The 45235-nt window shown below is 71.5% G+C and carries 37 protein-coding genes and 1 pseudogene; 17 read left to right on the forward strand and 21 right to left on the reverse strand.

Annotated elements, in window-relative coordinates:
- The first annotated feature begins 105 nt into the window (after positions 1-105).
- On the forward strand, positions 106-582 hold the full coding sequence (locus AC08OO_RS06885) for a DUF2752 domain-containing protein (protein ID WP_476618336.1): 477 nt from the start codon (positions 106-108) through the stop codon (positions 580-582).
- A gap of 10 nt (positions 583-592) precedes the next feature.
- Here AC08OO_RS06885 and AC08OO_RS06890 read toward each other — a convergent pair whose 3' ends face one another.
- Positions 593-1450 (reverse strand): TrmH family RNA methyltransferase, encoded by an 858-nt coding sequence (locus AC08OO_RS06890; RefSeq protein ID WP_476610050.1) that lies wholly within the window; start codon positions 1448-1450, stop codon positions 593-595.
- Positions 1451-1635: 185 nt separating this feature from the next.
- On the opposite strand from AC08OO_RS06890, the gene AC08OO_RS06895 reads away from it, so the two are divergent.
- Both AC08OO_RS06895 and AC08OO_RS06900 read left to right on the forward strand, forming a co-directional pair.
- Entirely contained in the window at positions 1636-3144 is a 1509-nt protein-coding gene (locus tag AC08OO_RS06895; RefSeq protein ID WP_476610049.1) for an 8-oxoguanine deaminase, read from the forward strand.
- A gap of 350 nt (positions 3145-3494) precedes the next feature.
- A complete protein-coding gene (locus AC08OO_RS06900) occupies positions 3495-4883 on the forward strand; it encodes a DUF6986 family protein (RefSeq protein ID WP_476610046.1) in 1389 nt (462 codons plus the stop codon).
- A gap of 23 nt (positions 4884-4906) precedes the next feature.
- On the opposite strand, the gene uraH is transcribed toward AC08OO_RS06900, so the two are convergent.
- Positions 4907-5233, reverse strand: a complete 327-nt coding sequence (gene uraH / locus AC08OO_RS06905) for a hydroxyisourate hydrolase (protein WP_023841201.1) — start codon at positions 5231-5233, stop codon at positions 4907-4909.
- A gap of 184 nt (positions 5234-5417) precedes the next feature.
- On the opposite strand from uraH, the pseudogene AC08OO_RS06910 reads away from it, so the two are divergent.
- A pseudogene (locus AC08OO_RS06910) lies at positions 5418-5876 on the forward strand (AAA family ATPase); the annotation flags it as partial.
- 260 nt (positions 5877-6136) lie between these two features.
- Positions 6137-6508, forward strand: a complete 372-nt coding sequence (locus tag AC08OO_RS06915; protein WP_476610045.1) for a hypothetical protein — start codon at positions 6137-6139, stop codon at positions 6506-6508.
- Positions 6509-6548: 40 nt separating this feature from the next.
- On the opposite strand, the gene AC08OO_RS06920 is transcribed toward AC08OO_RS06915, so the two are convergent.
- The 5 genes from AC08OO_RS06920 to AC08OO_RS06940 all read right to left on the reverse strand — a co-directional run bounded on the left by AC08OO_RS06920 (position 6549) and on the right by AC08OO_RS06940 (position 13692).
- Positions 6549-8099, reverse strand: coding sequence for an allantoicase (locus AC08OO_RS06920; RefSeq protein ID WP_476610044.1), 1551 nt, complete (start codon positions 8097-8099; stop codon positions 6549-6551).
- A gap of 241 nt (positions 8100-8340) precedes the next feature.
- Entirely contained in the window at positions 8341-9702 is a 1362-nt protein-coding gene (gene allB / locus AC08OO_RS06925; protein WP_476610043.1) for an allantoinase AllB, read from the reverse strand.
- Positions 9699-12194: a xanthine dehydrogenase subunit D gene (pucD, locus tag AC08OO_RS06930; protein ID WP_476618333.1), complete on the reverse strand. Its 2496-nt coding sequence runs from the start codon at positions 12192-12194 to the stop codon at positions 9699-9701. The genes allB and pucD overlap by 4 nt, the downstream gene beginning before the upstream one ends.
- Positions 12191-12781 (reverse strand): (2Fe-2S)-binding protein, encoded by a 591-nt coding sequence (locus tag AC08OO_RS06935; RefSeq protein WP_476610041.1) that lies wholly within the window; start codon positions 12779-12781, stop codon positions 12191-12193. Before AC08OO_RS06935 ends, pucD begins: the two co-directional genes overlap by 4 nt.
- Entirely contained in the window at positions 12778-13692 is a 915-nt protein-coding gene (locus AC08OO_RS06940; protein ID WP_476610040.1) for an FAD binding domain-containing protein, read from the reverse strand. Before AC08OO_RS06940 ends, AC08OO_RS06935 begins: the two co-directional genes overlap by 4 nt.
- A gap of 353 nt (positions 13693-14045) precedes the next feature.
- Here AC08OO_RS06940 and AC08OO_RS06945 point away from each other — a divergent pair, with 353 nt between their 5' ends.
- Positions 14046-14345, forward strand: coding sequence for a hypothetical protein (locus AC08OO_RS06945; RefSeq protein WP_476610039.1), 300 nt, complete (start codon positions 14046-14048; stop codon positions 14343-14345).
- Positions 14346-14348: 3 nt separating this feature from the next.
- Here the strand turns inward: AC08OO_RS06945 and AC08OO_RS06950 are convergent, their stop codons facing one another.
- Positions 14349-14852 (reverse strand): adenine deaminase C-terminal domain-containing protein, encoded by a 504-nt coding sequence (locus AC08OO_RS06950; protein ID WP_476610038.1) that lies wholly within the window; start codon positions 14850-14852, stop codon positions 14349-14351.
- A 337-nt stretch (positions 14853-15189) separates the two neighbouring features.
- On the opposite strand from AC08OO_RS06950, the gene AC08OO_RS06955 reads away from it, so the two are divergent.
- Positions 15190-15912, forward strand: a complete 723-nt coding sequence (locus AC08OO_RS06955; protein ID WP_476610037.1) for a hypothetical protein — start codon at positions 15190-15192, stop codon at positions 15910-15912.
- 510 nt (positions 15913-16422) lie between these two features.
- Here the strand turns inward: AC08OO_RS06955 and AC08OO_RS06960 are convergent.
- On the reverse strand, positions 16423-16554 hold the full coding sequence (locus AC08OO_RS06960) for a hypothetical protein (RefSeq protein ID WP_476618334.1): 132 nt from the start codon (positions 16552-16554) through the stop codon (positions 16423-16425).
- A 361-nt stretch (positions 16555-16915) separates the two neighbouring features.
- Between AC08OO_RS06960 and AC08OO_RS06965 the strand changes: the two genes are divergently transcribed.
- From AC08OO_RS06965 to AC08OO_RS06985, 5 genes are all read left to right on the forward strand, one after another.
- A complete protein-coding gene (locus AC08OO_RS06965) occupies positions 16916-17218 on the forward strand; it encodes an urease subunit gamma (RefSeq protein WP_035732629.1) in 303 nt (100 codons plus the stop codon).
- Positions 17215-17595: an urease subunit beta gene (locus tag AC08OO_RS06970; RefSeq protein WP_011435286.1), complete on the forward strand. Its 381-nt coding sequence runs from the start codon at positions 17215-17217 to the stop codon at positions 17593-17595. The genes AC08OO_RS06965 and AC08OO_RS06970 overlap by 4 nt, the downstream gene beginning before the upstream one ends.
- The gene (locus AC08OO_RS06975) at positions 17592-19319 is read left to right on the forward strand and encodes an urease subunit alpha (protein ID WP_011435285.1); all 1728 of its coding nucleotides are present in this window, start codon (positions 17592-17594) and stop codon (positions 19317-19319) included. The genes AC08OO_RS06970 and AC08OO_RS06975 overlap by 4 nt, the downstream gene beginning before the upstream one ends.
- Positions 19320-19464: 145 nt before the next feature.
- Positions 19465-20271 carry an urease accessory protein UreF gene (locus tag AC08OO_RS06980; protein WP_476610035.1) on the forward strand — a complete coding sequence of 269 codons (807 nt, stop codon included), beginning with the start codon at positions 19465-19467 and terminating at the stop codon, positions 20269-20271.
- 126 nt (positions 20272-20397) lie between these two features.
- On the forward strand, positions 20398-21363 hold the full coding sequence (locus AC08OO_RS06985; protein ID WP_476610034.1) for an urease accessory protein UreD: 966 nt from the start codon (positions 20398-20400) through the stop codon (positions 21361-21363).
- A 279-nt stretch (positions 21364-21642) separates the two neighbouring features.
- On the opposite strand, the gene AC08OO_RS06990 is transcribed toward AC08OO_RS06985, so the two are convergent.
- The gene (locus AC08OO_RS06990; RefSeq protein WP_476610033.1) at positions 21643-23118 is read right to left on the reverse strand and encodes a glycosyltransferase; all 1476 of its coding nucleotides are present in this window, start codon (positions 23116-23118) and stop codon (positions 21643-21645) included.
- Positions 23119-23573: 455 nt separating this feature from the next.
- Here AC08OO_RS06990 and AC08OO_RS06995 point away from each other — a divergent pair, with 455 nt between their 5' ends.
- Entirely contained in the window at positions 23574-24251 is a 678-nt protein-coding gene (locus AC08OO_RS06995) for a TetR/AcrR family transcriptional regulator (protein WP_476606653.1), read from the forward strand.
- Positions 24252-24446: 195 nt separating this feature from the next.
- On the opposite strand, the gene hpnH is transcribed toward AC08OO_RS06995, so the two are convergent.
- On the reverse strand, positions 24447-25451 hold the full coding sequence (hpnH, locus tag AC08OO_RS07000) for an adenosyl-hopene transferase HpnH (RefSeq protein ID WP_011435280.1): 1005 nt from the start codon (positions 25449-25451) through the stop codon (positions 24447-24449).
- Positions 25452-25751: 300 nt separating this feature from the next.
- Positions 25752-26327, reverse strand: a complete 576-nt coding sequence (locus AC08OO_RS07005; protein ID WP_476606654.1) for a PaaI family thioesterase — start codon at positions 26325-26327, stop codon at positions 25752-25754.
- A 59-nt stretch (positions 26328-26386) separates the two neighbouring features.
- On the opposite strand from AC08OO_RS07005, the gene AC08OO_RS07010 reads away from it, so the two are divergent.
- Entirely contained in the window at positions 26387-26752 is a 366-nt protein-coding gene (locus tag AC08OO_RS07010) for a winged helix-turn-helix transcriptional regulator (protein ID WP_476610032.1), read from the forward strand.
- Positions 26753-26838: 86 nt separating this feature from the next.
- Here the strand turns inward: AC08OO_RS07010 and ispH are convergent, their stop codons facing one another.
- From ispH to AC08OO_RS07050, 8 genes are all read right to left on the reverse strand, one after another.
- Positions 26839-28647, reverse strand: a complete 1809-nt coding sequence (gene ispH, locus AC08OO_RS07015) for a 4-hydroxy-3-methylbut-2-enyl diphosphate reductase (protein ID WP_476618335.1) — start codon at positions 28645-28647, stop codon at positions 26839-26841.
- Positions 28644-30971, reverse strand: a complete 2328-nt coding sequence (locus AC08OO_RS07020; RefSeq protein ID WP_476610724.1) for a terpene cyclase/mutase family protein — start codon at positions 30969-30971, stop codon at positions 28644-28646. The genes ispH and AC08OO_RS07020 overlap by 4 nt, the downstream gene beginning before the upstream one ends.
- Before the next feature lie 100 nt (positions 30972-31071).
- On the reverse strand, positions 31072-32088 hold the full coding sequence (locus AC08OO_RS07025; RefSeq protein ID WP_476610725.1) for a polyprenyl synthetase family protein: 1017 nt from the start codon (positions 32086-32088) through the stop codon (positions 31072-31074).
- On the reverse strand, positions 32085-33794 hold the full coding sequence (gene hpnE, locus AC08OO_RS07030; RefSeq protein ID WP_476606659.1) for a hydroxysqualene dehydroxylase HpnE: 1710 nt from the start codon (positions 33792-33794) through the stop codon (positions 32085-32087). The genes AC08OO_RS07025 and hpnE overlap by 4 nt, the downstream gene beginning before the upstream one ends.
- The gene (gene hpnD, locus AC08OO_RS07035) at positions 33791-34705 is read right to left on the reverse strand and encodes a presqualene diphosphate synthase HpnD (RefSeq protein WP_476606660.1); all 915 of its coding nucleotides are present in this window, start codon (positions 34703-34705) and stop codon (positions 33791-33793) included. Before hpnD ends, hpnE begins: the two co-directional genes overlap by 4 nt.
- Positions 34702-35781, reverse strand: coding sequence for a squalene synthase HpnC (hpnC, locus tag AC08OO_RS07040; RefSeq protein ID WP_476606661.1), 1080 nt, complete (start codon positions 35779-35781; stop codon positions 34702-34704). Before hpnC ends, hpnD begins: the two co-directional genes overlap by 4 nt.
- Before the next feature lie 438 nt (positions 35782-36219).
- Positions 36220-36999 carry an SDR family NAD(P)-dependent oxidoreductase gene (locus AC08OO_RS07045; RefSeq protein ID WP_085014068.1) on the reverse strand — a complete coding sequence of 260 codons (780 nt, stop codon included), beginning with the start codon at positions 36997-36999 and terminating at the stop codon, positions 36220-36222.
- Positions 37000-37993: 994 nt separating this feature from the next.
- Positions 37994-38851, reverse strand: coding sequence for a TetR/AcrR family transcriptional regulator (locus tag AC08OO_RS07050; RefSeq protein ID WP_476616829.1), 858 nt, complete (start codon positions 38849-38851; stop codon positions 37994-37996).
- 236 nt (positions 38852-39087) lie between these two features.
- Between AC08OO_RS07050 and AC08OO_RS07055 the strand changes: the two genes are divergently transcribed.
- Positions 39088-41364 carry an MMPL family transporter gene (locus AC08OO_RS07055; protein WP_476610730.1) on the forward strand — a complete coding sequence of 759 codons (2277 nt, stop codon included), beginning with the start codon at positions 39088-39090 and terminating at the stop codon, positions 41362-41364.
- Positions 41365-41644: 280 nt separating this feature from the next.
- On the opposite strand, the gene AC08OO_RS07060 is transcribed toward AC08OO_RS07055, so the two are convergent.
- Entirely contained in the window at positions 41645-42412 is a 768-nt protein-coding gene (locus tag AC08OO_RS07060; protein ID WP_476610727.1) for an NUDIX domain-containing protein, read from the reverse strand.
- 577 nt (positions 42413-42989) lie between these two features.
- On the opposite strand from AC08OO_RS07060, the gene AC08OO_RS07065 reads away from it, so the two are divergent.
- A complete protein-coding gene (locus AC08OO_RS07065; RefSeq protein ID WP_476610728.1) occupies positions 42990-44078 on the forward strand; it encodes an NAD-dependent epimerase/dehydratase family protein in 1089 nt (362 codons plus the stop codon).
- A 156-nt stretch (positions 44079-44234) separates the two neighbouring features.
- Positions 44235-45074, forward strand: coding sequence for a hypothetical protein (locus tag AC08OO_RS07070; protein WP_476610729.1), 840 nt, complete (start codon positions 44235-44237; stop codon positions 45072-45074).
- Positions 45075-45235: the final 161 nt, after the last annotated feature.

Here is a 45235-nt window from a genome sequence, read left to right on the forward strand (position 1 = left end):
CCGCCACCCACTGGTCCGCGCCCCGGTTACGCTTCTCCGGTGGAGGTCGCGGCACCACACCCAGACCACCCGGCACCCACGGCGTCGGAACCGACCGGCGCAGCCATGGCTCTGCGCACCCCGGGCACCCCGGGCACCCCGGGGACCCCGGGGACGATCATCGGCGCGGGCCGGGTCTGGTCACCGCGGGCCCGGTTGGCGGGTTTCGCCGTGCTCGGTGTAGCCGCCGTCGGCGTCTGCGGCCGGGTGTACCTCGTCGACCCCGCCCAGCCGGGCCACTACCCTATGTGCCCGTTCCGGTGGGCCACATCCCTGGACTGCCCGGGTTGCGGCACCCTCCGCGGCCTGCACCAACTCCTGCACGGACACCTCGCGGCCGCGGCCGACTACAACGTCTACTTCGTCATCGCCGCCCCGATGCTGGTGTTCGGCTGGATCGTGGCGGTGGCGCGGGCGGCCGGCTGGCGCCACCCGTTGCCCCGGGTACCGGCCCGCCTGCTTCCCGCCGTTCCGATACTGATCATCACCTTCTGGGTGCTGCGGAACCTGCCGTTGCCCGGCTGCCGCTGGCTCGCATCCTGAACCCGGCGGCTCAACGGCGGCCCAGCAGGTAGCAGGCGATGGCGGCGGTCGCCGCGACGTTCAGCGAGTCGACCCCGTGCGCCATCGGAATCCGGACCCGGGCCGCAGCAGCAGCAGCCGCCGCCGCCGACAGCCCGGCGCCCTCCGTGCCCAGCAGCAGCGCGACCCGGGCCGCCGCCGTCACCGGCGCAGGTGCGGGCGCAGGTGCGGGCGCAGGTGCAAGCGCGGGCGCGGCGCGGGGGGTGAGTCCGGCCGCGAAGGAGCCAAGATCCTCGGCGTCCGCCGCCGGAGTCAGCGCCAGCAGCGTGAACCCGGCATCCCGCAGCAGACCGAGGGCCTCCGGCCAGGGTTCGAGCCGGGCATAGGGGACGGCGAACACCTCCCCCATCGACACCCGCACGGAACGCCGGTAGAGCGGATCGGCGCAGCGCGGGCTCAGGAGCACCGCGTCCATCCCGAGTCCCGCAGCCGAACGGAAAATCGCCCCCAGGTTGGTGTGGCTCACGATGTCCTCACACACCAGTACCCGCCGGGCATCGACCAGGAGGTCGGCGGCGGCGCGGGGCGGCTGGCGGCCCATCGCCGCAAGCGCCCCCCGATGCACCTCGAAGCCGGTGATCGCCGCGAGCACGTCGGGTCCCGCGACGTACACCGGGACGTCAACGCCGAGGTCCGCGGGCACAGCCGCCAGGCGCGCCGGCGAGACCAGGACCGAGCGCGGCCGGTAGCCAGCCCGCAGCGCCCTGGTGATCACCCGTTCGCCCTCGGCGATGAACAGCCCGTCGGCCGGCTCCCGCCGACGGCGCAGCGCGACGTCGGTCAACGAGATGTAGTCGTCGACCCGGGGATCACCCGAATCGTCGATCATGATGACTGGTGGGGCGGCCACGACCGTCACGCCGGCCGGCCCGCCAGCCGACCCCGCACACCTGCTCACGTCACCTGGCACGCCACGACCTCCCGGGCACGGACGCTTCACCCGACCGTAACGTGCCGGCCGCAGAATCAGCGTCCATGGCCGATCCGCAGAAGGCCCCCACGCTGACGCCCGCCATGCCCACGCCCGCCGTCTCCCGTCCCGTCGCCGTTCCCGTTCCCGCCGGCCTGGTCGTCGTCGGCGCCGAACTGGTCGCGACGGTGGACGCCGACCGCCGGGAGATCCGCGGCGGGTGGATCGCAGTGACGAACGGCCTGGTCAGCGCCCTCGGCGGTCCCGACGAGCCACCGCCTCCCGCCGTGCGCACGTTGCGGGCGGACGGCTGCCTGATCACTCCCGGCCTGGTGAACACGCATCACCACATGTACCAGAACCTCACCCGCGCGTTCGCTCCGGCCCTGAACGGTACGCTGTTCACCTGGCTGTCGACCCTGTACCCGCTGTGGTCCCGGCTGGACGAGGAGGCCGTGCACGTCTCCGCCTACGTCGGGCTCACCGAGCTCGCCCTCGGCGGTTGCACGACGACCACGGACCACCTGTATGTGCATCCGCGCGGGGGCGGGGACCTCGTCTCCGCCGAGATCGCCGCGGCGACGGCGCTGGGCATGCGCTTCCATCCCACCCGCGGATCGATGTCGCTGTCGGTGAAGGACGGCGGACTGCCGCCCGACTCGGTGGTGCAGGACGACGACGAGATCCTCGCCGAGTCGGCCCGGCTGGTGGCCCGCCATCACGACCCCTCGCCGGGCGCCATGGTGCGGATCGCCCTGGCGCCCTGCTCACCGTTCTCGGTCAGCCCAGAGCTGATGCGGGCCACGGCGGAGCTCGCCGAGTCGCTCGACGTGCGGCTGCACACGCATCTCGCCGAGGACCCCGAGGAGGACGAGTACTGCCTCGCGCGGTTCGGCCGGCGTCCCATCGACCAGTTCGCCGAGGTCGGCTGGGGCGGCGACCGGGCCTGGGTGGCGCACTGCATCCGCCCGAACCCCGCCGAGGTGGCCCGACTGGGCGCCTGGGGCACCGGGGTCGCGCACTGCCCGAGCAGCAACATGATCCTCGGGGCTGGGCTCGCCCCGGTCGCGGAGCTGCGTGCGGCGGGGGTACCGGTGGGACTGGGCTGTGACGGCTCGGCGTCGGCGGACTCGGCGTCGCTGTGGCTGGAGGCCCGCACGGCGATGCTGCTCGGGCGGCTGCGGCACGGCGCCGCGGCGATGTCGGCCCGGGACGCGCTGGAGATCGCCACTCGGGGCGGGGCCGGCTGCCTCGGCCGAGCCGGGGAGATCGGCGAGCTGTCCGTCGGGGCGGTGGGCGATCTGGTGGCATGGCCCCTCGACGGGGTCGGCTTCGCCGGGGCGCTGTCCGATCCCGTCGAGGCGTGGCTGCGCTGCGGCCCGGTCGCGGCCCGCCACACGGTGGTCGCGGGCCGCGCGGTCGTCCTGGACGGCCATCCGGTGCATCCCGACCTGTCGGCGATGCTCGCCCGCCACCGCGAGCTCGCCGCCGGCATGCAGGCAGCCTTTGACGATGCCGGAACCGCTGATGCCGGAACCGCTGATGCCGGAACCGCTCCCGGCGCCGGGCGGGCCGCGGGTACGACGGGAGCCAGGGCAGCCGGAGCCCGGTGAACGTCGACGGGACCGACCCTGGTGGGATACCTCCGCGAGGTGTTTGATACAAGGCAATGGGCCAGTTCGGGTCGGTTGGCGACGTCACCCGTTCGGCCCAGGAGATGGCGTTCCGGCGACACCCGCCGGGACGCCACCCCCCAGCAGCCGCCGCCGGTGCCGCGTATCGACCCCCCCGATCGGTGCGCATCGCACCGGCGGCGGCCTCGACTGGTCCAGGACCAGCGCGGCCGCGGGCCGGATGAACTGCGCGCCTTCGCCGTCCGTGTGGGCGTGCAGCTGTAGAAGCGGACAGGGGCATCCCGCCGAGGGAAGTATCCGACGGTGTATGTGAGGCCGACACTGGGGGCATGCCGACGTTGCCGACCGATGTCGTCGCCCGTCTGACCGCCGCGCTCGCACCGATCGATACGGCGGTCATCGCTCGTCATCCCGGTGATCCGGGAACCCGCCAGCCGGTGCACACCTGCTACCTGCCCGCCGACCGGATGCGCCCGGACATCGTGCTGGCCTGGGGGGAGGCAGCCCGGGAGCTCCTGGCCGCCCACGGCACCGACCCGGCCAGGCTCGCCGCCGCCACCGGGGGCGAGCCGGACCCCGTCATCGCCGAGCCGGTCCACGCACACGTGCTGCACGCGCTGACCGTTGAACCGGTGCAGGATCTGCGGATCGACCTGGAGGACGGCTACGGCGTCCGGATGGACGACACCGAGGACGCCGACGCCGTCGCGGCGGCCGTCGCCCTGCGCGCCGCCGCAGCGGCGGACGCCCTACCCACGTCCTACGGCCTGCGGATGAAGTCGCTGGACCCGGCTGTCCGGGACCGGGGACTGCGCAGCCTGGACCTCTTCCTCACGGCGCTGGCCGGCGACGACGGCCCACCCGCCGGGTTGGTGCTGACCCTGCCCAAGGTGAGCGCCGCCGCCCAGGTCGCGGTCTTCGCCGATCTGCTCGCCGAACTGGAGCAACGCCTCGGCATCGCCCCGGTGCCCTTCGAGGTGCAGGTGGAGACCCCGGCCGCGGTTCTCGCCCTGCCCGCGCTGGTCGAGACCGGTCTTGCGCTGGGCCCGGGACGCCTCGTCGGGCTGCACGTCGGCACCTACGACTACTCGGCGGCTCTCGGCATCACCGCCGCGCACCAGGCCAGCGACCATCCGGCGGTGGAGTACGCCACCACGCTGATGCAGCTCGTCACCGCCGGCACCGGAATCCGGGTCGCGGACGGGTCCTCGAACCTGCTGCCGATCGAGAGCCCGACGAACGCGACGGACGCGACGGAGGGCACCGCAACTACGGAGGGCACCGCAACTACGGAGGGCACCGCAACTACGGAGGGCACCGCAGCTGTCGAGGACACGGCGGGCCGAGGTGTCCACCGGGCGTGGCGGCGGCACGCCGAGCTGGTGCGCCGCGCCTGGTACCGGGGCATCTACCAGGGCTGGGATCTGCATCCGGGTCAGTTGGTGAGCCGGCACGCGGCGGTGGCCGGCTGCCTGCTGGCCGGGCTCGACGAGGCGCTGGGCCGGCTTTCCTCCTATGCCACCGCGTACGCCACCACGTACGCCACCGCCCGGCATCCGGGAGCGATCGCCGACGAGCCGGCCACCGGCCGCGCGCTCGCCGGGCACGTCCTGCGGGCGCTCGACGCCGGCCTGCTGGACGACGCGAGCCTGGCCGCGGCTGGTCTCGACCGGGTGACGGTCGACCGCTTCGGCGGCAGACCGGTCGCCGCGGGTTGACGACACCCGCCATCCAGGGCGGGTCAGCTCCCCCGATAGGTCGAATAACCGAACGGAGCGAGCAGCAGCGGGACATGATGATGACCCGCCGGGTCCTCGATCACGAACGCGATGGTCACCTCGGGAAAGAACGCCGAGCGGCTCGCGGTGTCGAAGACGAGCCGCCAGGGGCCTGGGATGGTCGCCGGCAGATCCGCCACCCGGCCGTCGTCGTCGGTGACGGCCTCGGTGACCGCGATCCAGCCCGTGGTCGTGCCGTCAAGGGTGCGCACCGCCCGTTCCAACCGGAGCGGCAGCCCGGCGGCTGGCCGCCCCGTGGCCGTGTCCAGGACATGGGTGGACAGACTCACCACGCCTCCTCGGTCGCGTCCTCCGTCGCCGCGGCCCGGGTCGGGCCTCGACCATCCCACCACCCGGGCTGACCATCGCACCACACCGCTCCTGGTCGACCGTGGTGGATACGCCGGTACCCCAGGAACCCTGTAGGTATCGCTGCCGGCAGTATCAGTGCCGGCAGTATCGGGGAGAGTGGACGTGGTCGAGTTTGTTGGGCGGGAGCGGGAACTTGCCACGCTGGACGGGTTGCTTCGGCTGGTGGGATCGGATGTCGGATCGTCGCGACCGGGTCGTTGTCTTCTGGTCCGTGGGCGGCGTCGGATCGGTAAGTCGAGTCTCGTCGAGGAGTTCGTGGAGCGGGCGGGTGTACCCGCGGTGTTCTTCACCGCTGCCGGTGCCTCGGCCGAGGTGGAGCTGAATGCGTTGCGGGACGTTGTTGCCATGTCCGGGCTGCCGGAGCGTGAGGTCTTCGCCGAGGCAGTTCCCGGGAACTGGAGCGCGGCGTTGCGCCAGCTGGCCGGGATCCTGCCGGCGGACCGGCCCGGTGTGGTCGTGATCGACGAGGTTCCGTACCTGATGGAGCGGGTCGACGCGTTCGAGGGTGTGCCGCGGCATGCCCGGGACCGAGAACTGAGCCGGCGGCCCGTCCTGCTGGTGCTGATCGGTTCGGACCTGTCGATGATGGAGGCCTTGAGTTCGTACGGCCGACCGTTTCACCAGCGCGGGCAGGAGCTGGTCCTGGGGCCGCCCAATCAGGCGGAGGTGGGAGAGCTACCCCTGTCGACACGGCCGTCGAAAGAGCGCCGGTACCGGGTCACCGATCCGTATCTGAGGTTCTGGCTGCGGTTCGTCGGCCCACATCTGCCCGAGATCGAGCGCCTGCGGGGAGACCTCACCGTCAGTCGGATCAGGGCGGGATGGACGAGTTGGCGCGGCCGGGCGGTAGAACCGCCGCTGCGTCAGTCCCTCGCCCGCCTGCTCCCGGACGCGGTGCTGCCGTCAGCCCCGGCCTCGGCGCCTACTGGAACCGCTCCAACACTGCCGAGATCGACGTCGTCGGCGCCGACCGGGAACCGGTCGCCAAGGAGCTGTACTTCCTCGGCTCCGTCACATGGCTGGAACGCGCACCGTTCGATGACCATGACCTGGCGACACTGCAGAAACACCGGGCGGCGCTCACGAACCTTCCGCTGCCATTGGTCGCCATCAGCCGCAGCGGAGTTACGGCCACCGGTCTCGCCGCATCCTACGGCCCAGCCGAACTCATCACCGCCTGGCAGCAAAGATGAACGGTATTGTGCCACGGTCGTTCGACCTAGGCGCCGATGATCAGGCAGCGGTGATCAGGCGCCGGATGCGCAGGGCCGTGATCTCGGCCTGCTGACCGGCCGCGATGCGCAGCTCGTCCGCGGGATCGTTGTCCAGCCGTGCCCGCAGCAGGGCGAGCATCTCCTCCGCGTCACGGCCCGCCGCCCGGACCAGGAAGATGTAGCCGAAGCGCTCCTCGTAGGCCGCGTTCCCCTGCTCGAAGGCCGCCCTGACTTCCGCCGTCGCCTGGTCCATCGCAGCCTGCTCCCGTCGGGGGGCGTCGAGGGACACCACGGTCGCCCTCGCCGTGGTGGGCGGGGCCGGCGTGTGGGCCGGGCGCTCCCCGATCCGGGGATGCGCGGTGAACGCCTCCAGCCAGGCCGATTCGGGCAGGTTCCACCATTCCTGCTCGGCTGCCGGCAGCAGGGCCGCGAGGGTCCCGAAGGGCCGACGGGCCGCCACGGCCGCGGCCCAGTCCTCGGACTCGCAGCAGGCCAGCAGCTCCTCGCGAGCCGCGTCCGGGGACAACGCGTCGAACCAGCGCATCGCGAGCGCCTCCCGCCCGACGGGCGTCGGAGCGCCGGTGAGCCGCAGCCTCGCCAGCCCGCCGTCGGGTATCGCGTCGACCCGCACGTGGGTGGCCTGGATCGGGACCTCGAGATCGAAAAGGTGACGGGTGTTCGGCTGCACCCGGATCCGCGGCAGCATCGGGTACCACTCGGTGATCGCGGTGACGTCGTCGGGGTCGAGAAGGTCGGGGTTGTCCGCCGCCCAGAGGGCCACCGCCCGGGGCGCGTTGCCGCGGAAGTGCCGGGTGTCAACCTCGGCCCGCACGATCGTGCCCTGCGTCGCGAGCCGGACCACCGCCCAGTCGTGGCCGTCCCCACGGCGCCGGCGGGTCTCCCAGCCCTCCCCCATCGCCCGGGCCTCACCCGAGGCGTTCAGGTTATGGCGGTCACCGTAGTGCATGTCGCTGGCGGCCACCACGACACCGCCCAGGTAGGCGGCTGCGAGATCGGAGGTCACCCGGTCGAACATCCGGGGGTCCGGCACCACCGTGCCATGCACCCGCAGCCGGGCGACTCCGCCATCCGGGTGGATGGTCAGGCGCAGATGGGTGATGCGGGTCCGGCCCTGGTCAGCCACCGGCAACACGTTGGCCGCGTCCGGCACGATCGGCGTCCGCGGCACCAGCGGGACCCAGGCCACGGACTCCTCGGCGGCCTCCGCCGCGGAGGGATACCCGGGCAGGGTGGCGCCGTGCACCTCGACGGCCCCGGGAGCGTTGCCGGTGAAGTGGGTGGTGTCCACGGTCACCGCGTGGGCGATGCCGGGTGAGCCCAGCCGGATGATGGCCCAGTCGGATCCGGGAAGATCCCGCCGCCGACGGGTCTCCCAACCGTCGGTCCACTGGCCCCGTTCGGTGAACACGCCCGGCCGCACGACCGGCGGTTCGGGCAGCAGCATCCGTTCGGCGAACGCGAAGAACTCGTCGTTGACGGCCACGACCGTACCGCCGAAACGGGCCGCCGCGAGATCGACAAGATTCGTCAGGTCGGGCGCGTCGCTCATCGGGTCCTTTCACGGGGTCAACCGGCCGTACGAAACCGGACTGTTCACGTGTCGTCGGGTGGCCGCACGGCCCGTCACCACCGTGCGGACCGGATCAGGCCAGGACGACGTGTTAGCGGGGCGCAAAGCGTACTTCGGGCCTGCTCCCTCGGGAGTGGTCCGCGTCGGTGGGTGCATCGGATCACATCCGTGGGGAGGGCTCCGGTACGCCGGACGGTCCCGCGGCCCGGCCGGGTGATGCCTACCTCTCTAATAGCCGCCCCCGCGGAGGACGATCCCCGTCCGCTCGCCGCCCCCGCAGATAGGTCGCCCGCACCACCCCGTTCAACACGCGTCCGGCATAGGGGGTGAGCGGGTGGCGGTGGCGCAGCATCGAGGGCTCCACCAGGAACGACGCATCCGCGTCAAAGATCACCAGATCGGCGTCGGCGCCGATCGCGATGCGCCCCTTGCCGGTCAGTCCTACCAGGTCGGCCGGTCCGGCGCACATCCAACCGACGACGTCGGTGAGGGTGTGCCCCCGCGCCCGGGCCTGAGTCCAGACCGCGGGTAGCCCGATCTGGACAGACGCGACGCCACCCCACGCCGCCGCGAAATCACCGGTGTCGATCTGCTTCAACGCGGGAGTGGACGGCGAATGATCAGTGACGATCCCGGCGAACAGGCCCTGGGCCACCCCGTCCCACAACCGGTCCAGATTCCTGCTGTCCCGGATGGGAGGTGCGCACTTGAAGACGGTAGCTCCGTCGGGGACCTCCTCGGCCGTGAAGGTCAGGTAGTGCGGGCACGTCTCCACCGTCATCGGCAACCCCGCGTCCCGCGCCGCGAGCACGTCGTCGAGGGCATCGGCCGCCGCGAGATGCAGCACGTGCAGGCGGGCACCGGTGGCGGCGGACAGCGCCGCCAGCGCGGCCACGGCCTCGGTCTCCGCGGCCGGCGGGCGCGACGCCAACCAGCTGGCGAAGGCCCGCCCCACGGTGGGAGGTGCCACGGCGAGAACAGAGGGCGCCTCGGCGTGCACGACGGTGAGGGCCCCCATCCGGGCGGTGCGCCGGGCTGCGGCCCCGAGGACGTCCATCGAGACGTGCGGGAACTCCTCGACCCCCGACGGGGCCAGGAAGGCCTTGAATCCGAAGACCCCGGCGCCGTGCAGGGCGGCCAGATCATCGAGGTTGCGGGCATCGGCGCCGATGATGCCGCCCCAGAAGCCGACGTCGACGGCGACCTGGCCGGCCGCCACCGCACGTTTGGCGGCCAGGGCGGCGAGCGAGGTCGTCGGCGGAACGGAATTCAGCGGCATGTCGATGATCGTGGTGACACCACCGGCCGCGGCGGCCCGGGTCGCGGTCGCGAACCCCTCCCACTCGGTCCGCCCCGGTTCGTTGATGTGCACGTGGGAGTCGACCACGCCGGGAAGCAGAGCCAGCTCGCCGAGGTCCGTGACCAGGGTCCCGGGAGGGATCTCGTCCGCGGCGGTGATCGCGGCGATCCGGCCGTCCGCGACGTGCACGGCTGCCGGACGCTCGCCCCCGGGCAGCACGACTCGCCGTGAGAGTAGCACCTGTGGCCGCTCCGGCAGAACGTCCGCGGTGGGCTCGTTCATGCCGCCGGAACACCTTGTCCCGGCGTCGTCGGAGGCGCGGCCGTCGGAGGCGCGGCCGTCGGAGGCGCGGCCGTAGGAGGCGCGGCCGTAGGAGGCGCGGCCGTAGGAGGCGCGGCCGTAGGAGGCGCGGCCGTAGGAGGCGCGGCCGTAGGAGGCGCGGCCGTAGGAGGCGCGGCCGTAGGAGGCGCGGCCGTAGGAGGCGCGGCCGTAGGAGAGATGGTGACGAGGTCCTCGGGTCGCACCGGAACGCGCCGCAGATCCCGTCCGACGGCGACCCGGATCGCCGCGATGATCGCCGGGGTCGCGGTACAGGTAGGCGCCTCCCCCACGCCCTTCACCCCGTAGGGCGCATCCGGCTGCGGATGGGTGACGGCGACGAAATCGAGGTCCGGGACGTCGGCGATGGTCGGCAGCAGATAGTCGTGAAACGTGGGATTGACCACCACCCCGTCCACCGTGACCAGCTCCTCCATGACGGCGAGGCCCAGCCCCTGGGCAGTGCCCCCCTCGACCTGACCACGCAGCGCCAGGGGATTGAGCACCGTACCGCAGTCCTGGGCCAGCGCCATCGACACGACCCGCACGAGACCGAGGTCGACATCGACATCGACGACCGCGCGGTGCGCCGCGGCGGCGAAGGCCACGTGCGGATCGCCCTGTCCGTCGGCATCCAGCGCGGAGGTACGCCGGTGGTGGAAGGTGTACTCCGCTTCGATCGGCCCGTCGGCCAGCGCCTCGGCGAGCGGAACCCGCAACCCGGCCTCCACCCCGACGATCTCCCCGGCGTTGACGGTCAGCGTCCGTCGAGGTGCCTCGACGACCTCCGCGGGCAGCCCCGCGACCCGGGCGACCCGGGCGAGCAGGCGATCGGCGACCGCGGCGCAGGCTCCGCGCACGGCGCCTCCGCTCATCCAGGTCTGCCGGGACGCGCTGGTCGATCCGGCACTGCCGACCGCGGTGTCCGCGGGCGCCAACACGACCTGTTCGACGCCGAGCTCGGTGCGGGCGATCTGCCCCGCGATCGTCACGAACCCCTGGCCCACCTCGGCGCACGCGCTGTGCAGCCGGACCCGTACCGTTCCGTCCTCAGCCAGCTCCAGGCGGGCGCGGGCAACGGAGGAGTCGTCCATGCCCTCCGAGAAGAGCAGGTTCTTGTAGGCCAGGGCGTAGCCGACCCCCCGACGGACCCGGCTCGGTTCGGCCGCGGCCGGTCGGCCGCCGGGCAACGCGGTCACCGCGACGTTCGCCGGCATCGCCGACGGGAGCGGACGCGAGGCCACCGCCTCGATGACCTCCCGCGCCGGCAGCGGTGCGCCCATCACCTGACCGGTGGGCAGCACATCCCCCGGTCGGACGGCATTGCGGACGCGCAGGTCCACCGGATCCATGCCGAGGGCGTCGGCCAGCCTGTCCATCTGGGCCTCGTGACCGATGGTCACCTGCGGCACCCCGAACCCCCGCATGGCGCCGCACGGGGGGTTGTTGGTCCGCACGACGACTCCGTGCAGGTGGGCGTTCGGGACCCGGTACGGACCCGCGGCATGGGTGACCGCGTTCGCCAGCACCGCCGGCGAGGACGACGCGTAGGCACCGCCATCCAGCACCAGCCGTGCCCGCACGCTGACCAGGTTCCCGTCGGCAGTGGCGCTGTGCTGGAACCACATCCGGGCCGGATGCCGGTGCGGATGGCCCAGGAAGGACTCGACCCGGTCATAGGCGATCCGCACCGGAAGCCCCGTAGCCCGGGCGAGCAGGGCGCCGTGGATCTGAAGAGTGACGTCCTCCCGGCCGCCGAAGGCACCCCCCACACCGGCCAGGGTGAGACGGACGAGCTCCTCCGGGAGACCGAGGCAGGCCGCGATCTGCTCCCGGTCCGAATGCAGCCACTGGGTCGCCACCCGCAGGTCCACCCCACCATCGGCGGCCGGCATCGCCAGGGCCGCCTCGGGAGCGAGAAACGCCTGGTCCTGCATCCCGACGAGGTACTGGTCCTCGACCACCACCGGGCCGAGCGCGTCGGGATCGCCGTGGCGCAGCTCGATCTCACGGTACAGGTTGCCCGCCGGATGCAGCGGCTCGGCATCCGGCTGCCATACCCGGTCGGGGTCGGTCGAAGGTGCCAGCGGCTCGTAGTCCACCTCGATCGCGGCGAGCGCCCGGCGCGCGGTCCGGACGTCAACCGCGGCCACGGCGGCAACCGGCTCCCCTGCGTACCGAACCTCGGTCGCGGCGAACACCGGTTGGTCGGCGACGATCAGCCCGTAGGTGGCCGTGCCCGGGACGTCGGCGGCGGTCACCATCCCCACGACGCCGGGCAGCCGGCGCGCGGCGTCGACGTAGACGCGCCGGATCCGCGCCCGGGCATGGGGCGATCGTAGGGTGCGGGCGTGCACCATCCCCGGAACACGCAGATCACCAACGTAGGAGAAGCTACCGGTCACCTTGTCCGGCCCATCCGGACGACGCACCGGACGACCGATCCCCGGACTCATCGGCCCACCCCCCGGCGGGGCGGAGCAGGTGCATCCCCCGAAAGTAGGGTGCCCCGCTCAGCCTGCACTGTTCTGATGGCAGCGAGTATCCGGCCGTAACCCGTGCACCGGCAGATGTTGCCGGCCAGCGATTCCCTGATCTCCTCCTCGTCCGCATCCGGCCGCCGGGTGAGCAGGTCCGTCACCGCGACCACGAACCCGGGGGTGCAGAAGCCGCACTGCACGGCACCCTCCTCGAGGAACGCCGCCCGCACGGCCCTGGCGGGTCCCGCCGTCCTCAGACCGGCAACGGTGCTCACCTGGGCGTCGTCGGCGTCCGCGGCGAGCACCGTGCAGGACGCCACCAACCGGCCGTCCAGGAGAACGGAGCAGGCACCGCAGCGCCCCTGCTCACACGCGTCCTTCACCGAGGTCACCCCGATGACGTCCCGCAGGACGGTGAGCAGGGAGTCCCCGATCCAGGCGCCGGCCACCGTGTGCAGGAAGCCGTCGACATGGAGGTGATATGGCGCGACGACGCCGTCGTCCGGCCAGGACGACCCGGCCGGCGGTCCGGCCGGGACTTCCCCCGCGAAACGGGCGGTCATGGCCGGACGTCCCGCTCGACTCGGGGGTCCACCGGCGCCCCCGCGGCATCCAGGCATCGGGTGAACGCCCGGGCGGCCAGCACGCCGGCAGCATGCCGGCGGTAGTCGGCGGAGACCCGCGGACCCGCCGCGAGCTCCGGCCCGACCCGCGAGACCGCCTCGCCTACCAGCTCACCGAACCGGCGGGCCGCCGACGAGGACGCGGCCCCTGCGGACCAGTCCACCGCGTCGTGTGCGAACCGCTCGGCGACGGTCATCCGGATCGGCAGCCGACCCACCCCCCCGATCGCGCAGGCCAGTCGATGGCGCATCCGGTCGACGAGGACGGCGCACGACACCAACGCCTGGTAGGCGGCCTGCCTGCCCCCAATCTTGAGATAGCTCTGCGGTCCGGCCGGCCGCGGCAGCCTTACCGCGGTGACCAGGGCGTCGGGGGCGAGCCCGTCGGCGAGGAACGCGGGCAGCGTCATCCGGCCAGGTCCGCGCGGCGAGGCCACGAGGATCTCGGCGTCCGCGGCGGTGAGGAAGGTGAGCAGGTCACCGGTGGGACGTGCCGAGCCCAGCGCGCCACCGACCGTGCCGAGGTTGCGGATCTGCGCGGAACCGACCACCCGGGCGGCGAGAGCGAGGCCGGGCGACAGTGACCAGCCCGCGAGGTCGGTGTAAGTCACGCCCGCACCGACGGTGAGCGAATCCGCCCCGGCGCCGCGGACCCGCAGTTCCAGGACCCGGCGCAGGGCGACTACCGCCCCCGGCCGACGCTCGCCGGACCGGAGGGCGGGGACGAGATCGGTGCCGCCGCCCAGCAGATCGACCGCCCTGCCAGCGTCATGGGCGGTCGCCAGCATCTCCACTGCCTCCCCTACCGTGCGTGGACGGAAGATGACGGCCGTCGCACCGCTAGTCGTCACAGCGGCCTCCCCCGCCCGATCCGACCAATGGTCCGACCAGTGGAAGGAAGCGCGGGAGGGGATGACGCGGGAAGCCGGCAGGCGATCCGGGGGTCAGGCAGGCGGACGAACGCTGCATAAGAACCGACCATAACGGCGGAAGGTTACGTGGATGTTCATCAAGACAGACGCTCAGTGACATAGTTCTGATCTTTCTTGGCGGCAGCGTTCATCACCTCACCTGCGCTATCTCACCCGTGTTATCGCCAGCTTCCACCCGCACCGACCCAGACCAACGCCCCGGCGTCACCCAGTGTTACCTTACCGATGCTGGCGCGAACTGCGGAGAGGGATGCGACAGGTTTGAGGTGGACATGTCACGCCGGTCGACCTGCGTCTTCCGGCCGCCGTTCATGCTGCGGTTGCGGCTGGAGTATCCCGATGCGGGCTTCACCAACACGATCCTCTTCTGTCTCCAGCCGGAGGACGACCGGACGACCCGCATCTACACCCGAGTCCTGCGTGACGATCTCGGCGGCGACGCCGAGCGGCTGGCCGCTACCGCGGCGGTAGCGGACGCCGGCGGCTGGCCGCTACCGCCGGGTGTCGGGGGCCGATCCCCGCCGCGCTGCCACCCGGTCAGGGCCGGGTGCGGAGGTCAGGGCCGGGTGTAGAGGTCAGGGCCGGGTGTAGAGGGCGCAGCCCCATCCGGCCAGCGTGCGCAGCGGGAACGGCAGCCGGCAGCCGAGATCGGCTGCGGCCGTGTCCACCGCGGCCAGCTCTCCCAGCACCGCCTCCCAGGGTGCGTCACTCATCACCCCGAGCAGGGGCAGCGCGCACGCCGCCCGCACCCAGCCCTGGTCGACCACCACGTAGCCCCCGCCCATGCCCTCGAGGGCCCGAGCGGCGGTCACCATGTCGTCGTCCCGCGCCCCGACGACGATCAGATGCCCCGGCGGCTCCGCCGTCGTGACCGCGAGCGCGCCCCGGGTCAGCCCGCACCCGCGGAGCAGCCCGATGTCGATCTCGTCCGAGGAGCCGTCCCGACCGAAAATTGCAATCTTGAGAAGGTCCCGAGACGGATCGGCTACCGCCCAGCCGTCCCGCAGGGTGGGTTCCACCCGCACGGTACGGAGTCCACGCGGGTGGGAGAGGCCGGAGACCTGGCCCGTCCCGGTCATCCGCAACGCCCGCGCTGGTCCACCGACGGGCGGCGCCGTCCCCGGGTCGCGGGGGGGGATCGACGCTCACCACGACCACACTGGCATCCTGCCGGTGGGACCGTCGCAGGCCGAGTGATGCGAAGGAGCCGGCGTGCAGGTTCGCCGGGAGTCGTGTCCGGCTGGTGGCCCAGGCGGGCGAGATGTCGAGGTTGTCGAACAGGGGTCGGCCGCATTCCGCGGCGATCCGGCCACCCGCCACCACCACATCGGGCGGCGCGGTTCCGGCCAGGGAGGAGACGACCTGGAGATCAGCGAAGCGGGTGGGCGCGATTGACCCCAGGGTGGGTTCCAGATCGTGCCTGCGGGCGGGGAGCAGGGAGAACCGCCGGATGGCGTCGATCTGGCCCATCCCCCGACCGACCGCGAGTCGCACGTCGTGATCGAGATGCCCGACCGTGGCAAGCTCCGCGACCGATCTGGCCCTGCCCCGGACCGGCGCGGCCCCGCTGCCTGCCGCCCACAGCAGACCGCCGGCCTCCGTGGCGGACGACTTGACGGGCGCCGCCCCTACCGAGGACAACGCGGTCAGCGCGGAGGCGGGCGGTATCGGAGGCACCTCGACGACCGGGGCTGCGGGCGCCCCGGTCCCGGGGACCTGCCTCCCGGGCACCTGCCCCGCTCGGACCAGCACCCGCAACGGGGTCGAGGATCCCGTCACCAGATCCACACCGCGCAGACCGCCCAACGCGACCAGGACGGCCGGGTCGGTCACCAGGGTGACGGTTCCCCGCGGGACGATCAGGCGAGCCAGTTCCCCCGGAGTGAGCAGCGTCTCCTCGACGCGCAGGCCGGCGTCGACATAGGCCGGCAGGACGAATCTCCCGGCGGCGTCGAGCGAGCGCCGACCCGCCAACGTTCCCGGCTTCGTGACCGCGGCGATGTAGCACCCCACGATCAGGATGTCCCGCGCGGCCACGGCACCGCTGTGGACGGCGACGACAAGCCCACCGCGTACGACGAGGTCGGCTTCCTCCTCACCCGCGGCCACCCGACGCAGTCGAGCGAGCTGTGCCTCTGACGGACGCAGCAGGTCCGCGCCGACCACGGGTACCTGCCCGGTCGGACCAGTAGCCGCCGCCGGATCACGCGGGTCGACCGCGGGAGCGGTGGTGGAGGAGGTCGTGCCCGACGCCGCGGTGCGGGCCGACGCCGCCGATCGGTGGGGCGACGCCGCCGATCGGTGGGGCGACGCCGCCGATCGGTGGGGCGACGCCGCCGATCGGTGGGGCGTGGCAGAGGAGACGGTCGGCTGGGACGCCCCGCCGGGCACCGTCATCAGTCGGGGTCCCCGGCTGGAGCGTTCGGCGTTCATGGCGGCCTCTCGTCTGCCGGTCAGCACCGAGTCTGCATCCGATGGCGGCACGCCCGGAACGGGATCACGTATGACCAACGGCGAAATCACCCCCATTACTTCCTTTACGCTGAGACAAGCCGGGTGTCCCCGGAGCCGGCGGACCGGCACCACCCGCCGGGAGGGCGGCGATGGTGTGATTGTTGTTTGCCACGTGCCATTACCCACCACGTGCCATTACCCACCACGCGCCGGAGCCAGCCGGTAACGCGGGTGGAACACCCTGTTGACCAGAGGCGGGAAGAACACGACGATCCCGGCGATCATGCCGACCGCGGCGCGGCCCCGCCCGAAGACCAGTGTGAGCAACCGAACCCCTGTCAGCCTCATTCCGGGCGTACCCCCACCTGCCGGCCGGTCCGACCGGCCCGAGCGGTTCCCCGGACGCTAGAAAGGATGCGTATCGGCCCCATCGCGCCCGGGTGAATTACCAGTAACTCCATTCTTACTGTTGACGGAACCACACTCCCGCGGCGTCCCCGGCAATGTCGGGACAGAAACCTGGACGAAACTTTTCTTGAGCTACGAGAGCGTCGCCGTTCACCTGACCGTCACATTGCGCCCCGATATGTCCGACGAGCATCTGGGCCGGAGCTTCGCCGGCGTGTCGTGGACCGCGCCGAACCGAACCAGGCCGGCGGCATTCCCCGACCTGCTAGGCTTCGCATTCGTGCTGCTGAGCCCCCATGAACAGGAACGACTGCTGATCCATGTGGCGGCCGGGCTCGCCCGTGAACGGCGAGCCCGTGGGCTGCGGCTGAACCATCCCGAAGCGACCGCGATCATCACCTCGTTCCTGCTGGAGGGCGCGCGGGACGGTCGCGGCGTCGCGGACCTGATGAGCGCCGGGCGAACCGTGCTCACCCGGGACGACGTCATGGAGGGCGTGCCGGAGATGCTCGGCGAGGTGCAGGTCGAAGCCACCTTCCCGGACGGCACCAAGCTGGTCACCGTCCACCGGCCGATCCCGTGATCCCCGGGGAGATCCTGACCGGCGACGATCCCGTCGAGATCAACGCCGGACGCCCGGTACGCACGGTGCTGGTCCGTAACATGGGCGACCGGCCGGTGCAGGTCGGCTCGCACTACCACTTCGCCGCGGCGAACCCCGCTCTCGACTTCGACCGGGCGAGTGCCTGGGGCCACCGGCTCGCGGTGCCCGCCGGCACCGCGGTCCGCTTCGAACCCGGCGTGGAACGCGAGATCGAACTGGTGCCGCTGGCCGGCGCCCGGGTCGTGCCGGGCCTGCGACCGGAATCGGCCGGCCCGTTGGACGCCGCGAGCGGCACCCGGATTGCGGACACCGCGACGATTGAGGATATATCGGGCTTTCAGGGAGAGGGTTCGTGAGCCGACTCGACCGCTCCCGCTACGCGGCCCTGTACGGCCCCACGGTCGGCGACCGTATCCGGCTCGCGGACACCGACCTGTTCATCGAGGTGACGGAGGACCGCAGCCGCGGGCCGGCGGGCACCGGGACCGGTGACGAGGCCGTCTTCGGGGGCGGCAAGGTCATCCGTGAGTCGATGGGGCAGTCCCTGGCAACCCGCGCCGAGGGTGCGCCCGACCTCGTCATCACCGGCGCCGTCGTTCTCGACCACTGGGGTGTGGTCAAGGCCGACGTGGGGATCCGCGACGGCCGGATCGTCGCGCTGGGTAAGGCCGGCAACCCGGACACAATGGACGGCGTCCATCCCGAGCTGGTGATGGGGCCCGGCACCGAGATCATCGCCGGTAACGGGAAGATCCTCACCGCCGGCGCGGTGGACTGCCACGTCCATCTGATCTGCCCGCAGCAGGTTCCGGAGGCGCTGGGCGCCGGCATCACCACGCTGATCGGCGGCGGCACCGGCCCGGCCGAGGGCACGAAGGCGACGACGGTGACGCCCGGATCCTGGAACCTGGCGCGGATGCTGTCCGCGCTGGACGACTGGCCGGTCAACGTTGTCCTGCTCGGCAAGGGCAACACGGTCAGCGACGAGTCGATGTGGGAACAGCTGCGAGCCGGGGCGGCCGGCTTCAAGCTGCACGAGGACTGGGGGACGACGCCGGCCGCAATCGACGCCTGCCTGCGGGTCGCCGACGCCGCCGGCGTCCAGGTTGCGCTGCACTCCGACACCCTGAACGAGGCCGGCTTCGTCGAGGACACGCTGGCCGCCATCGCCGGCCGGGCGATCCATGCCTACCACACCGAGGGGGCCGGCGGCGGGCATGCCCCGGACATCATCACGGTCGCGGCCGCCGGCAACGTGCTGCCGTCATCGACGAATCCGACCCGCCCGCACACCGTCAACACCCTCGACGAGCACCTCGACATGCTGATGGTCTGTCACCATCTCAACCCCAGCGTGCCCGAGGACCTGGCCTTCGCCGAGAGCCGGATCCGGCCGTCGACGATCGCAGCCGAGGACATCCTGCACGACCTGGGCGCGATCTCGATGATCGGTTCGGACTCGCAGGCGATGGGCCGGATCGGCGAGGTCGTCCTGCGTACCTGGCAGACCGCGCATGTGATGAAGCTCCGGCGCGGGTCCCTGGCCGGCGACGATCGGGCCGACAACACCCGGGCCCGGCGCTACATCGCCAAGTACACGATCTGCCCGGCGGTGGCGCACGGCCTGGACGCGGAGATCGGCTCGGTGGAACCCGGCAAGCTCGCCGACCTGGTGCTGTATGACCCGGCGTTCTTCGGGGTGCGGCCGTCGCTGGTCCTCAAGGGCGGGTTCATCGCCTGGGCCGCGATGGGCGATGCGAACGCCTCCATCCCGACCCCGCAGCCGGTGCTGCCCCGGCCGATGTGGGGAGCCGCCCGTGGTCCGGCCGCCGCGTCGTCGTTGATCTTCGTTGCCCCGGCGGCGATCGAGGACGGGCTGCCCGGACGGCTGGGGCTCGCCACCCCGGTGGTGCCGGTCGCGGATGTGCGCCGCCGCGGCAAGGCGGATCTTCCCGAGAACACCGCGACACCGGACATCCGGGTGGACCCCGACACGTTCACCGTCACGGTGGACGGTGAGGCGATCGAGGCGGATCCGGTGAGCGAACTTCCGATGACCCAACGCTACTTTCTGTTCTGAATGTTCTGATTCTGAGTGTTCCGACGGTTCTTACCGCGGCTGTCACTGCGTATCCAGAGGCTTCCAGGTCCGATGAATTTTCCGGGCCCGATGAATGTAAACGCCACAGCGGTTCGGATACGGACTAACGCCGGGAGCGGCTACGGTGACGATTGAGGGCGATACCGCACGGGACGGCGGGATCGAGGACGTGGCTGGTCCGACCGGGCGATCCGGACGGCGGGCGACGCTGCTGGTCCTCGCGGACGGCCGGATGCCCACGGGAGGTCACGCCCACTCGGGCGGTGTTGAAGCAGCGGTGACGGACGGGAGTCTGGCGAACCTGTCCGATCTGGCGGCCTTCCTCGTCGGACGGCTCACCACGACCGGCCTGGTCGCCGCGGCCTTCGCGGCCGCGGCCTGCCGGGCCGGCACGCAGCCGGGTCCCGCGACGCGGGCGCCACACGCCGACCACGTCCCCACCGCATCCGCCACACCCGCCACCATCGCCACACCCGCCACCATCGCCACCATCGCCACCTTGGACGCCGAGCTTGACGCCCGGATGCCCTCCCCCGCCCAACGCGACGCGAGCCGGGCTCAGGGGCGCACGCTGCTGCGAGCGGGCCGGGCCGCCTGGCCCGTGCCGCCCGGTCCACGTGCACCGCACCACCCGTGCGCACTAGGCATGGTCGCCGCGGGCGCGGGCCTGCGTCCCTCGGACGCCGCCCTGGTCGCCGCCCACACCACGGTCACCGGACCCGCGACCGCCGCGACCCGCCTGATGGGGCTGGACCCCTTGGCCGTCACCGCCGTGCTCGCCCGGCTCGCCGACGAGGTCGAGGCGATCGCGCTGGCCGGCGCGGAGGCTTCCCGACGCCCGCCCCGGCTGCTGCCCGCCGTCACCGGTATCCGCCTCGATCTCCTGGCCGAACGGCACCGCACCACGGCGCTACGGATGTTCACGTCCTGACCGGTGCCCGCCGACTCGTCGTCATCGGTCCCAGACCCGGCCCGTCGGCTACTCGGCCGATCGCGATCGCGCGGCGCCGGGTGGGCCCGCGGGCGCCGGCCGATCCCGTCGCCCCCGGCTGGCACCATGGCAGCCATGAGACGGGGGGTCATCCTGGGCGGGGTCGCGGCCGGGCCGGAGGGCCCCCTCGTCACGGCCGCCCGAACGGGCCGCACGGCCGTACGGGCACGGGCCGTCATCCGGGTCGAATCGGCTCCGGACGGCACGGCGAGGCTCATCGAGTTGCGCTCCGACGTGCCGATCGTCCTGCGCCAGACCGGAGCATCCCCTGGTCGGACCAGGGCCTCGTCTACGGTGCCCGCGCTGTCCGCGGACGCGCTGCCGACCGCGACGGTTCACCTGGTCAACGCGGCCGCCGGACCGCTGGCGGGTGATGATCTGGGACTCGACATCTCCGTCGGCAGCGGGGTGCGCCTGGTGGTGCGTTCGGTGGCCGCGACGATGGCCCTGCCCGGTCACGGGCCCGGGCCGTCCCGCTTCACCGTGTCGGCACGGGTGGCCCCGGGTGGCGCGCTGGACTTCGCGCCGGAGCCGACCGTCGCGGCGCGGGGCTCGGACCATCTCCTGGTGACCGATGTGCACCTGGCGACCACGGCCTGGCTACGGCTGCGCGAGGAGATCGTGCTGGGCCGATTCGGGGAGACGACCGGATCGATACGTAGCACCCTGCGGGTGGACGTGGACATGGACGCCCATGCGGAGGTGGATCCGCCATCCGAACCGACCCCCCTGCTGCGCCAGGATCTCGTCCTCGGTCCCCAGATACCTGGCCTGGCCGGACCAGCCCTCCTCGGCTCGGCTCGTGCCGTCGGGTCGCTCCTCGTCGCGGGGCCCGATCCGGTGGGCTCTCCGGCAGCCCGGCGGGAATCCGTGCCGGCAAAGAGGGCGGAATCCGGCGCGCAGGCGGCCGTCGCGGACGGAGTGGCGCTGCTTCCCCTGGCTGGTCCGGGTTATCTCATCTCCGCCCTCGCCGAGAATGCGGTTACTCTCCGACATCGCCTGGAACGAGGGCCGGCTCCTGCCACGGTCTGACTCGGACGCCCAGTCAGGCGCGGGCGGCGGTGCCGTGGAGCCGATAGAACAAGCGCGACCGCCTGTTCGGCGCGGGCCCGGCGGTTACTGTCGGTCCAGGCCGGAGGCCGACCCAGCAGGGCGACGATCTGATTGTCGCGGATGGTGAGGCCGACCGCCAACCGGTCCTGTTCGACTGTCCCGGCCGGGATGGATGACTCGCTCACGCGACGGAGCGTTCCCAGCCACCGCCCTCTACCGACTCGGCCACGGCACCCCGTCCTACCTCGGGACCACCGGCTAGGTCCGGGGCTGATCGGTCGATCCGCCCCGGACCGGCGGCGAGGCCGATGACGATGCCGTGACGGGCCACCGCGTAGGGGTGGGCGTCGGTGTGGACGTAGGCGTGGGGGAAGCCGGGGCCACGGCCGGCGCGGGGACCGCCGAGGCTGTCGCCATCACCAGGGGTGTTGCGGGCACCGTGGACGAGGCGGATGGCGAAGCCGATGAGCCGGCGGAGGCCGATGAGCCGGCGGAGTCGGGCGGCCCGGCCACCGAACCCTCACGCCGTTCACCCGGGCCATTCGGATACTCGGGGGTGGCGGCCGGGGCACCGTGATCCTGGTAGGTACGTCCCTTCCAGGCCGCTCCCCGCCCGGCCCGCTTGAGCCGCGCCGAGTCCACCGTCATCGCGAGGTACAGCACGGCCACTCCGGGGAGCAGCAGGGCCAGCGGCAGCGGCTGACAATAGTAGCGGGTCATCGGCAGATAGGTGACAGTCATGATCAACCAAGCGATCCCACCGACGAGAGCCGTGGCGACGTCGCCGGTCACGATGCCCACGATGGTCGCGACCACTGGGATGACAAAGACCAGGCTCAGCCCCAACACGGTCCCGACCAGCAGCGACGGGGAGTGCCGCAACTGCGCATAGGCGCTGCGGGACACCATCTTCCACAGATCCGCGAGCCGCGGATACGGGCGCTGGCTGTGGACCTGCTCGGCGAGTCCGAGCCACGTCCGCCCACCCGAGCGCTTGATGATCCGCGCGATCGCCACGTCGTCGATGACGGCGCCGCGCACCTCCGCCAGTCCACCGGCCGCCGCAAGGGCCTCCCGGCGGATCAGGGAGCATCCGCCGGCCGCGGCGGCCACCCGCGAACCCGGCCGGTTCGACCACCGGAACGGGTACAGCATCGCGAAGAAGTGCACGAAGGCCGGGACGATCAGACGCTCCCAGCCGGTCTGCACCCGTAGCACGGCCATCTGCGACACCATGTCCAGCTTCTGGGAGGTCGCCGACTCGACGAGCGCGGTCAGCGATCCCGGGCGGTGGGAGATGTCCGCGTCGGTGAGGAGCAGGAAGTCGACGTCGCCAGCGCACTCGATGCCCCGCCGCAGCGCCCACAGCTTCCCGGTCCAGCCAGTGGGGGGTTCGGTGGATGTGGTCATGGCCGGCGTCACGTTGGTCTCACCACGCGCGGCGGCCTGTTCCGCCAGGTCCCGGGCAACCTCCGTGGTCCCGTCGGTGGAACCGTCGTCCACCAGGATCAGCTGGACAGGACCGGGATAGTCCTGGGCAAGCAGCGTCGGAAGCGTCACGGGAAGCACGTCGGCCTCGTCCCGAGCCGGCACGACGATCGCCACACTGGGCCAAGCGGTCGGCGCCTGCCGGGATGGCAGGCGCTGATCGGTCCGCCAGAAGAACCCATGGCCGACGGTCAGGTAGAGCCAGGCGAGCAGAGAGGCAACGGCGACCCACAGCAGCACTGTCACAGAAAGTGATACTGCCACGGGCCCCTCAAGGGCGTGCGGGCGCCCCGGGTAATGCGGGGTTACAAGGCTTCCGTCCCGGTCTGGCCGAGCCGGTACGGAGATCTCCCCCCCGAAACTCTCCTGCCGCGCCACCATGAAATCCCAGGCCTCCGGCCGGCGGCGGGGTAGCCGACATGAGCATCGACGATGGTGCCCACCACGCCCCGCGGCAACAATGAGCACCTCCCGTAACATCACGATCGACAGGAGTGATCGTAGATAACCGGTTGCGACCAGTTGAAAACGAAAAGTGATCGGCGATGCGCGACGAACGGCTGGCGAGGGGGCGAGGCAACAGCCACGGATCGGCGTCCGTCGGCGGTTGCGGGTGCATCGGAGCAGCTTCGTCACGACCAGGCCCGCTCGTGCCGGGACAGTAGTGGGTACAACGGCCTCGGCTACACCATAATCAAGGGGTGACACGAAGCCGTCGTACCGAGCAGACGGCTGACACCCGTCAGGCCCTGATCTCCGCCGCCCGCCGTCGGTTCGCCGAACAGGGGTTCGCCTCCACCGGCACCGAGGAGATCGTCGCCGACGCGCAGGTCACCCGCGGCGCGCTTTATCACCACTTCCGCGACAAGGCCGCGCTGTTTCGCACCGTGATGGAACAGGTCGCGACGGAGGTGGCCGAACAGCTCGTCGCCGGTGAACTTGCTCGGGACGCGGAGCTTCCCAGCGACGCCTGGACGCAGCTCCGGTCCGGGTTCCAGTCCCTGCTCGACATCTCCACCGCGGACAGCGACTTCCAGCGCATTGTCCTCGTCGACGGTCCGGCCGTGCTGGGCAACGACGCCTGGGATACGCTCGTTGAGAAGCACGGCTACCGGCTGCTCTCGGAGTGGCTGGAGCGCGCGATGGCCGAGGACCGCATCGACCCGCTGCCAGTGGTCCCGCTGACCAGGCTGGTCGCTGCCCTGCTGTCGGAGGCGAGCATCTACACCGCCGGCGCTGCGGACCCGGACACCGCCCGCCTCGAGGTCGGCACCGTGCTCGACCGGCTGCTGCGCGGGCTCGGCCGCGGTGGCGATCTCGCCGAGCAGCCGCCGGTCAGTGCCGACGGCGGCGCCGGCTCCCGCGGGACCGCCGGCTAAGGCCGACTGGCGTCGTCAACGCCAGCGAAACCCTGCTCCCGCCGGCCCTGCTCCCGCCGACGCGAGGCGGGGCGGCACAGACGACGACCGCCCCGACCGGGTGAACCCGGTCGGGGCGGCGACCTGCCGTGCCGGACGACGTCACCTGACGGTGACGGTGGCGCCGTGAGCCGACTCAGACCACGATGGGCCAGCTCAGACGCTGCGGGCCGCTCGGATGGACTCCTTGAGGGAACCCATGGTGGCCAGCACCGCGGAGGTCTCATAGCCGCAGTGCGCCATACAGTTCGCGCACCGCGGGTCCTTGCCACGACCGTAGGCGTCCCAGTCGGTGGTCTCGACGAGCTCCTTGTAGGACGAGACGTACCCGTCGCTCATCAGGTAGCAGGGCTTCTGCCAGCCGAAGAGCGAGTAGCTCGGGATGCCCCACGCGGTGCAGCTGAGCTCCCTCTTACCCTCCAGGAAGTCCAGGAAGACCGGCGAGTGGTTGAGCCGGAACTTCTTGCGCCGGCCGTCCGCGAAGACCTTCGAGAACATCTCGCGGGTCTCCTGGACCCCCAGGAAGTGCTCCTGGTCGGGTGCCTTCTCGTAGGCATAGCCGGGTGAGAGCTGGATCTGGTCGACCTTGAGATCGTCGTTGAGGAACGTCAGGATGTCGATGACGTCCTGCGGGCTGTCGTTGTTGAAGAACGTCGAGTTGGACCCGACCCGGAAGCCCGCGGCCTTCGCCGCGTGGAAGGCACGGACGCACTCGTCGAACGTGCCCTCCTTCTCCACCACCGCGTCGTGCCGCTCACGCAGACCGTCGATGTGCAGGACGAAGGTGAAGTACGGCGACGGGGTGAAGTTCTTGAGCTTCTTCTGGAGCAGCAGCCCGTTCGTGCAGAGGATCACGAACTTCTTGCGCTTGACCAGCTGGTTCACGATCTCGTGGATCTGCGGGTGCATCAGCGGCTCGCCGCCCGCGATCGCGACCACCGGAGCGCCGCATTCCTCCACCGCGGCCAAGGCGTCGTCGACGCTCATCCGCTGCTTGAGCACGGACGCCGGATGCTGGATCTTGCCACATCCAGTGCAGGACAGGTTGCAGGCAAACAGCGGCTCCAGCTCCAGTACGAGCGGGAAGTGCTTGCGACGAAGCAGCTTCTGCTTCGCCAGGTAGGTCCCAATCCGGAGCTGGTACCGCCACTCGACCGCCACGGCTGGCCCCCTCTCGTTAGGTCACCAGTGGATGAGCGATGATCTCTGTATTGACCATACAGCGTGTACGTACAGACTGCATGTGGATCGTCCGATGAACTGCCCCACAAGGGTGTCCGTTAGCCGACCCCGCCGAGTTGCGGACACCGGGAAGACAAGGCCGGGACAGCGCGGACACGGGTTCGGGACAGTCCACGGACGATGTCGGGCCAGCAGCCCGACGACGTGCCCGTGGTCGCATCCGGCCCGGCCGAGCATCGGGTCGGGTCTCCGGCCAGGCCGCGGAATCAGGCCATGGGATCAGGCCGCCTCACCCATGATCAGACAGGTGCTGCTGGCGGTGGCCACGACCTTGCCCTCGTCATCCCGGACGTCTCCCTCGGCGAAAGCCACCCGCCGTCCCGGCCTGGTCACCCAGCCGTGCGCGGTGAGCCGGCTCGGCCGGCCGACGACGACGCGTACCGGCCGCAGGTAATTAACCTTGATCTCGATGGAGGTATACGCCACCGCGGCCGCCAGCGTGGAGTGCACCGCGCAGGCAGTCGCAGTGTCCAGGATCGTGCAGACCAGGCCACCGTGGACGAGGCCGATCGGGTTGTAGGCCGACTCGTCCGGCAGACAGGTGAAGACAACGTCTCCCGGCGCGACCTCGACCGGCCGGAAGTCGAACAGGCGGGAGATCGGGGGCGGCGGAATGCGCCCGTCACGCATCGCGGACAGGAACTCCAACCCGCTCAGCGACGCCGCCGCCGCGGCGACCGGCAGCGGGTCGTGCCAGGTGATCGTCTTGCTCCGCGGCTCGCCCCAGGCAGCCGGGTCGTGCAGGTGGCCTGAGGCGGATTCGGGCCGCGCGGATTCGGGCTCAGTCGTGGTCATGCCCGCAGCCTAGACCGGCTGCATTCAGGATACGTACCCAGTATCGGTAGGATGCACCGATGCAGGAATCGTCCGACGGCCCGCGGGCCTGTCCGATCGCGCGGACGCTGGAGGTCGTGGGTGAGCGCTGGTCCCTGCTGGTCATCCGGGAGATCACGCTGGGGGTCCACCGCTTCGAGGGCATCCGGGCCGGCACCGGGGCGCCCCGAGCCGTGCTGGCCGAGCGGCTGCGGGCGCTGGAGCGCGCGGGGGTGCTGGAGCGTCAGCCGTACCAGGAGGCGGGCGCTCGGTCCCGGCACGAGTACCGGCTGACGTCCGCCGGCCGGGACCTGGCACCGGTCCTGCTGGCCCTGCGCCGGTGGGGTGAGCGGCACGCCGCACCGACCCGGCCGCCCGCGGCCGATCGCGGCGCCGCATCCGGCTGAACCGAACCCCACCGTGCCGCCCGGGCGACGCCACCGGCTTCGCCCTCGCCGAGCCGCACCTCGGGACCGCCCGGGAGCCGGGCGCACTATGGCCCTGGAACGGGCGCCGGGGCCGGTTGGCGCAGTTCCTTGGGCAGGTGGAAGGCGAGCGTCTCGGTGCCGACGGAACGCACCGAGACGTCCGTTGCGCCGAGACCCGACAACGCGGTCAGGAGCTCGTCGACGAGGGACGGCGGGGCCGAGGCGCCGGCCGAGATGCCGATCGTGTCCACGCCGGCAAGCCAGGACAGATGCACGTCCCCGACGTCCCCGACCAGATGCGCCTCGACGCCGTCGCGCCTGCTCACCTCGACGAGCCGCACGGAGTTCGCGCTGTTGGCCGAGCCGACGACGAGGACGAGCTGGGCCTCCTCGGCAACCTTGCGGACCGCGTTCTGCCGGTTCGAGGTCGCGTAGCAGATATCGGTGGAGCCCGGCCCGACGATCGCCGGGAACCGCTCCGTCAACGCGTCGACGACCTCCGCGGCCTCGTCCAGGGCCAGCGTGGTCTGCATGAGGTAGGTAACGCGCTCGGGATCGGGAACGTCGAGGGAGCCGACGTCGGCCGAGGACTCGACCAGCGTGATGCGGCCGGGCGCCTCGCCGAGGGTTCCGTCCACCTCCTCGTGGCCGGAATGGCCGATGAGCAGCACAGTGTCCCCGCGGGCGGTGAACCGGCGGGCCTCGGTGTGCACCTTCTCCACCAGCGGACAGGTGGCGTCGATAACGGACAGGCCGCGCTCGCCCGCCTGGTCCCAGACGGCCGGGGCCACTCCGTGTGCGGAGAAGACGACCGTCGAGCCGCCGGGCACCTCGTCGAGCTCCTCGACGAAGATTGCTCCACGGCTGGCCAGGTCGGCTACCACGTGGGCGTTGTGCACGATCTGCTTACGGACGTAGACCGGCGCGCCGTAGATCTCCAGGGCGCGCTCGACAACCTCGATCGCCCGTTCGACGCCGGCGCAGAACGCCCGCGGCTCGGCGAGCAGAACCTGGCGACGGCCGACCGCGGCGGCCCACGCCTCGATGGGGCGCCCGAGCGGACGCATCGTGCGCAGACCACGGATTCCGCGGCGGGCCAGGTCGATACGTCCCAGCGGCTGCGCCGCCGTGTCGACGATGACGCGGACGGCGGCGAACGGCACGTCGCCGACTCCCGCCGCCAGCTCCGCGGACTCCATGTCGACGGCAAGGGCCCCGGTCGCGGCGAGTTCCGCGCGGGCCGTGCCGCCGACGAGCCGCGGCACGGTGACGATCGGGCCGACGTGCACGGTGAGCCCGAGCCTGCGCAGGTCGCCGGCCAGCAGGGGCGCGGCCGCGCAACGGCCGGCGACGGTGCCGTCGGCGTTGCGGATCTCGCTGGCCACGACGACGTCACCGGGCTCGATCCCGGCAGCCAGTCCCCCGGAGAGACCGACGAGGGCGACGGCGTCCGGGCCTGTGTCGCGCACCAGCCGGGCGGCCCTGCGCGCCCGTTCCGGACCCATGCCGGTGCGCACGATGACGGTGTCCGCGCTGAGGTCTGACCGACCGGCGGCCATTGCCTCGACCCGCAGGGCCGCCGCGACGACCAGCCGCGCCCGACCGCGCACGGGGGTTGGCTCCTGCTCCGGAACGACCGCCGCGGCCGGCCGGTGGACCGACGCCGGGAGCGCGGCCGACGGCAGGGACGGCGACGACGACTCCTGCGCCGGGATCTCGGTGGGGGAGGCCGGAACGGCCCTGATCCCGGCACCCGCGGCCGCGGCGACGGCCGTCTGAGCCGCGCTCGTCGTGGCGGCGGACACGCCGTCCCCGACGTCCCCTGCGCCCCCGGCGTTCCCGTCGCAGCCGGCCGCGGATGCGAAGATGTTCATGGCGTGGCCACCCCGGTGAGGGTCACGTACCGACCAAGCGCGGTCAGCGGGAAGACCAGCCGGTACAGGTGGTAGTTGAGGTAGAAGTCACCGGGGAAACCGGTTCCGGTGAACTGGGGCTCGTCCCAGGTCCCATCCGGCCGCTGGGTCTCGCACAGCCAGCGCACTCCCCGTTTGACGGCCTTGCTGTGCGGGTCGACAGCCAGCAGCGCGAGCAGGGCCCAGGCGGTCTGCGAGGCGGTGAGCTCACCCCGACCGATCCAGGCCGGATCGTCGTAGGAGCGTGGGTCCTCACCCCATCCACCGTCGGGCGACTGGTGCTCCAGCAGCCAGCGCACCGCGGCTGTGATCGCCGGGTGGTCGGCGGGAACGCCGGCAGCGATCAGCGCCGGAACCACGGCGCCGGTGCCGTAGACGTGGTTGATCCCCCACCGGCCGAACCAGGAGCCGCCCGGTTCCTGGTTGTCCAGCAGCCACTGCACCGCCCGCCGGGTGATCGGGTGGTCGGAACGGCCGAGGTCGGCCAGCATCTCCACAATGTGGGCGGTGACGTCCGCCGACGGCGGGTCGACCACCTCGCCGAAGTCGCAGAACGGGATCTTCGCTGTCAGCGTCCGCACGTTGTCGGCGTCGAAGGCACCCCAGGCCCCGTCCGACGACCGCATGCCGACGCTCCAGTCGACCCCACGGGCCGCGGCCGCGCGCATCGCCCCGGCCAGCTGCGGGTCGACCGCCGCGAGGCCGCGGGAGGCGCGGTCACGCGCGGCCGGCGAGAGCTCGGCGCTGCCGCCCGGGGTGACGCTGCCGCCCGGGGTGACGCTGCCGCCCGGGGTGACGCTGCCGCCCGGGGTGACATGGCTGCCCGGGGTGACATGGCTGCCCGGGGTGACATGGCTGCCCGGGGTGACATGGCTGCCACCGAGCAGGCGACGCAGCGCCAACACGACCTCGGCGGTGTCGTCGGTATCCGGGTAGAAGTCGTTGTCGAACTCGAACGCCCAGCCGCCAGGGGCGAGCGCCGGACGGCGGACCGCCCAGTCCCCGGCCACCCTGACCTCTTCGTCGACCAGCCAGCGGCCGGCCCGCACCATCGCGGGATGGTCGGCGGGGACGCCGGCGTCCGAGAGCGCGACCACCGCGAGCGCGGTGTCCCAGACCGGCGACTGGCATGCCTCGATCTGGGCGGTCGGCCCCTCCGGGGTCTCGCGCCGGATGATGTAGCGTTCCATTCCCCGGAACGCTGTGGCGATCACCGGGTGGTTGAGGGGGTATCCCATGAGATGCAGCGCCATGACGGAGTAGATCCACGGCGGCTGGATGCCCCCCCAGCACCCGTCGGCCTCCTGGCGGGCGACGACCCACTCGGTGGCCCGGCGCAGCGCCAGGGTGCGCAGCACCTTGATCGGCCGGCGCTCATAGCGGTGCAGGATCGCGTCCAACCGCTCGAAGGCGCCTTCCCAGCTGTGCAGCGGGGCCGGCTTCGGCGGCGTCACGGGTGCCGCGACCTTGATCTCGTCGATGCTGAAGCCGAGGTCGCGCACGGGCCGGAGCGACCCGACGATCGTCAACGCGACGATCGTCTGGCGGGCCCAACAGCCGAAGTCGTAGACGTTCAGCGGGAACCAGGACGGCAGGAAGATCAGTTCCGGCGGCAGGACGGGCACGTCGTCCCAGGACCACTCGCCGAAGGTCGCCAGCCAGATGCGGGTGAACACCCGGGCGGCCGCCACCCCGCCCTGGGAGCGGATGAGCGCGGCCGCCGCCGCCATGTGCGGGGCGTCGGGCTCGTCACCGGCCAGACGCAGGGCGATGTACGCCTCGACCGTGGTGGACAGCTCGGCGGGTCCGCCGTAGTACGTGGCCCAGCCGCCGTCCGCGAGTTGCTGGGACCGCACCCACCGGGCGATCGGCTCGGTCTCCTCCTCGGTGCGGATGCCGAGGAACTGCTTCATGAACAGGTGTTCGGCGTCGATCGTGACGTTCGTCTCGAGGTCGCCCTTCCACCAGCCCTCCTCGGACTGCAGCCCGAGGAGGTGGTCCCGAGCCTGGTTGGCCGCGGTCATCGCCGCGGCCAGGTCCGGATCGACCAGGGTCTGCGTCGTGGGCGGGGTACCGTCGGCGGTCGCCGCGCCACCGCCGGGCACGCCACCGCCGGGCACGCCACCGCCGGGCACACCACCGCCGGGCACACCACCGCCGGACAGCGGTGGCGAGGACCGGGAGATCCCGTAAGCGTCGGGCGTGGCGGGCGCGGGAATGTTAACGCGCTTCGAGCTCTTCGCGGCCTTTGGAGCAGCCGGGGACGGGTCCGAGGTCAGGCTCATCGACGACTCCCCTCGTCGTACATGCGATGGTCATGAAGACGATCAACGTGCTGATCGCCGGGCCGGGCGGGAACGGCGACTGCACTCACCTGTCGTCTCCTCAGCGGTCTCGTTCGGTCACGAAGCGCGCGAGGGCCAGCAGTTCCGCTTCGATCTCGGCGGGCATCGACAGCGAGCGGAGCACGTTCTCGCAGGCCTTCAGCTGGCCGTCGGCCTCGGCGGTGGTCCAGTCCCGCCCGCCGGCCCGCTCGATCAGGTCCGCGATGTGCGCCAGCTCCGCCTCGGTGGACTCCCCGGTGCCGGTGAGGAACGCCCGCAGCTCCTCGGCCGCGGCTCCGCCGGCCTCCAGGGCCACCACGACCGGCACCGACTTCTTGCGGGAACGCAGGTCCGACAACACCGGCTTGCCGGTCACCGAGGGATCACCCCAGATACCAAGCAGGTCGTCGATGAGCTGGAACGCGGTGCCGAGCCGGGAGCCGTACTCGGCGAGGGCGTTGACCATGTCGTCACCGGCCCCGGCGAGCACGGCGCCGAGGGAGGCCGAGCAGGCCAGCAGCGCGCCGGTCTTGCCGTCCTCCATGTGCAGCGTCTCGGCGACGCTGACGTCCGACCGTTTCTCGAACATCAGGTCCTCGGCCTGGCCACGGACGAGGTCCTGGACGCCCGCGCCCAGGATCAGCGCCGCACGACGGCCGGGCTCCCCCTCGACCTCCAGCAGAACCTGGGTCGCGAGGCCGAGCAGCGCGTCCCCGGCGAGGATCGCGCCGTCGGCACCGAAGATCGTCCAGGCCGTGGGCCGGTGGCGGCGCTCGGTGTCGCCGTCCATAAGATCGTCGTGCAGCAGCGAGAAGTCGTGCACCAGCTCGACGGCGACCGCTGCCGGCAGCCCGGTCTCCGCCGGGGCGCCGGCGGCCTGCGCCGACAGCAGCGCCAGCGCCGGGCGTACCAGCTTGCCCCCGCCGCCGGACAGTGGCGCACCCTCGGCGTCGACCCAGCCGCGGTGGTAGGCGACGACGTGACGAAGTCGTGGGTGGAGCCGATCCACCGTGGCGCGCAAGGCAGGCACGGTGAGGGTCCGCCCACGCTCGATCGCATCCGGAACCGTCATGGTCATACCGGGAATCCCCCTGTGGATGTGTGCCTTGGCTGGCCGGACGGAAGCGGCCGGACGACCGCCGCCGATCCGGCGGGAACCGCGTTGTCCCCTCGTGGATCCTGTGGATCCCGCACCTGCGCGGCCGTGGCGCCGCCGCCCGGTGCGCTCACCGATTCAGTGCCTACCGGTACCGACTCACCCACCTGCTCGGGGAGCCGTCCGTCCGTCCTTCGGGCCTGCAGGCCCGGCCCGCGTGGCTCGTTGACGTCGACCCCCATACCGGCCAGGTTCTCACGGACAGCAGTGAGTCCGCTACGCACGGCCGACTCCATGGTTGCCGGCCATCCGGTGTCGGTCCAGGTCCCGGCCAGGGCGAAGCCGGTCAGGCCGGTCGACGCGCCCGGACGCAACGCGAGCGAACCGGGCACCTGCCGGAAGGTCGCCGTACGTTCCCGAGTGACGAAAACCTCCAGCGGCCCGGCCGCCCGCGCGGCCGGGAACAGCCGGGCCATCTCCTCGACGAACAGGGTCCGCAGCTCGTTCGCCGGACGATCGACCCATGGCTCCGCCGCGGACTGCGATAGCGCCAGGTACTGGGCACCGGGCGGGCCGGCGGCGGCGAGCCCGGAGGAGACCGTGCGATCGAAGATCCATTGAATAGGCGAGTCGACCACGGCCAGGAACGGGCCGTCGATCACCGGTCGAGGATAGATCATGTGCACGTTGATGATCGGCGATTCGCCGAGCTCACGCAGCCGGGCCGCCTCGGGTTCGGCGCCGGCCGGCAGAAGGGACGCGGCGGCGGGCGGCGGCACCGCGAGCACGACCGCGTCCGCCCGCAGCACGCCGCGGTCGTCGGTGCCGGGCACCGCCGCGCCGCGACCGGTCCCGCCCGCGGTGACGGCCAGCTCCCATCCGCTGCCCGCGGCGGTGATGGACCGGACCTTCACCCCGGTGCGCACGTCGGCGCCGGCCGCGGTGAGCGCCTCCATCGCCGCGTCGCCGTGCAGTCGGGACAGGGGGACCTCGGCCCAGCCGAGGTCACCGGCGGCGGCGCCTTCCAGCAGACCGGTCCGCACGACCTTGGCTGCGAGGCCGAGGGATGCGCCGGCGGCGGGCACGTTCAGCGTCGCGACCGTCAGCAGTTCCCACAACGCCTTCGTCGCCGCGGGGCCCTGGCCGTGGGTGGACAACCAGGTGCCGAACGACTGCTCGTCCACCGCCGGGGAGCGCTGGTCGAGCCGCCCGAGCTGAAACGCCGCGAGCCCGGCCCGTAGCCGTTCGGCGATCGGCAGCGCCTGGTATCCCAGCAACGCCGGGGCCAGGTGCAGTGGCGCCGGCAGCGGGACCCTCGTCCGGCGCAGCCGGGTCCGGGTCAACGAGTCGCCGAGCAGCACCGGCACGTCCAGCCGGGACTGCAAGGTGGTCAGGTGTTCGACGCCGAGTCGCTGCAGCAGCCCACGGTAGGCCGTGCAGCACCGCATGAACACATGCTGGCCGGTGTCGATCCACAGCTGCCCGCGCCGGAACGACGTCGTCGCCCCGCCGAGGCGGGGACGTGCCTCCAGCAGGGTCACGCGGGCCCCGCTGTCCACGGCCAGCAGCGCCGCGGCCATGCCCGCGAGCCCGCCGCCGACGACGGCGAGATGCGGGCGTTCGTCCGTCCGCCCGGCGGGCCGCGTCCCCCGTGCCGGCGCGACATCCGCACCGCCACCCGTGGTCATGCCGCCCTCATCTCGGGCCGCCCCGCGAGGCTGCGGGCGGCGACGACCGCCTTCTCCCAGCCGGGCAGCGCCAGCCGGCGATCGAGCACCGCGGACGGATCGGTCTTGATCCGCCGGTTGAGCCGCAGGTAGATGCCGGCCATCGCTCCACAACAGGCCGCGCTGCGCCGGTCGAGCAGGTCGAGCAGGACGAGCCCACGCCCATACCACTCCTCCGCTCGCCGCGCCGACGTCCGCAGGTACGCGATGAGCGCGTCGGGGGGGCCGCCGAGGCGACCGGTCGCGTCCACCTCGAGTTCGACGCCGGCGGCCTTCAGCTCCTGGCGCGGCAGGTAGATCCGGCCGCCGAGCAGGTCCTCGCGCACGTCCCGGAGGATGTTCGTCTGCTGGAGTGCGACCCCGAGGGCGTCCGCGACCCCCGAGGCGTCGCGGTGGGAGGTGGCCCGCTCGCTGCCAAAGATGCCGAGCGAGAGACGCCCGATCGTCCCGGCGACCAGGCGGCAGTAGCCAACAAGATCGTCGAACGTGTCGTAGGTGGTGCCGCGCACGTCACTCTCGACCCCGTCGGCGAGTTCGATGAACGCCTCCAACGGGATCGGGAACCGGCGGGCGGCGTCGGCGAGGGCGACGAAGACCGGATCATCGGAGCTGTTCGTCCCCAGCTCCTCGACCTCCGCGCGGACCTGCGCCAGCCCGGCGAACTTCGCCTCCTCGGGAAGATCGCCGTCGCCGATGTCGTCGAGGCGGCGGGCGAGCGCGTAGACGGCGCTCAGCGCCCCCCGCTTCTCGGCCGGCAGCAGGCGGATGCCGTAGGAGAAGTTGCGTGCCGCCTCCTTGGTCACGGCCTCGCAGGCGGCATACGCCTCCGCCACGGTCGGCCGGCCCGCGGGGAACTGCGCCGCGGTACTCATCGAACCTCACCCATCTCCGGAAGAACGGACTGTGCGGCGGGGACGCCGGCCTGGGTACTCGTCGCGGCGGTGCCGCCGTGGGCTGTGGAACCGGAACCGGAACCGGAACCCGGCCAGGCCCCGGCCGCGCTGGTCGCGGTGGCGACGGCGGCCGCCGTGTGCGCCACCGCCGACGCTCCGGGAGCCAGCGACCGGGCCAGCGCCGCCAGCGCGAACTCGGCGACCCGTGGCTTCGTCGCCTTCGGTGGCCCACCGAGCACGTCGTAGCCGGCGCGCCGGATCGCGTCCAACGCCGCCCGGCCCCCGCCCACGAAACCGGCCAGGGCCAGCCGCAGCCGCCCGGGCACCATCGACACCAGGGGAGCACCCTGGTCGATCACCGTACGGGCCCGAGCAACCTCGAAGGCCATCAGATGGCGCACGGCCGGACTCGCGACGGAAGCCCGCAGATCGGCCTCGGTCACCCCGAAGGTGTCCAGATCCTCCAGCGGCAGGTAGATCCGGCCGGCGGCGAGGTCCTCGGCCACGTCCTGCCAGTGCTCGGCGAGCTGCAAGGCGGTGCACACCCGGTCCGACAGCACGACCCGGTCGGGGGTCGCCAGCCCGAAGACGCCCAGCACCATCCGTCCGATCGGATCGGCCGAGAGCGTGCAGTAGCGGACCAGGTCGTCGAAGGTCTCGTAACGGGTGACCCGCTGGTCCTGCCGGTTGGCCTCGACGAGACGCTGGAACGGTTCGGCGGGCAGGTCACAGTCCCGCACGGTCCGCGCGAGCAGGCGCAGGACCGGCAGCTCCGGCTGCCCGCCTGTCCAGATCACCTCGAGGTCCGCCGACAACCGGTCGAGCAGGGCGAGCCGGTCGCCGGTCGCCTCGTCGCCGAGGTTGTCGACGAGCCGGCTGAAGGCGTACAACGCGTTGAAGTGGAAACGAACCGCCGCAGGCAGAACGAACGGCGAGACCGGGAAGTTCTCCGCCGGGGCGGCGCGCAGCAGCTGCTCGGCGGGAGTTGCCAGGCCCGTCGCGGCCGGCTGGGCAGGCGTGCGTGATGGGCTGGTTCGGGCGTCGATGGCTGTCATACGCCTCTCCTTCGATGGCGGTCTGCACTACGGACGCGGTCGGGTCGGATCCCGCATCCCCGGGTGCCATGACCGGCGCGGACGTACCCGCAGAGCCCGGGTTCGGAAGGCTCTTCGGAAGGCTCCGCGGTGGGGTGGCTGCCCGGGTCTCGCCGAGGCGATCAGGACGCGGATCGCACCGGGTGGTCATGGGCGCGATCAGCGCGGGCCGGTGCGGGAGATGGGCCGGCCCTGGGCCGGTATCGGGATGAGCTCCGCCTGGCCGGCCCCCTTCGGTTGCTCCTCACAGGTCCGTGGGCGGAATGATGCTCCGGCGGCACCACCTGGGCGGCCTGCGGCCGGTGGCCGCCCGTCGGCCGCAGCACTCTCATCGTCGGTGTCGCTCACCCCCAGGGCCGGTCGGAGAGCCGGAAGCGGCCGGGTAGACCACGCCGCGGATCATCCGAAGACACCCGCCAGCCTGCGGTAGACCGACGGGATCGCACCGTGGACCCGCACCGCGCCGAGTAACCAGCGTGGCACCCAGATCTCGGCGTCGCCGCGTCCGGTGGCCGCCAGCATGCGCTGTGCGACAAGCCCGGCCGGTATGGGCCGGGGCCAGCGACGGACGTAGGGCGCGCCACGGCGGTGGAAAAATGGTGTGTCGACGACACCAGGTAGACACAGGGTCACCGTCACACCGCGACCGGCGACCTCGGACCGCAACGCGTCGGCGAAACCGAGCAGAGCGGCCTTGGTAGCGGAATAGGCGACCTCACCGCGCACTCCCAGCGCGCCGGCGATGCTGCCCACCAGCAGGATGCGCCCCTGGCCGCGGTCGAGCATGGCCGGCAACATGGCCCGGACCAGCATCATCGGCGACAGCACGTTGACCGTGACCAGCTCCGCGATCGCGGCCGGGGACATCACCTCGAACGGGCCCGCCGCCCCGAGACCGGCCGAGCACACCAACAGGTCGACCTCGCCGAGAAGCTCGGTCGCCCGGGAGGAGACCATCAGTTCCGAGCCGGGACTGGACAGGTCGACCGCGATCCGGTGCCCCTCGGTCGCCGCGGCCACCTCGTCAAGCGCGGCCCCGTTGCGACCGACCAGCAGCGACCGGCATCGGTCCGCGGCCAGCAGCAGCGCGGCCTCCCGGCCGATACCGCTGGATGCTCCCGTGATGACGGCGGTCCGGGGCGGCCAGGTCGAGACGACCGAGCCGGCCCGTAGGGCCAGCCCGGTGAGAGATGTAGACACTCCGTTACCGAAAGCGGGGCGAGACCGGGTGCTCACGACACACCGCTTCCGGTCATTCCCCTCACGCCGTTCTCCCCCGCGGGCACTGGTTGCACGTCACCTACAACTTTCCCTACTCGTCGCCCCGCGTTGCGAGGTGGTCCGACCGAAGGTGATTCGGTGTGGTCCGCTGGCACGAACTCGCCGGCCGGATCGTTGCGTCGGCCACCCTGGCGGGCGGCACCGATCCGAACAGCCACTGCTCATCTCATCAACGCCGGGCTCCGGATCCGCGGCGCGTTGGTAACTCCGCGCCACCGGGCTCACGACTGCCACCATTCCACCGTCCCGTCGCCGGATCGTCCATGGTCAGATGGGCGACATCGGACGGCGGGGGCCTAGCGCGACTCCGGACTCCCTATCACACTCCCTCATCCCAACCGCCCGGCGTCGCCCGATATGACAGCGGTCCGATCGATTCGGAATCTGCTCTCGGAGACCTTCTTCCGGGGACTTCGAACTGGCTCCACATCGACGACTGGGTATTGCGGACTATTTACAACCGCATTGCCTCCGGAGGAAGGACGCGCCGACGACACCTTGCCGACTCGATGCCGGTACACGGCGTCAGGGTCATGGTCGGCCTGCTCCGACGCCAACACCCTCCCGTCAGTCCGATCCGGTCACCACAGGATCACCGGCCGCGACGGAGGCAAAGCCGCCGAGACCTACCTCCGGCGGCAGATGTGTCGACCCGTCCGCGGCGTGCGCCGGACAGGCGGAAGGCTCATCATCCAAACGCTGATCCATCCTCCACACGCGACCACCCTACCGCCCCAGACAAACAAGAGCGAAAGCGGCATTTGCCACGACCAAATAGACGGACCACCATCTACGAACGTCTGAAGAGTGAGATGAGGCACATGAACCGCGAAGGTGGCTGGATACGAAGGGGTGATGCACCGGATCGCTCACGGTCCGGCGCATACAGTCGTCAGTGGAACCGGACGGAGGCCAGGTCCGGCACGGGAGGCCGGTGAGGCGCCGCGGCCTCCCGGCACGCGGGACGTTCTTCGTGCGCCGGGCAGGATGTCTCGACCGGACCCGCGTCGGCGACCGGAGCATCCCGTGACCCGGTCGGGTCGGCACCGGAGGGAGACCTGTCACTTTCATGCCCCTCATCACCCACCGCGCCGCAGCCGCCGGAGTCAGCGGCGGAGACGGAGTCAGCGGGATCGTCACCGAGAGCGGCGAGGGCAGCAGCCACGATCTCCCCCTGCTCCGCGGCGGAGACCAGCGGGGTGAATGTCCTCGATACCTGCGAGACAAGGACCCGGATGCGCTCAGAGCAGATGACCGCCTCGCCCGCGCCGCCGCGGCGCTCCTCGTCGGCGCTGGTGGACTGCCGGGCGGCGGCCTGGGCACGTTCGATCGCCATCCCGATGATCCCCCCCCGCAGGGATCCGACCGCGCAGTACGCGCGCAGCAACCCAAGATGGGTGGGAGCCGGCCCCGCGAGCCCGTGCACGAGGGCCTGCTGCAGCGACAGTATGTCGCTCTTGCCGATCTTACGGTGAATCACCGAAGGGTCGTCGGCGAAGACGAGCAGCACGCCACCGGGGCCCGCCAGCGCCTCGACGAATCGCTCGATGATGATCCGGGGGGGCGGCGGGGACTGCCGAACAAGATCGACAAGTCGACCCAGCTCGGACACGAAGGGCTCCAGCAGAGCGTCGAGGATCGACTCCTTCGACGGAAAGTGGTAATAGAGCGCCGCCTTCGTCACTCCCAGCCGCTCGGAGATGTCCCGCACCGAGGTGCCGGCATACCCCTGTTCGCTGAAGAGGCTCATGGCGGCGGCGAGGATCCGCGATCTGGTATCGCCCCGTGGATCGGGCGATGCCGGATCGGGCGATGCCGGATCGGTCATGGCGGCCATACACCCCCCCGATCGAGTCCGCGACGGATGTTACCCTCAACTCTACCTACTGAACGACCGGTAAGTTTCTCGGTAGCAATCAGCAGCAAATCGTCAGCATGACGTCGCAGGTAGCGACACCACCGATCACCAACGCCCGAGGGGAAACCGTGGCCTCGCTCGCCCGCTGGTGCTTCCGGCACCGTCGGCTCGTCCTGTTCCTGTGGATCGTCGCGCTGCTCGGGCTCGGCGGCATCAGCCAGGTGGCCGGAAGTAGTTACAAGGACGCCTTCTCCCTGCCCGGCACCGATTCGCAGAAGGCCATCGACCTCCTGCAACGCGACTTCCCGGCGGCGTCGGGAGACAGCGCCACCATCGTGCTGCACAGTGACAAGACTCGTATCACCAACCGTGCCATCTCCGATCGGGCCAGCGAGATGCTCGGCGAGCTCGCCAAGGTCCCGCACGTCACCGGGGTCACGAGCCCATACGGGCCGCGGGGCGCCGCCCAGATCAGCAAGGACGGGCACACGGCCTTCGCGACCGTCGACTTCGACCTGCAGGGCATCGAGCTACCCAAGGACGACATCCAGCGGTTCGTCGACACCGCTCGAGGCTACGGCGGCGACGACCTGCAGGTGGAGGCGACCGGTCAGGTCGTCTCGATCATCGAGCAGCAGCAGCAAAGCTACAGCGAGTTGATCGGCATCATCGCCGCGGCGATCATCCTCTTCGTCGCCTTCGGCTCGTTGCTGGCCGTCACTCTGCCCCTGATCACCGCCATCATGGCCCTCGGGGTCGGCAGCATCCTGATCATCCTGCTCTCCCACGTCCTCACGATCGCCGAGTTCAGCCCGGTCCTCGCGACCTTGATCGGACTGGGCGTCGGCATCGACTACGCCCTGTTCATCGTCAACCGGCACCGCATCGGCCTACGCGCAGGCAAGAGCCCGGAGGAGGCCACGGTCACCGCGGTCAACACCTCCGGGCGCGCCGTGCTCTTCGCCGGCATGACCGTCTGCATCGCGCTGCTCGGCATGTTCGCGCTCGGCGTGAGCTTCCTCTACGGCGTGGCGATCTCGGCTGCGGTAGCCGTGGCGATGACGATGACCGCGGCCGTCACCCTGCTGCCGGCCCTGCTCGGCTTCTACGGCATGAAGGTACTCAACCGGCACGACCGGCGCAGGCTGGCCGAGGAGGGCCCGGTGCACGAAAGCACCTCGGGCTTCTGGTGGCACTGGGCGAAGCGGCTGGAGGGGCGGCCCCAGTTGTTCGCGGTGGTCAGCGCGGTGGTCATCGCCGTCATCGCGATCCCGTTCCTCTCGCTGCGGCTCGGCTCGTCCGATCTCGGCAACGGCGACACCGCCAAGACCACCAAGCGCGGCTACGACCTGCTGGCCGAGGGCTTCGGACCGGGGTTCAACGGTCCGTTCAGCATCGTCGCCGAGATCCATTCGCCGCAGGACACGGCAAGCCTCCGCGCCGTGGTGGCGGCGGCCCGCGCGACACCAGGCGTCGCCTCCGTCTCGGCCCCGCGGCCGAGCCCAAACGGGCAGGCGGCGATCGCCACCCTGTACCCGACGACGAGCCCGCAGGCCGAGGCGACCTCGAAGCTGCTCAACCAGCTGCGCGACCACGTGATCCCGCAGGCGAACCATGCCGGCACCGGCATCTACGTCGGCGGCATCACGGCCACCTTCGAGGACTTCTCCAGCACGCTGTCGGGCAAGCTGCCGCTGTTCATCGGGATCGTGGTTCTCCTCGCCTTCCTGCTGCTGGTAGCGGTGTTCCGCAGCCTGCTGGTCCCGTTGACCGCCTCGCTGATGAACCTGCTCGCGGTCGGGGCGGCCTTCGGCGTGGTCGTCGCGGTGTTCCAGTGGGGCTGGGGCGCATCGCTGTTCAGCATCAGCGGCGGCCCGGTCGAGGCGTTCATCCCGGTGATCCTCTTCGCGATCCTGTTCGGCCTGTCCATGGACTACGAGGTGTTCCTGGTCAGCCGGATGCACGAGGAGTGGACCGCGCGCCGGGACAACCGGATCGCCGTCTCGCTCGGCCAGGCCGAGACCGGCCGGGTCATCTCCGCGGCTGGCGCGATCATGATCCTGGTCTTCGCCTCGTTCATCCTCGGTGACGAACGGGTGATCAAGCTGATGGGCCTCGGGCTCTCGACGGCGATCCTCATCGACGCCTTCATCATCCGGACCGTGCTGGTGCCCTCGCTGATGCACATCTTCGGCACGGCGAACTGGTGGGTGCCGGCCTGGCTCGACCGGGTCCTGCCGCGGATCTCCGTCGAGTCCGCCGAGGATCTGGAGGAGATCCGGCACACCCCGCTGCCCGAGGACGCCGTCGCGGGCCGTTCCGCGGCCGGGGGGCCGGTCCGCCCGCTTCCCGGGCAGGCAGCCCGCGAGGAGCGGAGCTCACGCACCGGCGAGCCCATGCGCTGATCTTCACGGGACCACCCGAACAATGCGGGACCACCCGAACAGTGACAGCCCGCGGGGCGTCCGCCTGGCCGGCGGGCGCCCCGCGGCGCTTGGCCTGCCGGGATCGGCCAGGACGGTGAGCCGGCCGAGGACACGTTCGTCGCCATCGAAGGAACCACGAGCGCGACCGCGACGGTACTGGGCACGTTGTTCCCCTATGCCCGGGCCCGGTTGGGGGCGTGGGTGCGCAACCGTCACGCCAAGCCGGCGGTGCGCCGGATCCTCACCGAGACGCCGGCGGTCATGCCTCCATCACCTCGTTCGCCAAGCTGGACATCATCACCGCGCCACATGCGGGTGGCCCCGCGAGCACCTGAGCCGCGCCCGCGCCCCGAGCATCCGGTTCACCGAGCGACGCGACGCTCACCGAACCACCGACGGGCTCGGGAATCTGATTACCGAACTCCAGATATCCGCTACGCTGCGGCGCCCCCCGCAGGGCCGCGGCGGCACGGACCCGTCGCGCGTGCGGGGACGACAGCAACCCGCCCACCTCGTCCACGGGGACGAACGCGCAGTTGATGATCTCGTCCATGTCCACCCGGATGCGCTCCCGCCATGAGGCAGGCAGCACACCGCCGTCGAAGACGAAGGCCAGCATCTCGCTGTCGAGCCACCCGTCGTTAAGACATGGCGCCCAGTCGATCGCGAGCAGACCACCGATCGGTGGGGCGATACCGAGCTCCTCGGCGACCTCCCGTACGCACGCCGAGTAGGGCGATTCCCCCGGTTCGACAAAGCCTCCCGGAATGTCCCAGCCTGGCTTGTACGACGGTTCAACGAGCAGTATGCGGTCTTCTTCATCGAAGAACAGGACACCCGCCGCAGCGTAGGGCCGCGCCATCGGAGGTCGGTTCAAGCTCGCCTCGGTGCCGTGGTCAGGACGCTGCCGTGGGGTGGCCGGCGGCTTCGAGGACATCGCCGACCGCAGCATCAGGCCGTCACCGGGTACGCCGGCCGGGTCCGGCAGAGCCCGGTCGACTAGGGAAAAGTCAAGATCCTTCTTCATATTATCACACACTTCACATAGTACTGACGAACGGAATTGATGTTCCTGCCGCCGAGTGGTGGGCGACGCGGTGGACCACTAACGATAGGCGACCACGAAGGGGCGCGACCCGCCAGCGTTTCGCGGAACTAAGGTAAAAATAATAAAGACGAACCGGCAAGGAGGGCGGGTGCGGTTACCCCACCGATCCATATCCGCAACGCGGACCGGACGGCGATACGACAGAAAGAATTGTGTCGATAGCGGTCGGTGACAGAGATGACCGGTCAACGCGGAACGGACCGGGAGAACGGGCCGAGGCGGAGCGCGGACCGGCCGTCTTCACCCACCTGCGCCGGCCGGCCGCCGAATGGGTCTCCCCCAGGGTGATGGACGACCTCGCGGCAAGACCGACCGCCGTCCTCGCGGCCGCCGTCCTCGCGGCCGCTTCGGAGTGACGGACGGCGCGCCGCAGCTCATCGAGAGCTGAGGGCTGCATCTGGACGCCCGTCGGCGGGTATCCGTTCCTCCGAAGGGAGACCGCTTCCCCCGACGGGGGATTCCCTGCCGACCGCAGGAGGTGGATGAGGTGGATCAGGTGACGCCGACCCCGAGCAACCTGAAGATCGTCGTGGTGGGAGCCACGGGGAATGTCGGCACGAGCGTGCTGGCAGCCCTCGGCCGGTCGGCCGAGGTCGGCTCCCTGGTCGGGGTGTCCCGCCGCACCCCGACATGGACGGCGCCGAAAACCCGGTGGGCACAGGCCGATGTCGTCACGGACGACCTCGCCCCGCTGTTCCAGGGCGCCAACGTCGTGATCCACCTGGCCTGGTTGTTCCAACCCACCCACAACCCCTTGACCACATGGCGGACCAACGTCCTGGGATCCATCCGCGTGTTCGAGGCCGTTGCCCGAGCCGGCGTACCCGCGCTGGTGCATGCCTCGTCGGTCGGCGCCTACTCGCCCGCCGCCCGGGAAGGCATCGTTGACGAGGGATGGCCGACCCACGGCTGGCCCGAGGCCGCCTACACCCGGGAGAAGGCGTATCTGGAGCGGGTCCTCGACACCTTCGAACGTGACCATCCGGGCATCCGGGTGGTACGGCTGCGACCCGGGTTCATCTTCAAGCGGGAGGCCGCCAGCCAGCAACGGCGCCTGCTCGCCGGGCCGTTGCTACCCGGCCGGGTGGTACGGCAGGCAGCGGCGCCCACGCACCCCGCGACGGTGCCCGTGCTGCCGGATCTGCCGGGGCTACGCCTCCAGGTGGTGCACTCCTCCGACGTCGCGGACGCCTACCGGTTGGCGGCCCTGACCGGGGCCCGCGGCGCCTTCAACATCGCGGCCGACCCGGTGGTCGACGTACCCCTGCTCGCCGACATCCTCAATGCGAGAATCATCCGGATGCCGGCCGGCCTGGCCCGGGGCGCTCTGGCTACCGCCTGGCACCTGCATCTGGTGCCCGCCTCCCCGCAGCTCTTCGACGCCGTCCTGCATCTACCGATCATGGACACCACCCGGGCCCGGACGGAGCTCGGCTGGTCGCCCCGCCACGACGCCCGCGCCGCGATCGGCAGCTTCCTCACCGGTCTGCGCGAGGGCGCGGGCCTGCCCACACCCCCGCTCACGCCAAGCACCGCGCGGAGCCGGTGGGAAGAGGTCCGCACCGGCATGGGGCAGCGGGCCTGACGCGGGGCGCTACCCCTGTCGTAGGGGTTGACGGCCTGTTGGCGGTGGTCACGGTCGTGCGGCGACTGTGTGAGGCCCGGGCCGAGGTGGGCGAAGGAGGTATGTGGTGTCCGCAGAGGCTGCCGTGCCCCCCAGAGCCAGGAAGCACCGGCGAGCGTGCCGTCCTGGGAGGCGTTCCCGGAGGTGAACCGGGTGGTCGTCGGGCGTCTGCTGGGGGATGTGGGCGGTGTCCACGACCCGGCCGCCCGCCGCGCTGAACGCCCCGGACCCACCGCGCGCGACAAGTGGGTCTCCGCGTCGATCACCGACGACATCCCCGCCGTGATCGGCCGGGCGTTCGACGAGGCCGACTGGCGCGACCCCCTGCACCTGCACCAGCGGATCTTCCTCGTCGACGGCAACAGGCAGCAGATCACCGCCATCGGCGAGCACGCGCGCACCCGCGGCCTGACCGTCCCGGTCATCATCGACTACATCCACGCCGCCGAATACGTCCGCAAGGCCGCCGTCCAGCTCAACCGCGGGAAGACCCCCACCGAGGTCAGCGACTGGGGCGACGGGCAACTACTGCGCCTCCTGCACGGCCGCGCCAAGCCGGTCGCAGCCACCCTCGCCTCGCTCGCCGCGAAGCGGCGGAACAACCCGCGCACCCGCGACCAGGACCTCGCCGACGTCGACCGGGCCGTGACCTACCTGACCAACAACCACCAGCACATGCGCTACGACCAGGCCCTCGCCAACGGCTGGCCGATCGCCACCGGCCTCATCGAGGGCGCCTGCCGCCACGTCATCGAAGACCGGTTCGGCCTGACCGGCGCCCGCTGGTCCCCCGACGGCGCCGAGGACATCCTCAAGCTCCGCGCCGTCGTCATCAACGGCGACCTCAACACCTACCTGACCTACTACAAGCAGCGCTACCTCACCGAGCACCACCTCGCCCGCTACGACCCCGCCAGCATCCCCGACCTCGGACTCCACCCTGCACAACCGGGATGACCCGGAATCACCAACCTCTCAAAAAGACGCACCCGGTATGACCCATGCGGAGATCGCTGACGAGTTCATGCTTCGTTATCGGGTTCGTCCTCGCACGGCTTTCCGGCAGGCGCACGGCTGGACGCTGACACGGGCCGCTGACCATATCAACGGCCACGCGG

The sequence above is a fragment of the Frankia sp. CeCAU1 genome (genome assembly GCF_977971845.1).

Excerpts from the sequence above, each read along its gene's own strand:
- hpnE (WP_476606659.1), bottom strand. The coding sequence starts at position 33,794 with ATGACCACGGGTGGCGGTGCGGATGTCGCGCCGGCACGGGGGACGCGG.
- AC08OO_RS06950 (WP_476610038.1), bottom strand. The coding sequence starts at position 14,852 with ATGACCGGGACGGGCCAGGTCTCCGGCCTCTCCCACCCGCGTGGACTC.
- AC08OO_RS06885 (WP_476618336.1), top strand. The coding sequence starts at position 106 with ATGGCTCTGCGCACCCCGGGCACCCCGGGCACCCCGGGGACCCCGGGG.
- AC08OO_RS07020 (WP_476610724.1), bottom strand. The coding sequence starts at position 30,971 with ATGAGCCTGACCTCGGACCCGTCCCCGGCTGCTCCAAAGGCCGCGAAG.
- AC08OO_RS07050 (WP_476616829.1), bottom strand. The coding sequence starts at position 38,851 with ATGAGCCTCTTCAGCGAACAGGGGTATGCCGGCACCTCGGTGCGGGAC.
- AC08OO_RS07060 (WP_476610727.1), bottom strand. The coding sequence starts at position 42,412 with ATGAAGAAGGATCTTGACTTTTCCCTAGTCGACCGGGCTCTGCCGGAC.
- AC08OO_RS06920 (WP_476610044.1), bottom strand. The coding sequence starts at position 8,099 with ATGAGCGACGCGCCCGACCTGACGAATCTTGTCGATCTCGCGGCGGCC.
- hpnD (WP_476606660.1), bottom strand. The coding sequence starts at position 34,705 with ATGAGTACCGCGGCGCAGTTCCCCGCGGGCCGGCCGACCGTGGCGGAG.
- AC08OO_RS06900 (WP_476610046.1), top strand. The coding sequence starts at position 3,495 with ATGCCGACGTTGCCGACCGATGTCGTCGCCCGTCTGACCGCCGCGCTC.
- AC08OO_RS07010 (WP_476610032.1), top strand. The coding sequence starts at position 26,387 with ATGCAGGAATCGTCCGACGGCCCGCGGGCCTGTCCGATCGCGCGGACG.
- AC08OO_RS06895 (WP_476610049.1), top strand. The coding sequence starts at position 1,636 with ATGCCCACGCCCGCCGTCTCCCGTCCCGTCGCCGTTCCCGTTCCCGCC.
- allB (WP_476610043.1), bottom strand. The coding sequence starts at position 9,702 with ATGAACGAGCCCACCGCGGACGTTCTGCCGGAGCGGCCACAGGTGCTA.
- hpnC (WP_476606661.1), bottom strand. The coding sequence starts at position 35,781 with ATGACAGCCATCGACGCCCGAACCAGCCCATCACGCACGCCTGCCCAG.
- AC08OO_RS06935 (WP_476610041.1), bottom strand. The coding sequence starts at position 12,781 with ATGACCGCCCGTTTCGCGGGGGAAGTCCCGGCCGGACCGCCGGCCGGG.
- ispH (WP_476618335.1), bottom strand. The coding sequence starts at position 28,647 with ATGAACATCTTCGCATCCGCGGCCGGCTGCGACGGGAACGCCGGGGGC.
- AC08OO_RS06945 (WP_476610039.1), top strand. The coding sequence starts at position 14,046 with ATGTCACGCCGGTCGACCTGCGTCTTCCGGCCGCCGTTCATGCTGCGG.
- AC08OO_RS06890 (WP_476610050.1), bottom strand. The coding sequence starts at position 1,450 with ATGATCGACGATTCGGGTGATCCCCGGGTCGACGACTACATCTCGTTG.
- AC08OO_RS07025 (WP_476610725.1), bottom strand. The coding sequence starts at position 32,088 with ATGACCATGACGGTTCCGGATGCGATCGAGCGTGGGCGGACCCTCACC.
- AC08OO_RS07005 (WP_476606654.1), bottom strand. The coding sequence starts at position 26,327 with ATGACCACGACTGAGCCCGAATCCGCGCGGCCCGAATCCGCCTCAGGC.
- AC08OO_RS06985 (WP_476610034.1), top strand. The coding sequence starts at position 20,398 with ATGGCAGCCATGAGACGGGGGGTCATCCTGGGCGGGGTCGCGGCCGGG.
- pucD (WP_476618333.1), bottom strand. The coding sequence starts at position 12,194 with ATGAGTCCGGGGATCGGTCGTCCGGTGCGTCGTCCGGATGGGCCGGAC.
- AC08OO_RS06915 (WP_476610045.1), top strand. The coding sequence starts at position 6,137 with ATGGACGAGTTGGCGCGGCCGGGCGGTAGAACCGCCGCTGCGTCAGTC.